The 57671-nt window shown below is 34.2% G+C and carries 45 protein-coding genes (2 of these 45 cut by a window edge); 24 read left to right on the plus strand and 21 right to left on the minus strand.

Annotated features, from left to right (window positions below; all coding sequences use genetic code 11):
• The 3 genes from CXF54_RS00990 to uvrC all read right to left on the minus strand — a co-directional run.
• On the minus strand, positions 1–46 hold the 5' end (the start) of the coding sequence (locus tag CXF54_RS00990) for a homogentisate 1,2-dioxygenase (protein WP_090836693.1). Its footprint begins 1115 nt before the window's first position; the window shows 46 of its 1161 coding nt (coding positions 1–46); it begins with the start codon at positions 44–46; the stop codon falls past the left edge of the window.
• 337 nt (positions 47–383) lie between these two features.
• Positions 384–2618 (minus strand): patatin-like phospholipase family protein, encoded by a 2235-nt coding sequence (locus CXF54_RS00995; RefSeq protein WP_101202081.1) that lies wholly within the window; start codon positions 2616–2618, stop codon positions 384–386.
• Positions 2615–4408, minus strand: a complete 1794-nt coding sequence (gene uvrC / locus CXF54_RS01000) for an excinuclease ABC subunit UvrC (protein ID WP_101202082.1) — start codon at positions 4406–4408, stop codon at positions 2615–2617. Before uvrC ends, CXF54_RS00995 begins: the two co-directional genes overlap by 4 nt.
• 148 nt (positions 4409–4556) lie before the next feature.
• Between uvrC and CXF54_RS01005 the strand changes: the two genes are divergently transcribed.
• The 4 genes from CXF54_RS01005 to CXF54_RS01020 are packed head-to-tail and all read left to right on the plus strand — an operon-like array spanning position 4557 to position 7401.
• The gene (locus CXF54_RS01005) at positions 4557–4979 is read left to right on the plus strand and encodes an ATP-dependent zinc protease (protein WP_090836699.1); all 423 of its coding nucleotides are present in this window, start codon (positions 4557–4559) and stop codon (positions 4977–4979) included.
• A gap of 1 nt (position 4980) precedes the next feature.
• Positions 4981–5859 (plus strand): 30S ribosomal protein S6--L-glutamate ligase, encoded by an 879-nt coding sequence (gene rimK / locus CXF54_RS01010; RefSeq protein WP_090836701.1) that lies wholly within the window; start codon positions 4981–4983, stop codon positions 5857–5859.
• Between the two features lie 3 nt (positions 5860–5862).
• A complete protein-coding gene (locus tag CXF54_RS01015) occupies positions 5863–6831 on the plus strand; it encodes a succinylglutamate desuccinylase/aspartoacylase family protein (protein WP_090836703.1) in 969 nt (322 codons plus the stop codon).
• Positions 6832–6837: 6 nt separating this feature from the next.
• Positions 6838–7401 carry a 5-formyltetrahydrofolate cyclo-ligase gene (locus tag CXF54_RS01020; protein ID WP_090836705.1) on the plus strand — a complete coding sequence of 188 codons (564 nt, stop codon included), beginning with the start codon at positions 6838–6840 and terminating at the stop codon, positions 7399–7401.
• Here CXF54_RS01020 and CXF54_RS01025 read toward each other — a convergent pair.
• The 9 genes from CXF54_RS01025 to panC form a co-directional block, all read right to left on the minus strand.
• Complete coding sequence (locus CXF54_RS01025; RefSeq protein WP_101202083.1) at positions 7398–8024, minus strand: lipoprotein signal peptidase; 627 nt, start codon at positions 8022–8024, stop codon at positions 7398–7400. The two genes, CXF54_RS01020 and CXF54_RS01025, sit on opposite strands and share 4 nt — an antisense overlap.
• A 60-nt stretch (positions 8025–8084) precedes the next feature.
• Positions 8085–8708 (minus strand): hypothetical protein, encoded by a 624-nt coding sequence (locus CXF54_RS01030; RefSeq protein ID WP_090836709.1) that lies wholly within the window; start codon positions 8706–8708, stop codon positions 8085–8087.
• 111 nt (positions 8709–8819) lie between these two features.
• Positions 8820–9203: a TraR/DksA family transcriptional regulator gene (locus CXF54_RS01035; protein WP_090836711.1), complete on the minus strand. Its 384-nt coding sequence runs from the start codon at positions 9201–9203 to the stop codon at positions 8820–8822.
• Between the two features lie 4 nt (positions 9204–9207).
• Positions 9208–12615 carry an isoleucine--tRNA ligase gene (gene ileS / locus CXF54_RS01040; RefSeq protein ID WP_101202085.1) on the minus strand — a complete coding sequence of 1136 codons (3408 nt, stop codon included), beginning with the start codon at positions 12613–12615 and terminating at the stop codon, positions 9208–9210.
• 134 nt (positions 12616–12749) lie between these two features.
• Positions 12750–14111 carry a DNA repair protein RadA gene (gene radA, locus CXF54_RS01045; RefSeq protein ID WP_101202086.1) on the minus strand — a complete coding sequence of 454 codons (1362 nt, stop codon included), beginning with the start codon at positions 14109–14111 and terminating at the stop codon, positions 12750–12752.
• A gap of 3 nt (positions 14112–14114) precedes the next feature.
• On the minus strand, positions 14115–15260 hold the full coding sequence (locus tag CXF54_RS01050) for an alpha/beta hydrolase (protein WP_101202087.1): 1146 nt from the start codon (positions 15258–15260) through the stop codon (positions 14115–14117).
• Between the two features lie 36 nt (positions 15261–15296).
• The gene (locus tag CXF54_RS01055) at positions 15297–16253 is read right to left on the minus strand and encodes a YbhN family protein (protein WP_101202088.1); all 957 of its coding nucleotides are present in this window, start codon (positions 16251–16253) and stop codon (positions 15297–15299) included.
• Complete coding sequence (gene panD, locus CXF54_RS01060; protein WP_101202089.1) at positions 16254–16604, minus strand: aspartate 1-decarboxylase; 351 nt, start codon at positions 16602–16604, stop codon at positions 16254–16256.
• 14 nt (positions 16605–16618) lie between these two features.
• A complete protein-coding gene (gene panC, locus CXF54_RS01065) occupies positions 16619–17467 on the minus strand; it encodes a pantoate--beta-alanine ligase (RefSeq protein WP_101202090.1) in 849 nt (282 codons plus the stop codon).
• A 109-nt stretch (positions 17468–17576) separates the two neighbouring features.
• Here panC and CXF54_RS01070 point away from each other — a divergent pair, with 109 nt between their 5' ends.
• From CXF54_RS01070 to CXF54_RS01100, 7 genes are all read left to right on the plus strand, one after another.
• On the plus strand, positions 17577–18386 hold the full coding sequence (locus CXF54_RS01070) for a glycogen/starch synthase (protein WP_090837372.1): 810 nt from the start codon (positions 17577–17579) through the stop codon (positions 18384–18386).
• A gap of 26 nt (positions 18387–18412) precedes the next feature.
• Complete coding sequence (locus tag CXF54_RS01075; RefSeq protein ID WP_101202091.1) at positions 18413–20047, plus strand: DUF4270 domain-containing protein; 1635 nt, start codon at positions 18413–18415, stop codon at positions 20045–20047.
• A gap of 6 nt (positions 20048–20053) precedes the next feature.
• Positions 20054–21901: a glutamine--fructose-6-phosphate transaminase (isomerizing) gene (glmS, locus tag CXF54_RS01080; RefSeq protein ID WP_101202092.1), complete on the plus strand. Its 1848-nt coding sequence runs from the start codon at positions 20054–20056 to the stop codon at positions 21899–21901.
• A gap of 193 nt (positions 21902–22094) precedes the next feature.
• Complete coding sequence (locus tag CXF54_RS01085; protein ID WP_101202093.1) at positions 22095–24893, plus strand: TonB-dependent receptor; 2799 nt, start codon at positions 22095–22097, stop codon at positions 24891–24893.
• Between the two features lie 2 nt (positions 24894–24895).
• Positions 24896–26497, plus strand: a complete 1602-nt coding sequence (locus tag CXF54_RS01090) for an SGNH/GDSL hydrolase family protein (protein ID WP_101202094.1) — start codon at positions 24896–24898, stop codon at positions 26495–26497.
• A gap of 174 nt (positions 26498–26671) precedes the next feature.
• Entirely contained in the window at positions 26672–28180 is a 1509-nt protein-coding gene (gene atpD / locus CXF54_RS01095; RefSeq protein ID WP_090836729.1) for a F0F1 ATP synthase subunit beta, read from the plus strand.
• A 73-nt stretch (positions 28181–28253) separates the two neighbouring features.
• A complete protein-coding gene (locus CXF54_RS01100; protein WP_090836730.1) occupies positions 28254–28532 on the plus strand; it encodes a F0F1 ATP synthase subunit epsilon in 279 nt (92 codons plus the stop codon).
• Positions 28533–28602: 70 nt separating this feature from the next.
• On the opposite strand, the gene CXF54_RS01105 is transcribed toward CXF54_RS01100, so the two are convergent.
• Positions 28603–29043, minus strand: a complete 441-nt coding sequence (locus CXF54_RS01105; RefSeq protein WP_090836731.1) for a LexA family protein — start codon at positions 29041–29043, stop codon at positions 28603–28605.
• Positions 29044–29396: 353 nt separating this feature from the next.
• Here CXF54_RS01105 and CXF54_RS01110 point away from each other — a divergent pair, with 353 nt between their 5' ends.
• From CXF54_RS01110 to CXF54_RS01125, 4 genes are all read left to right on the plus strand, one after another.
• Positions 29397–29972 carry a hypothetical protein gene (locus CXF54_RS01110; RefSeq protein ID WP_101202095.1) on the plus strand — a complete coding sequence of 192 codons (576 nt, stop codon included), beginning with the start codon at positions 29397–29399 and terminating at the stop codon, positions 29970–29972.
• A gap of 8 nt (positions 29973–29980) precedes the next feature.
• Positions 29981–31399: a flotillin family protein gene (locus CXF54_RS01115; protein ID WP_101202096.1), complete on the plus strand. Its 1419-nt coding sequence runs from the start codon at positions 29981–29983 to the stop codon at positions 31397–31399.
• A 101-nt stretch (positions 31400–31500) separates the two neighbouring features.
• Positions 31501–31914, plus strand: a complete 414-nt coding sequence (locus tag CXF54_RS01120) for a putative signal transducing protein (protein ID WP_101202097.1) — start codon at positions 31501–31503, stop codon at positions 31912–31914.
• 11 nt (positions 31915–31925) lie between these two features.
• Entirely contained in the window at positions 31926–32471 is a 546-nt protein-coding gene (locus tag CXF54_RS01125) for a hypothetical protein (protein ID WP_101202098.1), read from the plus strand.
• Here CXF54_RS01125 and CXF54_RS01130 read toward each other — a convergent pair.
• The gene (locus tag CXF54_RS01130; RefSeq protein WP_101202099.1) at positions 32468–33967 is read right to left on the minus strand and encodes a PLP-dependent aminotransferase family protein; all 1500 of its coding nucleotides are present in this window, start codon (positions 33965–33967) and stop codon (positions 32468–32470) included. The two genes, CXF54_RS01125 and CXF54_RS01130, sit on opposite strands and share 4 nt — an antisense overlap.
• Before the next feature lie 77 nt (positions 33968–34044).
• Here CXF54_RS01130 and CXF54_RS01135 point away from each other — a divergent pair, with 77 nt between their 5' ends.
• From CXF54_RS01135 to CXF54_RS01145, 3 genes are all read left to right on the plus strand, one after another.
• Positions 34045–35865 (plus strand): TonB-dependent receptor plug domain-containing protein, encoded by a 1821-nt coding sequence (locus CXF54_RS01135; RefSeq protein ID WP_101202100.1) that lies wholly within the window; start codon positions 34045–34047, stop codon positions 35863–35865.
• 67 nt (positions 35866–35932) lie between these two features.
• Positions 35933–36802, plus strand: a complete 870-nt coding sequence (locus tag CXF54_RS01140; RefSeq protein ID WP_090836747.1) for a cupin-like domain-containing protein — start codon at positions 35933–35935, stop codon at positions 36800–36802.
• Between the two features lie 5 nt (positions 36803–36807).
• The gene (locus CXF54_RS01145; protein ID WP_101202101.1) at positions 36808–37302 is read left to right on the plus strand and encodes a DUF6646 family protein; all 495 of its coding nucleotides are present in this window, start codon (positions 36808–36810) and stop codon (positions 37300–37302) included.
• A 60-nt stretch (positions 37303–37362) separates the two neighbouring features.
• Here CXF54_RS01145 and CXF54_RS01150 read toward each other — a convergent pair whose 3' ends face one another.
• Positions 37363–37839 carry a regulatory protein RecX gene (locus CXF54_RS01150; protein ID WP_090836751.1) on the minus strand — a complete coding sequence of 159 codons (477 nt, stop codon included), beginning with the start codon at positions 37837–37839 and terminating at the stop codon, positions 37363–37365.
• 48 nt (positions 37840–37887) lie between these two features.
• Here CXF54_RS01150 and CXF54_RS01155 point away from each other — a divergent pair, with 48 nt between their 5' ends.
• Both CXF54_RS01155 and CXF54_RS01160 read left to right on the plus strand, forming a co-directional pair.
• A complete protein-coding gene (locus tag CXF54_RS01155; protein ID WP_157823367.1) occupies positions 37888–41115 on the plus strand; it encodes a lamin tail domain-containing protein in 3228 nt (1075 codons plus the stop codon).
• 217 nt (positions 41116–41332) lie between these two features.
• On the plus strand, positions 41333–46240 hold the full coding sequence (locus tag CXF54_RS01160; protein ID WP_101202103.1) for a choice-of-anchor D domain-containing protein: 4908 nt from the start codon (positions 41333–41335) through the stop codon (positions 46238–46240).
• 42 nt (positions 46241–46282) lie between these two features.
• Here the strand turns inward: CXF54_RS01160 and CXF54_RS01165 are convergent, their stop codons facing one another.
• The 4 genes from CXF54_RS01165 to gdhA all read right to left on the minus strand — a co-directional run bounded on the left by CXF54_RS01165 (position 46283) and on the right by gdhA (position 53257).
• Complete coding sequence (locus CXF54_RS01165) at positions 46283–48691, minus strand: TonB-dependent receptor domain-containing protein (RefSeq protein ID WP_198551032.1); 2409 nt, start codon at positions 48689–48691, stop codon at positions 46283–46285.
• Between the two features lie 4 nt (positions 48692–48695).
• Entirely contained in the window at positions 48696–49418 is a 723-nt protein-coding gene (gene recO / locus CXF54_RS01170; RefSeq protein ID WP_090836757.1) for a DNA repair protein RecO, read from the minus strand.
• On the minus strand, positions 49418–51787 hold the full coding sequence (locus tag CXF54_RS01175) for a two-component regulator propeller domain-containing protein (RefSeq protein WP_101202105.1): 2370 nt from the start codon (positions 51785–51787) through the stop codon (positions 49418–49420). Before CXF54_RS01175 ends, recO begins: the two co-directional genes overlap by 1 nt.
• Before the next feature lie 126 nt (positions 51788–51913).
• Positions 51914–53257 carry an NADP-specific glutamate dehydrogenase gene (gdhA, locus tag CXF54_RS01180; RefSeq protein WP_101202106.1) on the minus strand — a complete coding sequence of 448 codons (1344 nt, stop codon included), beginning with the start codon at positions 53255–53257 and terminating at the stop codon, positions 51914–51916.
• Between the two features lie 224 nt (positions 53258–53481).
• Between gdhA and CXF54_RS01185 the strand changes: the two genes are divergently transcribed.
• The gene (locus tag CXF54_RS01185) at positions 53482–54282 is read left to right on the plus strand and encodes a THC0290_0291 family protein (protein WP_090836761.1); all 801 of its coding nucleotides are present in this window, start codon (positions 53482–53484) and stop codon (positions 54280–54282) included.
• Positions 54283–54365: 83 nt separating this feature from the next.
• On the opposite strand, the gene CXF54_RS01190 is transcribed toward CXF54_RS01185, so the two are convergent.
• Positions 54366–55505, minus strand: coding sequence for a cystathionine gamma-synthase (locus CXF54_RS01190; protein ID WP_101202107.1), 1140 nt, complete (start codon positions 55503–55505; stop codon positions 54366–54368).
• A 73-nt stretch (positions 55506–55578) separates the two neighbouring features.
• On the opposite strand from CXF54_RS01190, the gene CXF54_RS01195 reads away from it, so the two are divergent.
• Positions 55579–56322, plus strand: a complete 744-nt coding sequence (locus CXF54_RS01195) for a PdaC/SigV domain-containing protein (protein ID WP_101202108.1) — start codon at positions 55579–55581, stop codon at positions 56320–56322.
• Here CXF54_RS01195 and CXF54_RS01200 read toward each other — a convergent pair.
• Entirely contained in the window at positions 56319–56774 is a 456-nt protein-coding gene (locus tag CXF54_RS01200; protein WP_101202109.1) for a DinB family protein, read from the minus strand. The genes CXF54_RS01195 and CXF54_RS01200 overlap by 4 nt on opposite strands.
• An 88-nt stretch (positions 56775–56862) precedes the next feature.
• Here CXF54_RS01200 and CXF54_RS01205 point away from each other — a divergent pair, with 88 nt between their 5' ends.
• Both CXF54_RS01205 and CXF54_RS01210 read left to right on the plus strand, forming a co-directional pair.
• The gene (locus CXF54_RS01205; protein WP_101202110.1) at positions 56863–57345 is read left to right on the plus strand and encodes an OsmC family protein; all 483 of its coding nucleotides are present in this window, start codon (positions 56863–56865) and stop codon (positions 57343–57345) included.
• 64 nt (positions 57346–57409) lie between these two features.
• Positions 57410–57671: the 5' portion of an arsenate reductase family protein gene (locus tag CXF54_RS01210; protein WP_101202111.1), read on the plus strand. 95 nt of this gene lie beyond the right edge of the window; only the first 262 of its 357 coding nucleotides appear in the window; its start codon is at positions 57410–57412; the stop codon falls past the right edge of the window.

Consider the following 57671-nt stretch of genomic DNA (forward strand, 5'->3'; position numbering starts at 1 on the left):
TGTGTCTTTTTGGTGGTATTTTTCCTAGTTTATGATAAAATGGCATTTTTTTAGTTTTTAAATTGAAAAAAAATAACGTCTAAGAACTGTGTGACGTCTTATTAAATGCTTAACAAGGAAGGAAGATCACTCTGGATTACGCTTAATCAAGAATTTTAAATGTGATAATAAATCGCTCCAAGCTGTCTTCATAGTCTAACAAATATCGTAAATATTTTTGAGTATAGAAAGTGTTTTTTATCTCTAGGCAGAAGCTGATGCGTAATACCCCGCGTTAAGGGTAGTAATGGCATCCTTTTTTTGCTGCCACATATGGCAAAAAAAGATATAATGGATAACCTGGTTGTATTTAAGCCCTAAAGGATTAAATACAAAACGCCCCATTAAAACCAATACCCCAAGTTGAAAAACCAGTAGCTATCTCTAGTTTCTGGAGAGTAACTATATCTTGCTTCTATAGGACCCAAAAACGAATCAAAAGAGTAGCCTAAGGCGTAACCTGAATATTCTGGCAACGATAACCAGTCCGTGGTATCAAACAGCCTATCTGATACATTGGCATAGTTTGCGGTAACCATTAGGTGGTTTTTTGGAACAAATTGATAGTCTAGGTTTATGCTTGCTTTGATATAAGAATCTGCTGCTATGGATAAAAAATCATACCCGTAAAACGGTTTAAAATTATTGATAAAATTATTACCGTAACCTCCAAGTACAAAATCAAGAAACTGATTGGCTTTTGGATTTATTTTAAACCCTCCGTCTGTTACTAAATTAAAAGATAAGTTATCTGTTGCCTTGAAGGCATAACCTAGCTCTGCTTTAAATATAGAAAATGGAGAAAAATCTGTTGAAAAATCTGATGAATACATATAGTAGTTGGCTTCTCCTAAAAAGGAAAGACCTTCTGTTGGGTAATACTTACTGTCATAGGTATCAAATTTTAACTGCCCAAAGAGACTAACGTAATTACTGTTTTCAAAAACTGTTTCGTCTTGGTTATCTGTGGACAAAATAGTTTCAGTTGTTACTTTTAGTTTTTTATGCTCCACACCAAGTGACAAGGCTAAATCGTTTCTGAATAATGTTTGCAAGTAAAACTGATTAGTAAAATCTGTTAGCTCTGTATCCAATTTATTGATTCCTACATCTAAGACTTCTGACTGTGATAAAAAAGCATTAGCCACTACGCCTTGATCAAACTCGTTATACCTAGATTTTAAACCAATACTCCAATACATCCCTTTATCTATAAAATAATCAAAATTATATCTAACATGGTCCCCGATAATTAAATCTAGAGACACCACATCGTTTTTTAATAGAAATTGGTTTTTAGTAATATTAGCTAAAATGGCACTTTTATACAGGTCGTCATAGTGTAACCCTAGTTTTAAAAACGTTGTTTTTTTAGTTTCGCTTACTGTAGTTATTAATCTGTAAAAGTCATCTTCATCTTTTTTAAGCTCGTAAAAAAAGCTGTCAAAGTTATTAGTTGCTACGACATTATTAGCACCTTCTGCCAGCTCTGTGTATGCTATTTTAGTATAGGGTCTCATTTTTAATTTACCCAAAATGTAAGATCTTGTGTATTTATTTATACCGTTAGTTTCGATATAATTAATTTTTAAACTATCTGAATAGACCGTATTTAGTCTTTCTATTGGCTTTTTAGTCTGCTTTTCTTTTAAGTTTTTTAAAACGTCTATGTGCGCTCGAGCAGCTATTTCTCCGTTTTTTATAATTTGGTTACCGTCGTCAAAAGAAACAACATTGAATTTTGAAATATCTGGTTTTAAATAAATATCAGTCTGTGTAGACTTGATTTTCATGTCATTTATAGTCCTGAAATTATTTATTTGAAATAATATTTGTGGCGCTGATGACAGATCTGTACGATTAGCTAAACCATCCTGAACGTCCACACCAATAATTATATCCATCCCTTTTGCCTTAAGCTCGCTAATTGGATAGTTATTTACTACGCCTCCATCAATCAAAAGCTGACCATCTATCTCAACAGGTTGAAACAGCGATGGAAAAGCACCACTAGCTCTAACCGATTGTGGCAAATTACCTTTGTCTAAAACAACTTGCTGACCGGTTTCTACATTTGTTGCTATACAAAAAAATGGGATTGGTAGTTTTGAAAAATCGTCCTGATAACTAACGTGTAACATTAATTTAGTTAATAAATTAAATGTGTTTTGTCCTCTAGATAATGCTGACGGTAGTTTAACTTTTAAGTGATCAAAAGGCAATGTTACTGCATAGCGCTCTGAAATCTCCCTTTCGTAAGTTGATTGCGCTGACCTTGGAATATTATCGGCTATTAAATTATCAAAATCTACACCTTTAAAAATAGAATCTAACTGTTTACCTGAGTAACCAGAAGCATATAAGGACCCAATAATTGCCCCCATACTGGTCCCTGCTACATAATCTACTCTAATACCTAAACTATCTATAACTTTTAAAACACCAATATGTGCAAACCCTTTTGCACCACCACCACTTAACACCAAACCAACTTTAGGCTCCTGCTCTTGGGTTTCTTGCGCTTTAAGACTGCTGCTTAATGCAAATATTAATAGTATAACAATGCTTATTTGCTTCATTCCTTATGGTAATAATTATATATTTTTGCTGCTCTTGAAGCTCCTACAACATCTTCTAACTCATCCAATTTAGCGTTAGAAATACGTTTTGCAGATTTAAACTTTTTTAGTAATTCTACAATCGTTTTTTCTCCAATGCCTGGAATAGTTTCCATTTCTGTATTTAACGCTTGTTTACTTCTTTTATTTCGATGATGCTCAATTCCAAAACGGTGCGCCTCATTACGTAATTGCTGAATTATTTTTAGGGTTTCCGATTTTTTATCTAAATATAATGGAATTGGATCATCAGGATAAAATAATTCTTCCAAACGTTTTGCAATACCTATAATTGCTATTTTATTACGTAACCCTAAAAGATCTAAACTTTTTAATGCAGAAGACAATTGCCCTTTACCTCCATCAATAATTATTAATTGTGGCAATGGTTGCTCTTCTTCAAGCAAGCGTTTATAACGTCTAAACACCACTTCTTCCATGGATGCAAAATCATCAGGACCAACAACCGTTTTGATATTAAAATGACGATAATCCTTTTTGCTTGGTTTTCCGTTTTTAAACACAACACAGGCTGCAACAGGATTAGTACCTTGGATGTTTGAGTTATCAAAACACTCGATATGTCTTGGCTCTTGCCCCAAACGTAAATCTTGTTTCATCTGCGCCATAATACGATTGGCGTGACGATCAGGATCTGTGATTTTAACTTGTTTAAAACGCTCCATCCTATAATACTTTGCGTTTCTAATGGATAAATCTAAAATATGCTTTTTATCTCCTAGTTGTGGTACCGTTACTTTTAATTGCTCTCCAATATTTACCTTAAAAGGTACATATATTTCTTTTGAATTGGAGTTAAAACGTGCTCTAATTTCAATTATAGCTAATTCTAGAAGCTCTTTATCGCTTTCGTCTAACTTCTTTTTAATTTCTAAAGTATGTGACCTAATTATAGATCCATAGGATAATTGTAAAAAATTAATATAACTATGTCCAGCATCACTAACAATAGAAAATACATCCACATTACTAATCTTTGGATTAACAATTGTTGACTTAGCTTGGTAGTTTTCTAAAACTTCAATTTTTTCTTTAATACGTTGCGCAGCTTCAAACTCCATATCTTCCGCAAACTGATTCATTTGCGATTTAAAATTGCCTAAAGAGTCTTTAAAATTCCCTTTTAAAATCTCTCTGATTGCTGCTATGTTTTCGTGATAATTAGCTTCCGTCTCTCGACCTTCGCAAGCGCCTTTGCAGTTTCCTAGATGATACTCTAAACACACTTTATACCTACCTTCACTAACCTTATCCTGTGCCAAGTTATAATTACAAGTACGTAATTTATACAATCCATTAATTAGACCTAGTAACGTTTTTACGGTTTTCATGCTAGTGTAAGGCCCAAAATAATCGCTACCATCTTTTATAACACGACGGGTAGGAAACACCCTTGGAAAACGCTCCTTCTTAATACAAATCCATGGATACGTTTTATCGTCTTTTAATAAAACATTATAGCGTGGCTTATGTTTTTTTATTAGATTGTTTTCTAATAACAATGCGTCTGTTTCTGTCTCTACAACAATATGTTTGATATTAGCAATACGCTTTACTAAAACTCTAGTTTTACCATTTTCATGAGTTTTTGTAAAATACGAACTGACTCTTTTTTTTAGATTCTTGGCTTTACCAACGTATATTATGGTGCCTTCAGCATCAAAATACTGATAGACTCCGGGAGAATCCGGTAAGGTTTTAAGCTGAATATCTAAAGCTGTATTACTCATTCTGACGTTAAAAATGGAAGATATTTGATTGTTAACCAAAGGTAATTATTTAAAAACAACTTAACGTTTATAGGTCAAATTTTAACCTAAAAATAAAAATTATATGTTTACTTATTTATTACCTTGCACCTCTTTTTAAACACTAAAAATGACAAAAAAAACCATTGGTAGAACCGATAAAATCAACTTCCCAAAGTTAGATTTATTTGAAGTGGACTGTAAAATAGATACAGGAGCCTACACCTCTGCAATACATTGCTCCAAAGTAGTTGTTAAAGACGACGGGTTACACTGTACTTTTTACAGCAAAGGACACCCCAACTTTAATAGCAAGACTAAAGTCTTTGAAGAGTACACCTTTACAGACGTAAAAAGCAGCAATGGTTTTGTAGAAAACCGCTACAAGATAAAAACAGAAGTCGTTTTTTTTGGTAAAACATATAAGATTAACTTAACTTTAAGCACAAGAGACGATATGAGATTTCCCGTTTTAATTGGTAGACAATTTTTAAAACGTAAATTTTTAGTAGACGTCGATATCCTAGACCAATCCTTTAATTATAACAAGTAACATGAACATTGTAATCTTATCTAGAAACGCTAATTTATACTCAACAGATCGTTTGGTTGAAGAAGGTGAAAAAAGAGGTCATAAAATAGAGATCATAGATCCTCTAAAATGTGACATCATTATTGAAACTGAAAAACCAACCATCTTTTATAAAGATCGTTATTTAGATTATGTAGACGCTATTATACCGCGTATTGGTGCTTCTGTAACATTTTACGGTTGTGCAGTGGTAAGACAATTTGAAATGATGAATGTTTTTACAACAGCTTCTTCTGAAGCCATTTTAAGGTCTAGAGATAAGCTAAAAAGTTTACAACGTTTAAGCAAAGCTGGTATTGGAATGCCAAAAACAGTATTTACTAACTACTCTAGAGATGTTGAGGAAGTTATTGAGCATGTTGGTGGTGTACCGGTAATTATTAAATTACTAGAAGGTACTCAAGGGTTAGGTGTCGTTTTAGCCGAAAGTAAAAATGCTGCAGAATCGGTTTTAGAAGCCTTTAATGGTTTAGAAGCTAGAGTTATTGTACAAGAATTTATAAAAGAAGCTAAAGGTGCGGATTTACGTGCTTTAGTTGTAGATGGTCAAGTAGTTGGCGCTATGAAACGTCAAGGAAAAGAAGGCGAATTTAGATCTAACTTACACCGTGGAGGAAGTGCTAACATTATAACTTTAAGTGATGCAGAAACGCAAGTTGCAATGAAAGCATCTCAAGCCTTAAAACTACCAGTTTGTGGTGTAGATATGTTACAATCTGAAAGAGGTCCATTACTTTTAGAAGTAAACTCTAGCCCAGGATTAGAAGGTATTGAAAATGCAACAGGTAAAAATATCGCAAAAAATATCATCAATTATATTGAGAAAAACACAAATAAATAAACGATGTACACAAACGACGTTTTAGAAATTTTAGGAGAAACTATCAAACCTGGCCAAAGTGCAGAAGTTAGTTTTAATGTTGCAAAATTGCACACTAGAACTCCTGTAGATGTACCTATTATAATAGAACGTTCTAAAAAACCAGGTCCGACAATTTTGTTTACTGCGGGAATCCACGGTGACGAAATTAATGGCGTGGAGATTGTACGTCAACTAATATCCAAAGGCATTAATAAACCCAAAATAGGAACGACTATTTGTATTCCTGTCCTTAATATTTTTGGGTTTATAAACATGGAACGCGCCTTTCCTGATGGTCGCGATTTAAACCGTGTATTTCCAGGTATGAAAAACGGCTCTTTAGCTAGTCGTGTAGCCTATGAGCTAATACAAGAAGTGGTGCCACATGCCGATTTTATTGTAGATTTTCACACCGGAGGAGCCTTTAGATTTAATGCCCCACAGATACGTATAGAACGAGGAAGCGAAGATGATGATGTCATGGCCGAAATCTTTGGCGCGCCATTTATCTTATATTCTCAAAACTTAAACAAATCGTTTAGAAACGCTTGTAATAAATTAGGGAAACCTATCCTATTATATGAAGGAGGAAAATCTTTTGACCTAGACAATACCGTCACAAACACTGGTGTTAATGGTGCAAAACGCATCATGAATCATTTTGGAATGTTACGTAGACAGTTTAAAGTATCAGAACCTAAAAAAGAATGCGTTAAAATAACAGAAAGCTCTTGGCTTAGAGCTAAACATTCTGGTATGTTTAAAGCAACTGTTAAACTTGGTGTTGAAGTCAAAGTTGGTGATGATATAGGAAACATAACCGATCCTTACGGAAAATTCAACCATTTTGTCAAATCTAAACATGCTGGTTATATAATAAACATTAACCAATCCCCGATTGTATATCAAGGAGATGCGCTGTTTCATATTTCGACGGAAGTCTTAAAATAGTTTAAGATGAAAAAAGCTGACTTAAGACTAAAATATAAAGCTTTACGCGCTTTGCTTTCCCATACTGAAATTGATGATCACAGTCTTGCAATTGCTAATCAGTTATTAAAGTTAACTATTTGGGACTATAACTTTTATCATTTATTTTTAACTATTGAAACACAGCAGGAAATTAACACAGATTACATTTTAAACATTCTGTCTGGTAAGGATAAAAACATTGTTATTTCTAAAAGTAATTTTAGCAACAACACCTTAAGTAATTTTTTATTAACCGATGCTACCACACTTAAATTAAGCACTTACAATATTCCAGAACCTATTGATGGTATTCCAATTGCTAACACTAGCATTGACGTGGTATTTGTACCGCTTTTAGCGTTTGACTTAAAAGGAAACCGTGTGGGTTATGGTAAAGGATTCTACGATAACTTTCTAGCAGACTGCAAACCAGAAACTATAAAAATAGGGTTGTCTTTTTTTGAAGCTGAAGCTGAAATTGAAGATGTTTATAAAGATGACATCAGCCTAGACTATTGCGTAACACCAAAGACTATTTACGAGTTTTAATTCTCTTCATTTTTAGGAAACGCTTTTCCATTAAAAAATATCAAAATACAGAAGCCAATACTAATAGCAACATCTGCTACATTAAAAACAGGCTCGAAAAACGTAAAATAGTCTCCTCCAATTCCAGGAATCCATTCTGGCAAATAACCTTTCCATAATGGCAAATACAACATGTCTACAACTTTACCATGCAAAACACTATCATACCCTTGTTGTGGCAAAAAACTAGCCACTTGAGAGACACTATCATCAAACAACACACCATAAAATACAGAGTCCAAAATATTACCTAAAGCACCTGAAAAAATAAAGACAAGTGCTAAAATTAGCGTTTTAGACTGTTGTTTTTTAATAGTATTTGTCAACCAATAGCCAATACCAATAATTGCAAAAATCCTAAAAACTGTTAAACATACTTTTGCTGTCCTATCTGAAATAGCCGGAATAATATCGCTTAGTTTAGTACCCCAAGCCATACCGCTATTTTCAATAAAATAAATTTTAAACCAACTAAAAAGAGCAACATCCTCTCCTAAAACAAAATGTGTTTTCACATATATTTTACTTATTTGATCAATAAGTAAAATAACAATTATTAGTAATGATGCTTTTTTAATATTCATATAAATTGGAATGCTTTTACTATGCTAAGCGCAAGTAGAATTTACAAAACAAAAATAGACTTATTTTTCTATTCTAGTCACGATAATATTTCCGTTAATGGAGTGGCAACTTATTGCATACTTTCCATATTTAAATTGGAGTATCTCTACCGTACCTGTTTTACTAAACGCCTCGACTTTTGCTAGATTAGTTTGCACAGCAATATTCCCATCGATAGTATTAATAACCGCATCACCTAGAAACTCCTTTAATTGACAACTACCCTGATTAGACTCGATAAAAACCGCGGTATAAATCCCTACAATAGTTACGGAAGCAATATCACTTTTAACATCCAAAGACATGTGTTCCGGGACCAAGAGCTCATACTCCACAGATAATACTTTATGCGCGCTTAATTTATCGTTATCACTTACAAATAGAGGCTGAAAGGCTGATGATATAAATAATGTTTCAGCTGAAACACTATCCAAAACAACTAAATTCTGAGCGTATTCGCCATCTATTTTAACCTTCAAGGTAATTGTATCTGACGGACCATTTTTTACATTAATTTTAAAAACACCACTACCTGCTATAGTCACCGTTTTTATAGCGTCAGCACGCCACATTTTTTCTTTGCTTATTTGCGCGTAAAAAGAACTGGTAATCAATAAAAACAAAAAGGTTATTCTAATTTTCAATGGTGCTATTTAGTGTAAATGTAAAACGCTTCAATAGTAATTGAAGCGTTTTAACTTATTATATTTTAGATCTAATAAACATTAGACACTATTTTTTAATTGCTCAAAAAATTATGACTGCATATTCTTTGCTTCGATACTTAACGTTGCGTGAGGCACTAACTCTAATCTTTTAGGATTAATTAGTTTACCCGTTACGCGACACACACCATAGGTTTTGTTTTCGATTCTAATCAAAGCATTTTTAAGATCACGGATAAATTTTTCCTGTCTTATTGCTAAAGCAGAATTAGACTCTTTACTCATAGTCTCACTTCCTTCGTCAAACGCTTTAAATGTAGGCGACGTATCATCAGTACCATTATTATGATCATTCATGTAGGCACTTTTGATCAATTCTAAGTCATGCTTAGCACTTTTTATTTTTTCGTGTATTAGCACTTTAAAATTTGCTAAATCTTTGTCTGAGTATCTTACGTTTATATCTGATGCCATAATTTTAGTTTTTTTGAATAAATAGTTTGGTATTTACATCATCAAAAGCAATTTCTATACCACTATTTAATTGATTAATAATTTTTAGATCGTCTGTTAAGGTTTCAGCCTTAATATACTCTAAATTAGCTTGTACTGCTTTCACAATATTTTCATCTTCTTGAAGCTGAACAGAAATTCTATCTGTAACTTCAAAACCTGAATCTTTACGCAAATTTTGAATACGGTTTACCAACTCTCTAGCAATTCCTTCTTCTTTTAATTCTGGCGATATGGTTACATCTAAAGCAACGGTTATACTACCTTCGTTTGCAACTAGCCAACCTTCAATGTCTTGAGACGTAATTTCTACATCACCACGTTGTAATGTAATACTTTTTCCATTACACTCGACATCAATCTCTCCTTTTTGTTCAACAACTTTAATGTCCTCTGCAGTCATCTTAACAATCACACCTGCAATTGCTTTCATGTCTTTTCCAAAACGTGGTCCTAACGCTTTAAAATTGGGTTTAATTTGTTTTACTAATATATCTGACGCATCTTCTAAAAGCTCGATATCCTTAATGTTTACCTCATGCTTTATTAAATCTGCAACTGCTAGAATTTCTTCTTTTTGTTGTTCAGAATCTATCGGAATCATTATTTTTTGCAACGGTTGACGCACTTTTATTTTTTCTTTAGCTCTTAATGATAATACTAAAGACGAAATAGTTTGCGCATTTTCCATTTTGCGCTCCAACGACTTATCAACAAATCTAGCGTCAAATTTTGGAAACTCAGACAAATGTACACTCTCAAACGTTTCTGATTGTGTTGTTTTTGTTAAGTCTATGTAAAGCTTGTCCATAAAAAACGGAGCAATTGGCGCACCTAATTTTGCTATGGTTAACAAGCATGTATATAATGTTTGGTATGCCGAAATTTTATCTGTTTGATAATCTCCTTTCCAGAAACGTCTTCTACTTAAACGTACAAACCAGTTACTTACATAATCTTGTGTAAAGTCAGAAATAGCTCTTGCTGCTTTTGTCGGCTCATACTCGGCATAATACTGATCTACTTTCTGAATTAAGGTATGTAATTCTGATAATATCCAACGGTCTAACTCAGGTCTATCGTCTAATGGGATTTCCGCTTCAGCGTAACTAAATTTATCTAAATTAGTATATAAACTAAAGAAAGAATACGTGTTATAAAGTGTTCCGAAAAATTTACGTTTTACTTCTTCAATACCATCTAAATCAAATTTTAAGTTGTCCCATGGATTTGCATTAGCAATCATGTACCAACGTGTTGCATCTGCTCCGTAAGTATCTAAAGTTTCAAATGGATCTGTTGCATTACCTAAACGCTTAGACATTTTCTGTCCGTTTTTATCTAACACTAATCCGTTTGACACTACGTTTTTATAGGCAACCGAGTCAAATACCATTGTTGCAATAGCATGCAACGTATAAAACCAACCTCTAGTTTGATCCACTCCTTCCGCTATAAAATCTGCAGGAAAGGCTTCGTTATTATCTATTTTTTCTTTATTCTCAAATGGGTAGTGCCATTGCGCATAAGGCATTGATCCAGAATCAAACCACACATCTATTAAGTCACTTTCGCGTTGCATTGGCTGCCCACTTGGAGACACTAACACGATACCATCTACAATATTTTTATGTAAATCTAGCTTAGCATAGTTTTCTTCGGAATTGTTTCCGACTTCAAAATCTTCGAATATATCCTTAGCTAAAACGCCAGCTGAAACTGCTTTTTGCATTTCGGCTTTAAGCTCTTCAACAGATCCAATACAGATTTCTTCCTTACCATCTTCCGTTCTCCAGATTGGTAATGGAATACCCCAATAACGCGATCTAGATAAATTCCAATCGTTTGCGTTAGCTAACCAATTACCAAAACGCCCAGTACCTGTTGATTTAGGTTTCCAGTTAATGGTATTATTATTAGCTACCATTTTTTCTTTAACATCAGTAACTTTAATAAACCAAGAATCTAATGGGTAGTATAAGATTGGCTTATCTGTACGCCAGCAATGTGGGTAACTGTGCTTATATTTTTCTACCTTAAAGGCTTTATTTTCTTCTTTTAATTTAATTGCTAACTCAACGTCTATTGATCGTTCTGGAGCTTCGCCATCATTATAATATTCATTCTTAACATACTTACCACCAAACTCACCCATTTCTGGTCTAAAACGCCCTTGTAGATCTACAAGAGGCACTAAGTTTCCATTATCGTCTTTTACCAATAATGGTGGTATTTCTGGCGTAGCTTGTTTTGCCACTAAGGCATCATCTGCTCCAAATGTTGGTGCTGTATGCACGATACCTGTACCATCTTCAGTTGTTACAAAGTCTCCAGCAATAACTCTAAAAGCATCCTCCGGATTATCATTTGGTAACGCATATTGCAGTAATTGTTCGTATTTAATACCAACAAGGTCTTTTCCTTTAAATTCTTTTACAATAAAATATGGGATTACTTTATCACCACCATTATATTCTGAAAGATCTGCTTTAGCTTCTACTTGATTAAATAACTTTCCGGCAAATTGCTTACCAACTAAAGCCTTAGCCATTATTACATTAATTGGCTGAAAAGTATATTGATTATATGTTTGAACTAAAACATAATCTATTTTTGGCCCAACAGTTAACGCAGTATTACTTGGTAATGTCCAAGGTGTTGTAGTCCATGCTGTAAAATGGATATCGCCTTCGTTTTGCAAAAAGTCAGGCAATGTACTTTCAATAGCTTTAAATTGTGCAACGATAGTTGTATCTGTTACATCTTGATATGCACCAGGTTGGTTAACCTCGTGCGAGCTTAGTCCTGTTCCTGCTTTTGGAGAATACGGTTGAATTGTATACCCCTTGTACATTAGCTTTTTAGAGTAAATCTCTTTTAAAAGCCACCAAACAGTTTCCATGTATTTAGGCTCGTAAGTAATATATGGATCTTCCATATCTACCCAATACCCCATTTTTTGAGTCAGGTCATTCCAAACATCCGTGTAACGCATAACTGCTTTACGACAGGCTGCGTTATAATCTTCCACCGATATAGTTTTACCGATATCTTCTTTGGTAATACCAAGTTCTTTCTCTACACCTAATTCTATTGGTAAACCATGCGTATCCCAACCAGCTTTACGCTTAACTTGGTACCCTTTCATGGTTTTATATCTTGGAAAAATATCTTTTATAGCACGTGCTAAAACGTGGTGTACACCAGGTAAACCATTAGCTGAAGGTGGTCCTTCAAAAAACACGTACGGCTCTGCATTATCTCTAGTTGATACACTTTTTTCAAAGATATTATTGTCTTGCCAATACTTAAGAATTTCTTCTGCTACGTTTGGTAAGTTAAGTCCTTTATATTCAGGGAATCCTGCGCTCATTTTTTCTGATTTCTATGTCGAGTTGCGAAATTAAGGAATTCTGTTTAAAACTCTGATTTTTGAGCATAAAAAAAGCTTAAATCAAAAACATGAAAACTTAAAAAACTAAGAAATTAAGAATAAAGCGGAATAGACTATGTAATTACTAAATCTACTAAGTCTTCAATTTTTGAAATTAACTGTACTTTAATCACGGTATCTTTTAAAGAAATCTTATTGTATTTAGACACAAATATGGTAGAGAAACCAAGTTTTTCGGCTTCAAGGATACGCTGTTCTACACGTTGGACTGGACGGATCTCTCCTGACAAACCAACCTCTGCAGCAAAGCAATAATTAGATGGCAAGGCATCATCTTCATTTGAAGACAATATAGCAGCAACTACAGCTAAATCTATTGCCGGATCATCTACATTTATACCTCCAGTAATATTTAAAAACACATCTTTAGCTCCTAATCTAAAACCTGCGCGCTTTTCTAAAACAGCTAACAACATGTTTAAACGCTTAGCATTAAATCCTGTTGCACTACGTTGTGGCGTTCCATAAACCGCTGTACTTACCAATGCTTGCACTTCTATCATTAATGAGCGCATGCCTTCTAATGTTGCAGCAATAGCATTACCTGATAACTCTTCGTCTTTTTTAGAAATTAATATTTCGCTTGGATTAGAAACTTCTCTCAATCCTGAACCTTGCATTTCATAAATACCAAGCTCGTGCGTAGAACCAAAACGGTTTTTTTGAGCACGTAAAATTCTAAACACATGGTTACGATCGCCTTCAAACTGGAGTACCGTATCCACCATATGCTCTAATATCTTTGGACCAGCAATATTACCATCTTTGGTAATATGTCCAATTAAAATTACAGGCGTATTTGTCTCTTTTGCAAATTTAATTAGCTCTGTAGTACATTCTTTTACTTGGCTAATACTTCCGCTTGACGATTCTATATAATCTGAATGAAGTGTTTGAATAGAATCTATGATAACAATATCAGGCTCTAAAGCTTCAATTTGCTTAAAAATATTTTGTGTTTTAGTTTCAGTAAGAATGTAGCAACTTTCGTTATTAGGATTAATACGTTCTGCACGCATTTTTATTTGCTTCTGACTCTCTTCCCCTGAAACGTATAGCGTTTTATAAGGTAGTTTTAATGAAATTTGCAGTAGCAACGTACTTTTACCAATACCTGGCTCTCCTCCCAATAAAGTCAATGACCCTGGCACAATACCACCACCTAAAACACGATTAAATTCGGCATCTAGAGTATCTAATCTTGCCTCTTTGGAAGAGTCAATTTCTTTTATCCTTAACGGTTTTGATGTTCTTTTAGATGTATTACTTGGTGTTTTCCAATCGCTTTTTTCTGGTTTTTGAACCAACTCTTCCACAATTGTATTCCACTCTTTACAAGCGTTACATTGACCTTGCCATTTTGCATATTGCGTACCACAATTCTGGCAAAAAAAACTTGTTTTTACTTTTGCCATAGTTTAGTATCCAAAATCTGCCTTAATTTGTTCTGCTAATTCTAAAACGTGATCTTTAGTAATACCTGCAATTTCAGATAAAACATAAGCTGACTGATAGGTTTTCATTGCTTTTTTAGGCTCTCCTGTTTCTTCAAAAAAGCGTCCTAAATAATAATTACCAAGTAATGTTTCTGGGTATTCTTTACGCGCTAATTTTCCTAAATCCTCAAAGTATTCCCATTTTTCATTCTTTTTTATAGCTGCTTCAATAGCTTTAAAATCGTTGATTAAAATAGGTTTTTCAATGCCAAATAAATCATCAATCATTTGATATTTATCTGTCAGGTATTCCACTGGATTACCTTCTAATTTAAGAATAGTCTCTTTATATTCTTTCTTACTAATTGGTTGAAACACAAAAAAGATACTCTCCAAAGCTTTTGGTATCGCATGCGCTGGCAACGTATAATGAGATGGTCCTTCAAACGTATCAAACGTTTTTAAAACGTTACTGTTTTCTATACTTTCTAAACTTTTAGATAAAGCTTCTGTTGTTTCTTGAATTCCCTTAGTATCATTAGTTGTAGTCGCTAAATAATAAAAAGTTTTTTGTTCTAATTTAGGAAACACTTCCGTTAAATAACTAGCCATATCCGGTGCTAATTCTGGACTTAAGACAATATAAGACTGAAATAAAGGCACTCCTTTTAATAAGTAATAATTTATAAAATTGGCTGATTTTCCATGTCCAATAGCTACTTTAAAATTTTCTGTACGGAAGGTTTTATCTACAAAAGGAACCAGTTCCATACTAATAAACTCAAAAAACTCGGCACCTGACTCAACAGGTAATGAATTCTGCTCACTATAATAACAATCGTTTTCACGTAATCCGTATTGATTAATTCCAATTACAATAGCTTCCGGAATATCTTCCCAATAAGCGTAATAATCAACATTACCTGCAACAGGTTCAAACAAATAATCTGCATCAAAGACATAAATTACAGGATACTTTTTACTTGACGTATCGTAATTTCTAGGTAACTGGATTTTTATTTGCCTTGTTTCGCCTAGCTTTTCAGAATTAAGCTCTTTATAAATTGTTTGAGCAGTCACGTTTGACATTATAAATAGGCCAACAAATAGAAAAAGAATACGTTTCATGATAAGTATAATTTAAGTTTGGGTGTAAGTTACAAATTATTTGTTTCGGTTAAAAAATGGAAGATATAATAACGAAATTCCTCCACAAATAAAAATTAGTATTGTGCTAGAGCTCCACATAATCCATCCAAATGCACGACTTGGATCTTCAGGCAAGCTAAATAAAGAAAAAGCAATAACAATAGCTTCTGGGTAAGACCCAATACCACCATTAGTTGCAGCAACACTAAAGGTTGCCAAAATAAAACCTATTAATATCGCGCCAAACGGAATACTATTTAAATCTGAAAAAGCTAATGTTGTGACATAAAACATTAATAAATACATCACCCAAATAAATAGTGTATGAAAAATAAAGGCCCACTTTTTTTTCATTTTAAAAATACTAAGCGCTCCTTCTATCAATCCGCTAACAAACCCTTTTATCTTTAAGGCTATTTTAGAAGTGCTACGCCTTAAAATCACTATAAATATAACACCTAGAATAGCTAAAACAGAACCAGCAAAAATCACCTTAGTAAGGTCAAACTTGGCTACTAAAAAGTTATATATAAAATCAAATTGGATAAACAAAGTAACAGCTATAATCCCTAGCATGACAATCATGTCCGCAATACGTTCTGCTACTATAGTACCAAAACCTTTTTCAAACGGAACGCCTTCATAATTTGTTAAAATCGAAGCTCTGGCTACTTCTCCTGCTCTTGGGATAGTATAGTTAATCAAATAGGTTGCAAATACAGCCATAATACTATTACCTAGCTTGATCTTATAACCAAGAGGCTCTAGCATAAAAACCCATCGATAGGCACGAGACAAATGACTTAAAAGACCAAAAAATACACCTAAAAGAATGTACCCATAATTTGCATTTTTAGCAAAATCTAAAATATCTTGAAAAGATAATTTTGACAGAGAATACCATATTAAAAATGCTCCCAATAAAATTGGGAGCACGATTTTTAAAAGTTTTAAAACTGGCCTTTTGGACATTTATTTTAATAAGTTATTTGCTTCATTGGGAAATACCAATGATGGCTTAAAAAATTTAGCTTCTTCAATATCCATAAAAGCGTACGTTATTAATATCAAGATATCGTCTTTAGCAACTAATCTTGAAGCCGCACCGTTTAAGGTGATTTCTCCACTGTTTCTTGGTCCAGGAATTGCATAAGTTTCTAAACGTGCGCCATTATTGTTATTTACAATTTGCACTTTTTCTCCTTGAACAATATTTGCTGCATCCATTAAATCTTCATCAATAGTAATACTACCAATATAATTTAGGTCTGCACCTGTTACTTTAACTCTGTGAATTTTAGATTTTACTACTTGTATTTGCATAGGAACAAAGGTAATTAATTTAGAGCGATATTATCTATTAATCTTATGTCTCCTGCATAAACTGCAATAAACGCTCTGTAAGTGTTAGTTTTATGTTTTCGTTTTACTGTTTTTAATGTGTCAACATCGGCAATTATAAAATACTCCAATTCTAATATATCATGATTTACAAACTGCTGCTCAACCCATTGTGTAACTATAGTAGCACTTTTTGTGCCAAATTTTATTTGTGCCTCTTGCAACGTTTTATAGATAAACGGTGCAGCTATTTTGTAATCGGGTTTTAGCCTTACATTTCTAGAACTCATAGCTAAACCATTGGCTTCTCTATGTATTTTACATCCCACAATGTTTACTCCCAAATGATACTTACTAACCAATTTTTTAATAATAGTTAATTGCTGAAAATCCTTTTCTCCAAAATAAGCATTATCAGGCGCTACAATTTCAAACAAACGCTTTACAATTGTTCCAACACCATCAAAATGCCCTTTTCTAAAGCGACCTTCCATTTCAAACTCCAAACCATCAAAACTAAAATGTTGCGCTACAGTATTACCCTCGTATATATCGTCAACACCAGGTGCGTATACAATTATATTTGGTGACACTGTTTTTAACAGTACTACATCATCTTCTAAAGTACGCGGATATTTTTTAAGATCATCAGCATTATCAAACTGGGTTGGATTAACAAAAATGCTAACCACCATAACACCATTATTTAGGAGCCCTTCCTTTATCAAAGACATATGTCCTTGATGCAAAGCGCCCATGGTTGGTACAAAACCTATTTTAGTTCCTTCCTCTTTCAAAGCGGTAACGTGTGTACCTATTTTGTTTTTATTAGTAAATACAAGCATTTTTAATATTTAATTAACGAATGCAAACTTAATATTTTAGTCGCACTTTGCATAAATTTTCGTACTTTTGCGTGTTTTTATTGATAATTCTGAAAAGCTAAACAATATTATGAAAGATAAGAGGATATTATATGTATCATCTGAAGTGGTACCTTATTTACCAGAAACAGAGATTTCTTCAATGTCATTTGAAACACCTAGAATGGTGAATCAACAAGGCGGACAGATTAGAATTTTTATGCCTAAATATGGTAACATCAACGAGAGAAGACATCAACTACATGAAGTTATTCGCTTATCTGGAATTAATTTAATTGTAAACGATTTAGACATGCCTTTAATAATAAAGGTTGCCTCTATCCCAAAAGAGCGTATTCAAGTTTACTTTATTGATAATGACGAGTACTTTAAAAGAAAAGCAACTTTAACAGATGAAGATGGAAATCTTTTTCAGGATAATGACGAACGTGCGATTTTCTTTGCAAAAGGTGTTATTGAAACAGTTAAAAAATTAAACTGGTCTCCAGATATTATTCATGTACATGGATGGTTAGCTTCTTTATTACCATTGTATTTAAAACAATTTTATAAAGACGAACCACTTTTCAGCGAAAGTAAAATAGTAACATCTATATATAAAAGCGGTTTTGAAAAAACACTTAATCCTGATTTAATCAAAAAAATACAATTTGATAAAATCGATGATGATAAAATCAAAACATTAGTTGAGCCAACATATAATAACCTAATGAAAGTTGCAATTGATAGCTCTGACGCATTAATTGTTGGATCAGAAGATTTACCTGAAGAGTTAACAACTTACCTTAAAGAGTCTGACAAACCTGTTTTAGAATATCACGCAAAAGACGAATTTAGCGAAGCATACACTAATTTTTATACAAACAGCGTTTTAGACTAACGTAATACCATATTTAAGACATATTTATGAAAACATACCTATTGAACGTTATCAAATCTGTATTTTTATTGATAATTGTAGCTTTTACTACTGTTGCCTGTGAAAAAGATTTTGTAAATGTAGAAAGCGACATTAGTGGTGCTCAAAATTTTACCACAAACAGCAGATTATTTCCGTTTGTATCTTACAGCAAAAAGCTAGACCCAGTGCAAACTAATGCAATAACAAGTAATGTTTTAGGTTTCTATAACGACCCTGTTTATGGCGTAACATCTGCTAATTTAGTTACCCAAATAGCTCCAGATGATGTAAGTCCTGACTTTGGTGACAATCTTGAAATTATATCGGTCAAACTATACATACCGTATTATGCAACTGCAGATGACACGGATGACGATGGTAACACAACTTACATATTGGACTCTATTTTTGGTAATGCAACTAGCCCATATAAATTATCGATACTAAAAAACGAATATTACTTACGTAATTTAGATCCAGAATCTGATTTTGGCGAATCTCAGGCATATTACTCCAATGCTTATTCAAGTCTTAACCTAAGCGCTTTTGAAGGAGATTTAATTTACGAAAGCCCGGATAGTGGTTTCGTACCAAGCTCACAATACGTCGCGATTGAAGAAATCCCAATTGGAGAAGACGAACTAGAAGAACTAGAAACAAGTCGTGCTCCTGGAATCTATTTAGATTTAAACAATGAAATGTTTGACAATTCAAAATGGAAAGATTTACTAGTGCAATCTGATGGCACAACAAATCCTAACTTAAATAATATTGCAGATTTTAAAAATGCTTTCAGAGGATTAATTTTTAAAGCAGAACAAATAGGTCTCAACGAAGGTAACATGGCTTATTTAAATCTAAGCGAAGGTGCTACTATTGACATTAGATATGAAACTGACGTAGAAGACACAACTACAAGTGAAAGAGAAAGAGACACATATACATTTAACTTTAATAGTATAAAGTTCAATACTTTTGAAAACGTAACTAACACGATACCTCTTACTGACGGAGATGCTGAAAATGGTGATGATCAACTTTTCATTTCTGGATTTAAAGGGTCAATGGTTGTTTTAGATCTATTTAACGGTGATATCGTTGATGAAACTAATACCACTCAAGACGCTTTTCTTTACTTTAAAGATCGCGAAGACAAATGGCTAATAAATGAAGCTGCTTTAACTTTTTATGTTGACATACCTGTTGGTCAAGGAGGACAAACAGAACCAGATAGAATAATACTTTATGACTTAGAAACTAAAACACCAATAGCAGATTACTTTTTGGACGGAACAGCCACTAGTACTGACCCTGTAAACTCCTTAATACTATACTCTCCAAAATTAGAGAGAGATAGTGATTTGAATGGAATAAAATATAAAATACGACTTACAGAACATTTAAATAATATACTTTTAAACGACTCTGAAAACTCTAAATTAGGATTATACATTACAACTAATATTAATTATTCAGCGACATCAAAAATACTGGATACCCTAGAAGATGATACAGTTACATTTGTACCTAAAAGTTCTATAATAGCTCCGGAAGGAACTATATTACACGGTAGCAAATCTAGTGTCCCAGAAAATGTTAGAGCTACTTTTGAAATCTTTTATACAGAAATTGAAAATTAAAAACTTATGTGCGGAATAGTAGGATATATAGGAAAAAGAGAAGCTTATCCAATAGTAATGGAAGGCTTAAAACGATTAGAATACAGAGGATACGATAGCGCAGGTATCGCTTTATATGATGGTTCAGAAATAAAACTTTGTAAAACAAAAGGAAAAGTTGCAAACTTAGAAGCGCGCGTTAAAGAAGAAATTACAACTAACGGAAGTGTTGGTATAGGCCACACGCGTTGGGCAACACATGGTGTGCCAAACGATGTGAACTCTCACCCGCATTATTCTAATTCAGGAGATTTAGTTATTATTCACAATGGTATTATAGAAAATTATGATTCTATAAAAACAGAACTTATAAAGAGAGGATACCAATTCAAATCGGATACGGATACAGAAGTATTAATAAATCTTATTGAAGAAGTAAAGAAAAAGAACAACGTAAAATTAGGTAAAGCAGTACAACTAGCCTTAAAAGAAGTTGTAGGCGCTTACGCCATTGCTGTTTTTGACAAAAACAAACCAAACGAAATTGTTGTTGCGAAATTAGGAAGTCCTTTAGCTATAGGAATTGGTGAAGACGAATTTTTTATTGCAAGTGATGCTTCTCCTTTTATCGAGTACACAAAAAATGCCATATACTTAGAAGATGAAGAAATGGCTATTGTACGTAGAGATAAAAAAATAAAAATCAGAAAAATAAAAGATGATTCTGAAGTAACTCCTGCAATGCAAGAGCTTAAGTTTAATATTGAGCAAATTGAAAAAGGTGGTTATGAACATTTCATGTTAAAAGAAATCCATGAACAACCAAATGCAATCAGAGACACCTATAGAGGTCGATTACTTGCAAATGAAGGGATTATTAGAATGGCAGGGATTGATGATAACCTTGAAAAATTTCTAAATGCTAATAGGATTATAATCGTAGCCTGTGGTACATCATGGCACGCAGGTCTAGTTGCAGAATATATTTTTGAAGACCTAGCTAGAATTCCTGTAGAAGTAGAATATGCTTCAGAATTTAGATATCGTAATCCGGTAATTACAGATAAAGATGTGGTTATCGCCATATCTCAATCAGGAGAAACTGCAGATACACTAGCAGCAATAAAACTAGCAAAATCTAAAGGCGCTTTTGTTTTTGGAGTTTGTAACGTTGTTGGATCTACTATCGCCAGAGAAACTAACGCAGGTGCTTATACGCATGCAGGTCCTGAAATTGGTGTTGCTTCAACAAAAGCATTTACTACACAAATTACTGTTTTAACTTTAATTGCTTTAAAGCTAGCAAAAGCAAACGGAAGTATGTCAAATACAGTCTTCCATAGTCATTTACAAGAATTAGAACTAATACCTGATAAGGTAAAAGAAGCTCTAAAAGCTGATGAACATATCAAAGCAGTAGCACAAATTTATAAGGATGCTAAAAACTGTTTATATTTAGGAAGAGGTTACAACTTCCCAGTTGCTTTAGAAGGCGCCTTAAAACTAAAAGAGATTTCATACATACACGCTGAAGGTTATCCTGCTGCCGAAATGAAACATGGCCCTATAGCTCTAATTGACGAGCAAATGCCTGTATTTGTAATAGCTACCAAAAAAGGGCATTACGAAAAAGTGGTTAGTAACATTCAAGAAATTAAATCAAGATCTGGTAAAATCATTGGAATTGTGACCAAAGGAGATATTGATGTAAAAAAAGTAGCAGATCACGTTATTGAAGTACCAGAAACAATAGAGTCATTAACACCTTTATTGACAACTATACCACTTCAATTATTATCCTACCATATAGCAGTAATGCTTGACAAAAATGTTGATCAACCAAGAAACTTAGCTAAATCAGTAACTGTAGAGTAACATTACTCACTTTTATATAGACGCTTCAAAGCTCATAATTATTCATAAAAACATATAAGATTTTATGAATAATTAGCTTTGAAGCGTCTTTTTTTCACAAATACTTATTATGCACGCATAATTTATTGTCTCTTTTTATTAAAATTTCGTTAAAAAACGTATATTGGCTACATAAATTAACTAAATCTAAAAAATGAGAACAATCCTTTCAATTGTATTGTTGTGTTTTTGCGGAATCGCTTTTTCGCAATCAACGATAACAGGAACAGTGTTAGACGACGTAAGTCAACAACCTATTCCAAGCGCAAATGTTGTAATAGTTGGTACATCTGTAGGAACTGCTACAGACTTTGACGGTAACTTCACCCTTAGTACCGATAAAAACCCACCATTTACTATACAAGTTAGTAGCGTTGGTTTTTCTGCAAAAGACATAGAAGTTACTTCAAAAAAACAAGTTATAAACGTAATCCTTAACGAAGGAACATCCTTAGATGAAGTTGTTATATCTGCTTCAAGGACTCCTGAGCGTATTTTCGAATCTTCTGTTACGGTAGAACGTTTTGGTTTAAAAGAAATTAAAAACACTGCGTCTGCCGATTTCTACGATGGACTAGAAAACTTAAAAGGTGTAGATGTTAACACAAATAGTTTAACGTTCAAATCTGTTAACACTCGTGGTTTTGCCACTTTTGCAAACACACGTTTTATGCAGTTAGTTGATGGTATGGACAACTCAACACCAGCTCTAAACTTTCCAATTGGAAACTTAGTAGGTATGACTGAAACTGATGTTTTAAGTGTAGAGTTACTTCCTGGTGCTTCTTCTGCGTTATACGGAGCAAATGCATTTAATGGTATTTTATTTATGAGAAGTAAAAATCCATTTGATCATCAAGGAATAAGTGCATCTATCAAAAGAGGAATTACTTCTCAAGAAGCTGCAGGAGACAACCCTTATACTGACTTAAGTTTAAGAATGGCTCATAAATTCAGTGATAAAATTGCTGTTAAAGTTAACTTCGGATACTTGAAAGGTACAGATTGGCAAGCAACTAGCGAAGTTGATAAAATTGACCCAACTAGAACAAGATCAAACACAAACTATGACGGTATAAATGTATATGGAGACGAAGTGTCTACTAATATTAGAGCTGCGTCAGGATTAGGTATTATTCCAGATGTAGTTGTAAGTAGAACAGGTTATAACGAACGTGACTTAACTAATTACAATGCAGAAAGCATTAAATCTGATTGGGGATTATATTACCGTCCAATTGAAGATAGTAATTTAGAAATTTCTTACGTAGGAAAGGTAGGAACAGGAACAACTATTTACCAAGGAACAAACAGATATAACATTAATGGTTTTTTCCAACAACAACATAAACTAGAAGTTAAAAATGACAACTTCTTTGTTCGTGCTTATGAGGTTTCTGATAAAGCAGGAAAATCTTACGACATGGTATTTACTGGAATTAACATAAATAGAGCTTGGAAGAGTGATACTGATTGGTTTCAAGATTATATCGGAGCCTATGCTGGACTTGAATTAACAGGTAATCCAGGAGGTTTAACAGATCAGCAAAAACATGACTTTGCAAGATCTGTCGCTGATGAAGTAATTGATCCAGATGGTGTTGATGACGGAATAGAGCGATTTGTTCCTGGTTCTCCAGAATATGTTGCTGCTTTCAATAAAAGTATAAATGATCCAGATTTAAGAACTGGTTCTAAATTTCAAGATGCTTCTAAGTATTTTCATAGTGATGCTAACTACAACCTCGGACACTTAATTGATTTTGCTGAAATACAAGTAGGTGGATCTTACAGAAAGTATAAATTAAATTCTGGTGGAACAATCTACACAGATAGACTTAGTCCTATAGAGTACTCTGAATTTGGAATCTATTCTCAAATACAAAAGGAAATTGAACTAGATGAAGAAATGGAATTAAAACTTACTGTTTCTGGTAGATACGATAAATCAGAATTATTTGATGGTTTTTTCTCTCCTAGATTATCTGCAGCACTAACATTAAATAGAAATCATAATGTTAGAGCCTCAGTACAAACTGGTTTTAGAAACCCAACGACTCAAGATTTATTTATTGGATTAGATGCTGGTAGAGCAATTTTAGTAGGATCTGCTGCTAGTAACTTAAACAGGTATTCTGGAGACTATGATGTTAGTTTAGTTGGTCAAACTACTTATGGTCAATCAGCTTCAATAACACAAACAGGAGCAGCAGCATATAACAATTCTTATTCTGCAAGCTCAGTAGTTGCATTTGCAGCAGCTGGAAACCCTGCATTATTAGATATTGCTAACCCAGAGATTATCAAACCAGAAAAAGTAACTTCAATGGAAGTTGGGTATAGAGGTAAATACGAAAGTATCATTGTAGATTTAAGTGCATACTATAACAAATATGAAGATTTTATTTCTCAAGAAGTTGTTGTTGCACCACTTTACGGAACTGTTGGAGACAATAGCTTATCTGTAGCTGCATTAGCAAACGGAGATTTTAAAACATATAGTGCTTATACCAACTCTGATGTTGATGTAAACTCATATGGTGCTTCAATTGGTTTATCTACTAAAGTATTTAATGGTTTTGATTTAGGAGGAAGTTATACGTTTACAAAACAAGATTTTGATCAAGCAGCAAATCCAGATTTTCAAACCAATTTTAACACACCGGAACATAAGTTTAAAGCTTCTTTTGGGAATACTAATTTATTCGAAAACTTTGGATTTAATGTCGCTTATAGATTTAGTGATGACTACTTCTGGGAAGCAACATTTGGGAATGGAATCGTTCCAGAATTTCACACTATAGATGCACAAATAAACTATAGAGTTCCTAGTTTAAAATCAATAATAAAAGTAGGTGCTACAAACTTAACTGGTAATGAATATTTTACTGCTTTTGGAACAGGATTTATTGGATCAATGTATTATGCATCACTAACAATTAACAACTTATAATAATGAAGACATTAAAAAATATAAAATATATAGGGCTTCTTGCCATAGCTATAGGTTTTACAGCATGTAGTGATGAATCAGATTTTGAGGAGTTTTTAGACCAACCGCCAACGGATGCGGCAGTATTACCTAGCTTAACTGCTGGTTCTGCGGATTTCTCAAACTTTGTATCTTTAGGGGCTTCTTTTACATCTGGATTTACAGATGGTGCTTTATTTATTGCAGCACAAGAAAACTCTTTTCCAAACACATTGTCAAAACAATTTGCAAACGCTAATGGAGGTGTTTTTACACAACCATTAATGAATGACAATATTGGAGGATTACTATTTGGAACTACTGTTGTAGCAAACCCTAGATTATTCTTCAACGGTGCTGGACCTTCTGTATTACCTGCAACTCCAACTACTGATATTACAGTAAGTTTAGCTGCAGACGGAAGCATCTTTAAAAACGTAGGTGTACCAGGAGCAAAAAGTACACATATAGATTTTAATGGTTACGCTAGTTTAAATCCATATTTTGGAAGAATGGCTAACTCAGCATCAGTATCAATGCTAGAATATACAATTGCACAAAACCCAACATTTTTCACTTTATCAGAAATAGGTGGAAATGATGTATTAGGATATGCAACTAAAGGTGGTGACGGAACAGACCCTATTACACCAACAGCTACTTTTGATTTTGTTTTTAACGACATGGTGAATCAATTAACAGCTGTTTGTCCAAACGGAGTAGTAACTAACGTACCATATATTACAGATTTACCACACTTTACAACGGTACCTCATAACCCACTAGATCCTACAAACCCAGCTTTTGGACCACAAATACCATTACTTAATTCAATATTTGGTGCATTAAACCCAATATTTGAAGCAGTAGATCCAGCTAGAGCAATTGTATTTTCTGAGACTGCAGCAAGTGCAGTTGTTATTAGAGACGAAAGCTTAGCTGACATATCAAGTATAATCATTGCACAATTAAATGCTAGTCCAACATTCCCAGCATTTATTGCTCAATTTGGATTACCGGCAGCAGCAGCGCCATTAGTAGCTAACTTATTAGGTACAACTTATGGTCAAACTAGACAAGCAACAGCGTCGGATTTATTGGTCCTTCCTAGTTCTAGTATTATTGGAACAGTAAACACAGCTAATGTAGCAATATTAATGGGACAAGGCTTACCTCAAGCTTTAGCAGGACAGTTTTCTGTAGAAGGTGTTAGTTTACCTCTTGAAGACAAATGGGTACTAATCCCTACAGAACAAGATGAAATTAAAACAGCAACTGATGCATACAATGCAACTATTGCAAGTGTAGCTAGTGCAAAAGGATTAGCTTTAGTAGATTTAAACGATATATTAGGTCAAGCTTCAACAGTTGGAGTTGATTTTGATAGCTATAACCTAACTACAGATTTAGTAACTGGTGGACTAGTAAGTTTAGATGGAATACATTTAACAGCTAGAGGTTATGGGTTAATGGCAAACAAGTTTTTAGAAGCTATTGATGCTACTTACGGATCTAACTTCGTAGCTTCAGGAAATGTAGCTATCGCAGAAGACTTTGGTGTAACATATTCACCTACATTACAATAGACAATAAACAGTATATTTAAAGCACCTGTATATTACATAATAATACGCAGGTGTTTTTTTATATATAAAAAAGTTTCTGTCCACTTTCATTTTAAATTAAAACACCTATCTTTGCACGCGAAAACAGAAGGTGTTTTCTTTCAATTAAATACCATAATATTAAACACATAAGTAATGTCAAAAGTTACAGGTAAAGTTGCTCAAATAGTAGGTCCAGTTATCGATGTAGAATTCGCTGCTGGTTCTGAACTACCAAAAATTTACGATTCATTAGAAATTAATAAAGCTGATGGTTCAAAACTAGTATTAGAAGTACAATCTCACATTGGTGAAGACACAGTGCGTACAATTGCTATGGACTCTTCAGATGGATTAAGTAGAGGAACAGAAGTTATTGCTACTGGTGCTCCAATACAAATGCCAATTGGTGGCGATATCTACGGACGTTTATTTAACGTTATTGGAGATGCTATTGACGGTTTAGGTGATTTACCTAAAGCTGGAGATGCTGGTTTACCAATACACAGACAAGCGCCTAAATTTGAAGACTTATCAACATCTACTGAGGTGCTATTTACAGGTATTAAGGTAATTGATTTAATTGAGCCTTATGCAAAAGGAGGTAAAATTGGATTATTTGGTGGTGCCGGAGTAGGTAAAACTGTATTAATTCAAGAATTAATTAACAACATTGCAAAAGGACACGGTGGACTTTCAGTATTCGCAGGAGTAGGAGAAAGAACACGTGAAGGTAACGATTTACTTCGTGAGATGTTAGAGTCAGGAATTATCAAGTATGGTGATGACTTTATGCACTCTATGGAAGAAGGCGGTTGGGATCTTCAAAAGGTTGACAAAAACGTAATGAAGGATTCAAAAGCAACTTTTGTTTTTGGACAAATGAATGAGCCACCTGGAGCTCGTGCTCGTGTAGCACTTTCAGGATTAACAATAGCAGAATACTTCCGTGATGGCGCTGGAGAAGGACAAGGAAAAGATGTACTTTTCTTCGTAGATAACATCTTCCGTTTTACACAAGCTGGTTCTGAGGTATCTGCATTATTAGGTCGTATGCCTTCTGCAGTAGGTTACCAACCAACATTAGCAACAGAGATGGGTGCAATGCAAGAGCGTATTACATCAACTAAAAGAGGTTCTATTACATCTGTACAAGCAGTATATGTACCTGCAGATGATTTAACAGATCCTGCACCAGCAACTACGTTTGCTCACTTAGATGCAACAACTGTATTATCACGTAAAATTGCTGAGCTAGGTATTTACCCAGCAGTAGATCCATTAGATTCTACATCAAGAATTTTAACAGCTGATATTTTAGGAGATGAGCACTATGACTGTGCACAACGTGTTAAGGAATTATTACAACGTTATAAAGAATTACAAGATATTATCGCCATTTTAGGAATGGAGGAATTATCTGAAGAAGATAAAATGGCTGTAGGTAGAGCAAGACGTGTACAACGTTTCTTATCTCAACCTTTCCACGTAGCAGAGCAGTTTACTGGTCTTAAAGGTGTTTTAGTAGACATTAAGGAAACAATTAAAGGATTTAACATGATTATGGATGGTGGTTTAGATCACTTACCAGAAGCTGCCTTTAACCTTAAAGGATCTATTGAAGAAGCTATCGAAGCTGGAGAGAAAATGCTTGCTGAAGCTTAATATGAGTTAGTAGTTTACAGTGTAATCTTTTTAAGAGAAACACTGTAAACTGCAAACTTCAAACTATAAGACTATGTATTTAGAAATTGTATCACCAGAAGCAACCTTATTTAGTGGAGAAGTAACTAGCGTTACAGTTCCTGGACTAGATGGTGACTTTGAAATGTTAAACAATCACGCACCGGTAGTGTCTCTTTTAAAAGAAGGAACTGTAAAAATTACAGGAAACATTACTTTAGATAAAGAAGTTGAATCTAACTTTACAAAGGGAGATAAAAACACTACTTTATTGAAAATTAATTCTGGTACGCTAGAAATGAATGGCAACAAAGTAATAGTATTAGCTGACTAATACCATTATTAAATTTATATAAAAAAAGCGAAACTAATGTTTCGCTTTTTTTTTGTGTTATACTTTAAGGTTATACCTTTTTAATCACGTTGGTTACAATACCCCAAATTAAAAAATTATTGTCTTCTGTTATTTTGATAATTGGATAGTTTGGATTTTCTGGCTGTAACCAAACTTCGTCTTGAGAAACACGAAGACGCTTAACAGTAAATTCGCCATCCAAAAAGCACACTGCTATTTTATTGTTTGCTGGTTCTAGGCTTCTGTCAATGACTAGTAAATCGTTATCGTCTAATCCAGCACCAATCATAGACTGCCCGCTGACTTTTGCATAAAACGTCGTTTCTTTATTTTTAACCAACTCCTCATCTAAAGATAATCGTTGTTGATTAAAATCTTCGGCAGGTGCAGGAAAACCAGCAGATATACCGGTATCAAAAAACTGTCCAGCTGCGTCATCTACTGCGTCCGGCGTAAAGAAGGTTAAGCTTCCTGATTTATGTGCTATCATAACTATTATTCTATTAGATTACTGCGTATGCGTTAAGGATTGAGCGGTCTGTCTGAGCTCCTCGCAGAGAGCGAGTAGCGAAAGCCTGACCCTTGGGTAACGCCCTTAATTCCTTTTTTTAAAGATAGGCATTACAGTATATAACTTACAACATTATTTTACTACAATTCCCTTTTATTAACGTCTAACTATCAATACAGTTGGCGCATAGGATAATAAAAAGCGTTGGATTAAAAATTTTTGTAACAAATACTAAGTTTTGACTACCTATAGTTAAGAAACTGAAATAGGCGAGTTTAAATTTTGCCTAACAAATTCAAACACACTATATTCAATCTTTAAAACTAAACATTATGTTAGAGTGGTTTAATGCCTTAGCGTGGTTCCCAAAAGTATTTTGGATGATCGCAATAATAGCGTCCTTTATTTTTATTATTACTATTATCATGTCTTTTGCTGGCGGAGATACCGACGATTTTGGAGATGTTGATGCGGATATTGATGGTGATACAGGCATTGGTTTTCAGTTTATTACATTTAAAAACCTTGTTGGTTTCTTTACTGTTTTTGGATGGTCCGGAATTGCATGTATCGATGCGGGATTATCTCAAACATTAACCATTATAATTGCAATTGCCTGTGGTATGGTAATGATGGCAATAATGGCTGCGATGTTTTATTCTATGAGAAAACTAAGTGATAGCGGTACTTTAGATTACAACAATGCGATAAACCAAATTGGAGAAGTCTATTTAACGGTTGGTGCCAACCGCTCTAAAATAGGAAAAGCACATGTTAGAATACAAGGCGCTTTACGCGAATTAGAAGCTTTAACGGATCACCCAACAGACTTAAAAACAGGGACCGTTATACAAGTCAAGGAAGTGACTTCTAATGGCATATTAATTATTGATAAACTAAACAACTAAATAAACCTATGACTTTACAAATCACACAAGACTCCTTAAATTTAGGATTCCCGGTAGCTATTATTGCTGCTGTATTATTTATTTTCTTATTTTTTATTGTATTAATAAGACGTTACAAACGTTGTCCTTCTGACCGTATACTTGTGGTTTACGGAAAAGTTGGAGGCGGGCAATCTGCCAAATGTATACATGGTGGTGCTGCCTTTATTTTACCGGTAATACAAGATTATCAGTTTTTAGATTTAACACCAATATCTATTGAGGTAAACCTAGTTAATGCTTTATCTAAACAAAATATCCGTGTAAATGTACCTTCAAGATTTACTATTGGTGTGTCTACAGAGCCAGGTATTATGCAAAATGCTGCAGAGCGTTTATTAGGATTACCTCAGGATAGCATACAAGAATTAGCACAAGAAATAATTTTTGGACAATTACGTTTAGTTGTTGCATCCATGGATATTGAAGAAATTAACAGTGATAGAGATAAGTTTTTAACTAACATATCGCAAAGTGTTGAATCTGAATTAAAGAAAGTAGGTCTTAAACTTATTAACGTAAACATTACGGATATTGTTGATGAGTCTGGTTATATCGAAGCTTTAGGAAAAGAAGCTGCTGCACATGCTATTAACGCCGCACGTAAATCTGTAGCAGAGAAAAACAGAGATGGATCTATTGGTGAAGCAAATGCTGTACAAGATGAAAGATCACAGGTTGCTGCTGCTAATGCCCAAGCTGTAGAAGGAGAAAACACTGCTAAAATTGCTGTTGCTAATTCGGACTCTTTACGTCGTCAGCGTGAAGCTGAAGCCGGACGTGTCGCTGTGGCTTCAGAGAAGGTACAAACTGCAAAAGCTTTAGAAGAGTCGTATGCTGCAGAACAAATTGCTGAAGCTGCGAGAGCGGAGCGCGAACGCTCTTCTCAAATGGCAGATATTATTGTCCCTGCTGAAATTGATAAACGTAAGGTTGAAATTGATGCTGAAGCACGTGCAGAAAATATTAGAAGAATTGCAAAAGGTGAAGCGGATGCAATTTTATTTAAAGCACAAGCAGAAGCACAAGGTCAGTTTGAAATTTTAACCAAGCAAGCTGCGGGTATGGAACAAATTGTTAAAGCTGCTGGTAACAACTCTAAGGATGCGGTACTATTATTAATTGCAGATAAGCTACCAGAATTAGTAAAAACGCAAGCAGAAGCTATTAAAAACATAAAAATAGACAAGGTAACGGTTTGGGAGAATGGTGGAAGTGGCGCTGATGGAAAATCATCAACTGCTAACTTTTTATCAGGAATGTATAAATCGGTACCACCACTTCAAGACATGTTTAATATGGCCGGAATGGACTTACCAGAATATTTAAAAGGTAAAGACAAAACACCTATTGAAGAGGCTAAAATAGATGATAGTAAAACTGAATAATCTTAATAGTAAATCATAAATAAAAAAACTCACAGATTTAAAATCTGTGAGGTTTTTTTAGTCTTCTGTGTATATTTAACAAAACACAAAAACCACACTCGATGAGACAAACCTTTAAAACTATTGCTAAATTTCAGTACTCGGCAGAAGCGCAAATAATTAAAGGCAGATTAGAATCTGAAGGCATCCAAGTATTTTTAAGTGATAATATAACTATAGACACAGATCCTTTAGTAAGCAATGCAATTGGTGGTGTTAAACTTAAGGTATTGTCTACAGATGCAATGGAAGCACAACACATCCTTGAAAGTATTAGTAAATATGCTATTGATGATGAAGGTAATGCCATGCAATGTCCTAATTGCACAAGCACAGAAGTGCAACTATTTTCTACAATAACAAGTTTAAAATCTTTTGTTGCTTTTATTTTTGGGTTTATATCGGGTACACTTCCCTTCTACTCTAAAGATAAATACAGATGCGCAAATTGCAACACTGAATTTGATGTAAAATAAAAAACATTGACTTGAAAAACAACACTTTAATAATTTCAGAAAACAATAGACCTTTTTGGCAATTACCACTTGCTGCTTTATTATTTACATTGTCGGTTTACATTATCGGAAAAAATTTATACCTCTTTAATTGGAGCAATGACTATTTTAAACACCTTTCTGAGGAGATTAAATCAATCGTATTGCTTGTGCTTGTTGCAATCGGCTTGTGTTCTAGCAAAAGAGTTTATATAGATATTGAAAAGTCAAGATTTAAAAAAACTCTAGAAGTGGGACCTTTAAAGTTTGGTAAATGGCAAACTATTAAAAACTATAAATATGTTTCAGTTTTTCACAAACCCTTAACTAATGGAAGCTATACTTTTGTGGTAAACTTATGGTACGATAAAAATAAACATTTTGAATTATACTCAAAAGATTCCTTTTCAGGCGCCATCCAGATGGGATATGATCTTTCTGAACAATTAAATATAGACTTACTTGACGCAACTATACCTAACGACTTTAAATGGATAGACAAAGAAACTCTTAAGCACCAAACCAATACAGAACCTTAAAGAGGACTTTTAACATCCTCAAAAGCAGTCTTTAAAATTTTAATTACGTTTTCTATTTCATCTTCGTTTAAATGTCCAAACCCTAATCGTAGGGCACAAATAACTTTATTTTGATACATAATAGTTTTAGGTAAAAACAGGTCATACGTTTTTGCTTTTTCGGCTAACTTTATAAGCGAAATTCTAGAATCAAAATTTAACCAAACCGCTAATCCTCCCGCTGGTACTTGCCACGTAGCATCGTCTTTAAAATAGGTGGTTAAACAAGCACATAAACAATCACGCCTTTGCTTATAAATGGTAATATTTTTTTTAATTAAACGGTGAATTTCACCTTCAGAAATAAGTTCGGTCAACATTTGTTTCTGAATCAGATCCCCTTGTTTATCTAATATTTGCAAATAGTTTTTGGCTTCATTAATAATATTCTGAGGCGCAACGACAAACCCAATCTGAAAACTAGGAAAAAAAGATTGCCCTAATCGTCCTAAATAAATTACAACACCTTGCCCATCTGCACTAGCCATAGGCAACATGGCAGAACCATCAAACTGAAAATCGTAATCAAAATCGTCCTCAATTATCGCAAAATTGTAAGCTTTTGCTAGTTGCAATAATTTTAATCGGCGTTCTGCGGTCAGTGTTACCGCTGTAGGATATTGCCTATGCGCACAAACATACACACATCTAATACTATTTTTAGTGAAGTTTTTTTCAATAAAATCAACATCCATACCATTAGCGTCCACCGGAATAGTAATTATATTAGCACCTGCTTGTTGGAAAATCATATTAGATTTATAATGACTTAACGCTCCAACAATTACAACATCTTTTTCTTGTATTAACAATTGCGATACAATATACAAGCTCATTTCCGTACTTCTTGTACTTATAATGTTGTCTGGTTTAATATGAAACCCTCTTGTGGCATTTAAATAATTACACAACTGTTTGCTAAAAGTGGTATAAGATTGTTCTTGGGTTTGATTCCATTTTGAAATTAAAGCACCACGTTTCATTGATGCGCTGTACCATTTTGAAAATTGGTGTGTTGGATGCAATCTTAAATCGGGCTGTCCATCGTTAATAACATACTTACTTACAGAAAACTCTTCTGTAGAAGCTAAATTAAAAGAAGACTGAAACGGAAACCCTGCAACGTCCGGATATGCTTTTAGTTTATCCAAACCTTGTAAAACACCTTTTATGGCGGCTGTTTTCTTTTCTGGCATTAACACAAATGTGCCTTTATTTGCCACAATATCCACCCAACCTTGAGATGCTAACTCATCATAAACAGCAACTGCAGTGTTCCTATTTATGTCAAATAATGTACTAAATTTTCGGGTTCCTGGTAAAGCAGTTCCTTCCGCTAAATAACCACGTTGAATGGCATTAATGATCTGTTGTGAGATCTGAATATAAATTGACGTGGTAGTCGATTTCTCAAAACTAATTAAAGATTCTAATATATTAACAACCGGACTACTCATTGTTTTAAAACTGGACTATTTTAATGATCCGGAAAGTTACGAATTTTGCACCGCAAAAAATGCGAATAACTATTATTATGAAATTGACTTACTTATTTACTTTACTTGCTTTGTTTACAATAACAATACAAGCACAAGATCTAGAACAAGAACAAAAATTAGACTCTGTAATTATTACATCGTCTAGAATTGACTTACCGTTTAAAGAAAACTCTAGAACTATTACTGTTATTTCGTCTTCAGACATAAAAAACAGTGCAGCAACTAACGTCGCTGATGTATTGCAACAAGTTGCCGGTGTAGATATTAGACGTCGTGGAACAGCAGGTAGTCAAGCAGATTTATATATTCGAGGTGGTGGTTTTGACCAAACGTTATTACTAATTGACGGAATTAAAATGGACGATGCACAAACAGGGCATCACACCATGAACGCAGCTTTACCTCTTGAGGTTATTGAGCGTATCGAGATTATCAAAGGGCCCGCTGCCAGAGTATTTGGTCAAAATGCTTTTACTGGAGCTATTAATATTGTTACCAAGAAAAACTTGAATAACACGGTTTCTGTTAATTTAGAAACAGGTTCTTTTGGGCAATTAAATGGAGGTGTTACAGTTGGAACTGAATTAGAAAACTCGTCACACATCGTTCACGTTGGAAAAATGACATCAGAAGGTTATAGAAATAACTCGGACTACGACAATACTAATTACTTTATTAAAAGTGTATTTAATAAAAAAGCACAAGCAATAGAGATGATTACAACGTTTTCTGATCGTAAATTTGGAGCAGAAAACTTCTACACAACTAACCCTACTTTTAATGAGTATGAAGAAACAAAAAATAGCTTAGTAGGTTTTACTACTACTTTTAATACGGAGAAATTTAAAATCAAACCTCGTGTTTATTGGAAACGTAACGAAGACGAATTTTTACTAAGACGTGATGATCCTGCTTTTTATAGAAATTTACATATTACAGATAAAATTGGAGCCGAAGTTAACGCGTCCTACACGTCTGAAGCTGGTGTTACCGGTTTTGGTGTAGACATCTCTAAAATACACCTAAGAAGTAATAATTTAGGTAATCGTAATCGTTTTATGACAAACTTATTTTTAGAGCATCGTTTTAAACTTTTAGATAACAAATTAGATATCACACCTGGTATTGCTGTAACTTATTTTTCTGATTTTAAATTTCATGCATTCCCGGGACTAGATGTTGGTTACCAAATTAACAACGACTTAAAAGTGTACGGAAACATTGGTTATACTTACAGAATACCAACATATACGGATTTATATTACAGTGATTTTAGAACGTCTGGTAATGAAAACTTAGATCCAGAAGAAGCTTTTGCACAAGAAATTGGTGTTAAATACAATACCAATGGATTTAATATGTCATTAGCTTTATTTAATAGAGATTCTAAAAACCTAATTGATTATATCAGACCTAGCGAAATTGAAGAAATATATACAGCAACAAACATTGCAGAAGTAAACACTAAAGGTTTTGAGTTTAATACGTCTTACAACTTTAAAATCAGTAATTTTAATCAAACATTAGCTGTAGGTTATACGTTTTTAGAAGATGATATATTAGATCAAAACGAAGCATTATCGCGTTACTCTCTAAATACATTAAAGCATCATTTTACAACACGTTTAAGTACACAATTACTTAAAAACCTTAGGCAAAACATTGTTTATAAGCATGCGGAGCGCACAACAGGACAAAGCTACAATGTATGGGATGCCTCTTTAGTGTATACTTTAAAAAAACTAGAGTTTACGGCTACTGCAAACAATATTTTTAACACAGATTACATCGAAACTGGATTTACGCCAATGCCTCCAAGTAATGTGTTATTTGGATTACGTTACAACTTTAACTAAAGTGTAACAACAAAAACTACAATCCATTTGGTATCGTTTTAGTAACTTTGGCTCTTAAATTTGAAATTTGAAACTAAACCTTCAAGACATACCAAGAGTTAAAGCTATAACTAAGCAAGAGTTTATAAAACATTATTTTAAACCTCAAAAGCCAGTAGTTATAGAACAGTTTATTACAGACTGGCCTGCGTATACCAAATGGAATTTAGAGTATATTAAAGACGTGGCGGGAGACAAAATAGTCCCTTTGTATGACGACAGACCTGTTGATCACAAAGATGGATTTAATGAGCCTCACGCTAAAATGAAAATGAGTGACTATGTAGATTTATTGAAACGTGAACCTACAAAATTCAGAATATTTCTATGGAATATTCTAAAAGAAGTCCCTCAACTACAACAAGATTACACCTTTCCTGATTTTGGACTACGTTTAATGAAAGGGCTTCCTATGCTGTTTTTTGGCGGTCGCGACAGCTATACTTTCATGCATTACGATATAGATTTGGCTAATATTTTTCATTTTCATTTTGAAGGCGAAAAACAAATTATTTTGTTTGATCAAAACCAAAATCAACACTTATACAAAGTACCACATGCTTTAATAACTAGAGAAGATATAGACTTTTCTAATCCAGATTTTAAAAAATGGCCAGCACTTAAAAACGCTAAAGGTTGGCAATGCCAATTAAAACATGGCGAAATATTATATATGCCAGAAGGCTATTGGCATTACATGAAATATATTACACCAGGTTTTTCAATGAGCTTACGTGCAGTAGCTAGACGTCCAAAAAATTTAGGAAAAGCGATATACAATGTCTTTATAATGCGTAATTTTGACAACTTAATGCGACGCATAAAAGGTCAAAAGTGGATTGATTGGAAAAATAAAAAAGCCATATCAAACACAAATAACAAATTAAAAAAGGACTAAATACAATGAAAAAAGGACTACTATTAATTGCTTTATTACTAACTGCTGGATTAGTAAACGCACAAGTTTTTGAAGGTAAAGGAGATCAAAAATTTCAAATTGGCGCAAATTTCCAAGACAATGTTAACGGTATAGTATTGGCTTATGACTACGGTTTAGGAGAAAACATATCTGTTGGTATTGTTACCGGTTATGCTTTAAACCTAAGTAATGGTTTATCTGCAAATTTTGAAGATAGATTTGAATTAGAGGGACGTTTTAATGCTAACCTAGGAAGTGTATTAAACATTAGTGATAATTTTGATGTTTACCCAGGTATTAGCTTAAGTTTAAAAAACTTTGGAGGTCACTTAGGGATGCGTTACTTTTTCTCTACTGGTTTTGGTGTTTTTACTGAATTTGGTACAACATTCGCTAAATACAATTCAGAAATTTTAACACCTGCTGAAAAAATAAACAATCAATTTACTGTAAATTTAGGAGCTGTTTTTAACTTATAGTCAACCTATTATATTATAAAAAAACCTTTCATTTTTAGTAATGAAAGGTTTTTTTATGTCTTATTTTATCAGCTCATTAGCTTTATCATAAACCAAAAAAGTTTCCCAACCACGATACAGTAAATAGTCTATTAACTTTTTTCTTCTTTTGTATTTATCCGTTTCTTTTAGAGAATTATTTCTTTTTTCGGCTAAATCATTAAAAACATCGATGTACTCCTCTTCATCTATTTCTTTTAACGCCTCATTTAGATTAAATTTGGATATCTCTTTTCGCTTTAGTTCAAGCGTGATTCGATATTTGCCCCATTTTTTAATTCTGAACTTACCCCGAGCATAAGCTTTGGCAAAACGCTCTTCATTTAGAAAATTTTGCTCCAAAAGATGAACCACTATCATATCTGATGCTTCAGGTATCATATTCATATCTTTTAGTTTCTGCTTAACCTCTTTGTGACAACGTTCTTGATAAGCACAATAGTGTTCCAACTTTTTAGTTGCTTCTTCTACTGTGTACGACTCTTGACTTCTAACCATGAGTCAAAAATACACCATAAAAACCAAAAAAAAATAAACTCGCTATTTATGAAACATCCAAAATTACTTTTTGCTTTACTGATTTTTAATTATTTCGGCTTTGCTCAAAGTATAATTTATAACGAAACCTTTACCAACAGCCCCAATAAAGGCGCTATATATAATAACACAACAGGATTAACAGATATTGATTTATCCGGAATAAACTGGACCATAGACGTTTCTGGAGCTGCATTTGATAGTAATGGCGATAGATTTATAGTCGCAGGTAACCCTAGATTTTTTGAAGGACGAGACATTGATGGTTTTGCAATATGGTATTCTCCCGTACTAAATATTACAGATTTTACAGACATCACTTTTGAATTAGAGGCCTATGACCATCGCCCTGCATTTGATGACTTTGAAGCATCAGATTCTTTTACTACAGAATACAGTTTGGATGGTGGTGCTTGGCAAATAGCTGATACTAATGGTGTATTAGTGGATGACATTGACACTCTTACATTAGTGCGCCAAGTTGCTCCTTTATTAGGAAATACATTAGCCATAAGAGTTACTATGAGAAATAATGCTAATGCAGAACGTTACCGATTGGACAATATAAAAGTTAGCGGTGTAGCTTCTGCAAGCCCAAGAATAACAATTAATCCAGATACTAATTTAGTGTCAGGTTTAACCAATGTGGAAGGCAATGTAGATATTGTACCAGAAACCTTTACTGTGCTAGGAACGTCATTAACAAATGATGTTGTAATAACTGCTCCTTCAAGTTTTGAAATTTCATTAACCCCTAATGGTGCATACTCCAACAGTTTAACATTAGCACTTACCGGAACTTCTGTAGATTTAACCACTATATATACAAAACTAACATATGGATTAGCTGCTGGAACGTATAACGAAAACATAATTATAACTAGTACAGGAGCACCGTCCCAAAATGTAAACGCACAAGGTGAAGTGTTTGGTTATACTGCACCTTCAGATTGTAGCTCATTATTAATATCAGAATATCACGAAGCAAATAATGCCACTCCAGACGAAAGATATATCGAATTATATAACGCATCAAGTTCGCCTATTAGCCTTGCTAATTTTCAACTAGCAAGATTTACTAATGGCCGAATTAATTATAACCCAACAATTAGAACTTTACCCAATGCAGCTGTTATAGCACCATACTCCACATACATAATTGCTAGAAACGGCTCAGAATTATGCGCAAACGGAACTGCCGATTATTGTAACAGCTCTGGCTTTTTTAATTTTGATGGTAATGATGTGATTGCTTTACAAACTGCAGAAGGAGTAAACATAGATGTTATTGGAGTATTAAATTCAAATACTAATTTTGCTCAAAATGTAAATCTTGTTAGAAACAACAACATACAAGGACCAAGTACAACATACACAGCAACAGATTGGACTAGCTCTCCTTCAAACAACATCAATTTTCTAGGATATCATATTAGCGATTGCGCCTGTTCTGGACCTATCGTAACTTGGGACGGCTCAACATGGTCTAATGGCGTTGGTCCTAACATAAATACCCCTGTTGTAATTAACGGTCCTTTTACAACTGGCGTTGGTAGCGCTACTAGTTTTTCTGCTTGTCGCTTAACAATAAATGCTACAACAATTATTACCTCAAATTTTTATATTGAAATAGAACACAATATTAATAATACAAACAAACTTGTAGTTCAGACAGAAGGAACCTTAGTTCAGAATAATGAAACTACTAAATTTATAAATAACTCTTCTGAAACATTTCCAATAGAAGTTGTAAAACGCACCGCTCCTTTTGTTGCTTGGTACGAATATACATATTGGGGTAGCCCTTTAGCAGACGCTATACTTGAAGACTTAGTCCCAAATACAGCAAGTGGTAGAAAATTCACCTTTAATGGCGCTAATTTTAATGATGCGCTTGCCGAAGATTTTGGAAACAACAATACATATACTACTGGGCAAGATGACGTTGACGACGAAGGAGATGATTGGCAATTTTACGCTACAGGACTAATGACTCCAGGTGTAGGATACGCAACCACCATGTCAGAAATAGACCTTGCAGCTCCAGGAGCGATGACAAACGGTATTAACCTAACCTTCTTTGGATCCGAAGCAAATTCTGGGGTAGTCAAAGTACCTGTAGCCAGAAACGATGACTCTAACTTAGACAACAACTGGCAATTTATTGGTAACCCTTATCCAAGCGCAATAGATGCTACTGCTTTTTTTAACGAAAACACAACAACGCTAAGTACTGTTGATCCCGGAGTTATAGATGGTGCCATTTATTACTGGTCTCAAGCAACTCCACCATCCGCAACCACAATTGGTAACGAGCAGATTAACTTTAGCATCAACGATTATGCAATAATCAACTTTAGTGCTAACGTTGCCGGAGAGCGCTATGCTCCAAATAATTTTATTCCTTCAGGACAAGGTTTTTTTGTCAACTTTTCTGATAGCTATAGCAGTGCTGCGGGAGAAGTTGTTTTTAACAATAGCATGCGCGTTATTGGAAATAATGACCAATTTTTTCGTACTGAAAACACAAACTTAGATAATAAGCTTTGGCTTAACTTAACCTCGGATAATGGTGTATTTAGCCAAGTTGCAATTGCCTATCTTGATGGTGCCACTAATAATGACGATGGCCCATCATATGATGCAAGACGTTATTATAGTGGTGGCTCTGCCATGATAACCACGTTTGCCGAAAATAACAACATTCCGTTAGCAATACAAGGAAAGCACCCAGAGGGTTTAGATCTTGACGAAACAATTCGTCTAGGCTTAACAACAGGAATTACATCACCAACAATTTATACGATTTCAATAGATCATTTTCAAGGTGACTTTTTCTCAACCAATGCCATTTATTTAAAAGATAACTTTAACGACACCTACCAAGACTTAACAGTTTCGGACTATTCTTTTACTTCAGAAATGGGTGGTTTTGATAATAGATTTGAAATAGTCTTTACACAGCCTGTTTTATCAATAGATCAACAACTTTTAGCATCCAATAGTTTATCCATAATTGAAGATAATAATAGCAACGTTACTTTTAAATTATCGAATAAGAAATTAACAATTAGCACTATTCAAATCTATGATGCTTTGGGCAGATTAGTTTACAATCTTAAAGGTCAAAGCACTTCAGAAACTTATAATTTATCAAACCTGAGCCAGGCAGCTTACATAGCGCAAATTGAATTAAATACTGGTCAAAAAATAAGAAAGAAGGCTATTAAAAAATAGATTAAAACACTCCCTTTAAAGGTCAAACCAATCATGGTTTGACCTTTTTTTTTGCCCTTAAACCGTTTTGATATAACTTAACGTAACGATAACATGTTTTAATCGATTAAATAGTGCCTGTAATCGATATTTTTATATATTTGTAGTAAACTGCTTATAATCAACCGATACTATATTATCAAAACTTATTGTTGCCCTCAATTCCAATACGTTTATTATGAAAAAAACCCTCCTTACCCTACTTTTACTATTTTCTATTACTTTTACTTTTGGTCAAATTTATCAACATGATTTTGGAAACACGTCAATAAGCGCACACCCTTATATTGTTACCCCAAATATTATTGACTCAAACCTTTCTAATTCCAGCTGGAGTAATACAACAAATTCATGGACCAGTTTTGCAGGAAGTGCTGGTCAGGCAATTTCACTAAACAACTCTAGCGGCACACCAACTTTAACTCTTACATTTGAAGTAAACAATGGCTACCAATTAGATATAACTAGTTTCAGTTTCTGGAGAAGGAGAAGTAATTCTGGCGCTCAAAATTGGGATATGACTATTAATAGTATACCTGTTGGATCAGGTACTGCCGGAGGTGGAGCAAATACAGGAAATTTGAATGTCTCTAACGTTGTATCAGGATTAACAGGCACCATAACTGTAGAAATAAATCTGAGCGGAGCCACTGGAAGCGGAACATTTAGAGTTGATGATTTCATATTAAATGGCTCTGTTACATCAACAACACCGACTCCCACAATCACGTTAAACCCTACAACCTTAACAGGACTAGATTATACACTAGGAACAGGCCCATCTGCAGAGCAAACGTTTACTGCAGAAGGTTTTTTATTAACCTCAAACCTAGTACTAACTGCACCAACTAATTTTGAAATATCAACAACCTCTGGCTCAGGTTTTGGAGCCTCAATAAGCTTAACACCAACCACAGGCATAGTAGCATCAACTACAATTTACACTCGCTTAATTTCTGGCTTGGCAGTTAATACTTATACTGGTACTATAACAGCGACAAGCACGTTGGCGGCGGACAAAACAGTTGCATTGGCAGGAGAAGTTTTAGCACCTTTAGCAGATGTCGTTATTACAGAAGTATCATACAATTCTACTGGAGCAGATGACGAGTGGATTGAGATTTGTAACATCTCTGGTAGCCTACAAGACATTAGTAATTATACGATTAGCGACGGTGGTGCTTTATTTACTTTTCCCGCAGCCACAACAATAGCAAATAACACATGTATAACGGTCTCTTTAGGTAGTAATGGAGATGGCACTTTTAATAATGATTGTCCATTTACTCCAGATTACGGTATTAGCGCCTCTACAAATAACACTAATAATTTAGTAAACTCTAGTGACTCCATATTACTTTACGCTGCAGATGGCTCATCTATTATAGATAGTGTGACTTATGACGATGCTGATGGAGCAGACAATAACGGAGCAACCCTTCATGTTATAGACGCAACTATAGACAATAGTGACACTGGCACGAATTGGCAAGAAGTAGCCAATGGTGGATCTCCAGGCGCAAATGCTTTAGTTTCGCCATGTTCTGTACCAGAATTACAACTTGTTGATAACTCTAACACAGACCAAGCTTGCGGATACACCATTGCTTTTGGATCCCAAGCCACAAGCTTTAATACAGACATTACTTTTGATATTGATAATGACGGCGCGCTAGATTTAAACATTACTTCTTTGATGTTAAGCGGTGCAGACGCTACTAGTTTTAGCATCATATCTCCCGCAATTCCTTTTACAATAGTAGCAGGCAACACACAAACCGTAACCGTTAGGTTTACACCTACATCTGTTGGCCTAAATAATGCCATACTTACAATTTATAACAACGATGCAGATGAAGGTACATGTGCAATAACACTGCAAGGTACAGGGACAACGCCAGAACAAGAAATTAATGTAGAAGGAAACATAGCTGCCTTTCCCGACATTCCAAATGGAGACACTACACCAATCAGTTTAGATAATACATTATTTGCCGCTCAAAACATTGGAGCCTCTCAAACCAAATCTTTTAGAATTCAAAATATAGGAACTGCCGACTTAGATATTACAAGCATAACTGTTGGCGGACTAAACCCAGGAGATTTTACAGTAAGTTTAAACCCTACACCTTTCACTGTAACAGCAATGCAAGACCCTCCAGGTATTTTTGAAATCACATTTTCTCCGATAGCTTCAGGAACCAGAACAGCCATAATATCTATTGCTAACAATGATTTGGATGAAACCCCTTATACGTTTACCGTTCAAGGTAACGGACTTTGTAATCCTAGTACCATAACTATACTACCAGCATCCGGTCCAGAAAACACTATAGTTACAGTTACGGGCACCAATTTAACCGCAGCTACAGCAACTGTAAGTGGCATTACAGCAACAGTAAATAACATATCTAACACCATTATAGAAGTTACTATTCCTGCTGGAGCAACCTCAGGAACAATAGACATTACAGATGATTTAGGCTGCCCTGCCTCTAGCCCTTTTACAATAATTGACCATTCAGGAAGCTGTGGTAGCGCAACAGGGTTAATGATTACAGAAGTGTACGATCAATCATCAGGGTCTTTAGGTTATATCGAAATATTTAATGGTACTGCAACAACTATCGACTTAACACAATATGAAATTAACCGTTTTGGAGATTTAACTTCTACAGGATCCACTCACACTTATACATTCCCAAATACAGGCACAGGAAGCACTATTACAAGCAATCAAATTTTAGTTGGAAGAGTTAATTCCGGAGGAACAGGACTAGAAGATTTTGACTTTGGCGGTTCTGCTTCAGGATTTAATGATAATGACCGACTAGAGTTAACACTAATAGCAACAGGCGTTGTTATAGACGATTTTCATGATGTAGTAATTGGAACAGCAGGTTATGTTTACCGAAGAAACACAGATGTATCAAATCCTAATCCTACTTTTGATAATGCAGAATGGACAACCGCTACTTCTGGAGACACTAGCCATTTAGGAACGTTTGCAACACTTAATAATGCACCAACAATAACAGCGCACCCACAACCTATAAACAATTGCAGTGATGCAATTGTATTTACAGCTACAGCCACACCAGGGAATTCTGGAACATTAACATACCAATGGTATTATAATGATACTATCTCGAGTGGATGGACAAGTGTGTTAAGCACATCTTTTGCTCCAGGAACAGTATCAGGAGAAACCTCAACAATGTTATCAATAACAGGAGCTAATATACAAGGCTACCAATTTTATTGCGAAGTTACGGAAGATGGTGCGTGTAGTACAGCATCTGACGCAGCCCGAGTTAACATAGGAACAACAACATGGACACTAGGGGCATGGGACAATGGCATACCAAGCCTTACAATACAAGCTATTTTAAATGACGACTACAATACCAGTGCCTACGGAAATATCGAAGCTTGCAGCTTAACAATAAACACTTCCTATTTCCTGACAGTATCAAGTAATACTTATGTTAAAATTCAGAATAACATCACTAACAACGGAACATTATTAATAAACGATTCGGGTTCTGTTGTTCAAATTAATGACTCAGGGACTTACGATGATTCTGGAAGCAGCGCTACCAATCCAACCACAGTAGAGCGCCTAACAGCATCAATAAGTGATTGGTATGAATATACCTATTGGAGTAGCCCTGTCTCCAACGAAACTATAGGAAATGCTTTATTTCAAGCAGATGCCAATAGACGCTTTAGTTTTATAGCTGCAAATTTTGTGGATAGCACATACGAAACAAATAATGACAACACAACTACCGTAGGAGCTGGAATTGATGATATTGACGATAATGGCGATGATTGGGTACTTCAGCCACCAGGAGCATTAATGACGCCTGGAGCTGGATATGCAGCAACACATTCTACAGCTGCTTTTGCAGGCACTAACAATTACAATTACTCTTTTAGAGGTCCACTAAACAATGGTGTAATTACTGTCCCTGTGGAAAGAAACGACACCGAACTTGGAGACTCTAATTGGAACTTAATAGGAAACCCTTATCCATCTGCAATAGATGCTAAATTGTTTTTTGACGAGAACACGTTCTCAACAAACCCAGCGACAGGAACCTTAGATGGTGCCATACACCTATGGTCACACTCCACACCTCCATCCTCAACAGCTAACGGAAACGAAATATTAAACTTTGATTTAAATGATTATATCGTAATAAATTACACAGGATCTTCTGTCTCTGGAGTGACTAGTCATGTTGCCTCTGGACAAAGCTTTTTTACAACTTTTTCCGATGCCCTACCAACCACAACAGGAACTGTAACATTCAACAATAGTATGCGTGTGGATGATAATAATAATCAATTTTTCCGAGCAAGTAATCAATCTGCAGAAAATAAGTTATGGCTAAAACTAACAAGTGATTCTGGATTAAAAGATAATATTCTAATTGGATATGTTAATAGTGCCACTAGTGGTAATGATGGAGACGCGTTTGACGCTAAAGCGAATGGTTCTTACACAAAAAGCATGACCTTCTACTCACTTATACCTACTGTAAACAGAAAATTTAGTATTCAAGGTAAAGCCATTAATGATTTAGATATTGATGAAACCATTGCTATTGGTTTCTTAAACAACATAGATACACCAACAATTTACACCTTTAGTATAGCAGAACTTCAAGGTGATTTTTTAACAAACAATACAGTCTATTTAAAAGACAACTTAACCTCAACTACATTTAATTTATCTGATAACGATTACAGTTTTACTTCGCCTGTAGGCGAATTTAATAGTAGGTTTGAGATTGTTTTCAAAGACAACAGCCTATCTATTGATCAATACAATTTAACTGCTGATAATTTATTAATAATTGAGGACAGTAATAACAACGTTACTTTTAAATTACCTAACAAAGACGTAACACTTAAAACAATCAAAATCTATGATGCCTTAGGCAGACTAATCTATAATCTAAAAGCCCAAAACACGTCAGATACCTTTAACCTCTCTAATCTTAGTCAGGCTGCTTATATTGCACAAGTAGAATTAAGTAATGGTAAAATAATTAGAAAAAAAGCGGTAAAAAAATAGCTAGAAATTCGTGTTAACAAATTCGATTAATGTCTGTCAATTTTACATACTATACTTTAAAGAAACAATAAGGTTTCTACCTGGAGCAGCTATACCAGAAGAATATGTTCTATACCGTTGGTCAGAGATATTCTCTAAAGCAGCTGTTACGGTAACATCATTCCCTATTTGATATTGTGTTCTAAAATTTAAAGTGTGCCAAGAAGGCGAATAAGGGTTTCCGTTTTGATCTAAAGCGTAGATATAATCTTTCTCAGCTTCAGAAGGTGCTAATTTATTATTTGCTAATGCATTGTTATAATTAACAAATGCATCTAGTTTTAATCTGTTTTTTTGCCAAACTAAATGTGTATTTCCAAAACTTGGAGCCACATGTCTTACCGGTACTTCAACACCATCTGTTTCTTCAATACCACCAATAAGATTATATTGTGACGTTAATTTAAATGCTTTTGAAAAATTTACTTGTGCGCCTATTTCAAAACCATAAATCCAGGATTTTGAAGCATTTTGTATGGATTGTACCGTACCTAACTCACCATCATAAATAATTTGTGATTCGCCATTTAAAGTCCCATCACGTCTTACTAACGCATTATCCAAGTAAGTATAATAAGTCGCCATATCTAGGATTACTACTTTATTAAAATTAAGCTTCAACCCAAGTTCTCCACTATAGGCATATTCTGGATCCAAATTATCATTTGGCACAACAACAGAGCCTGGTTCTGAATCAAAGACCTTACCAATATCATCAATATTTGGTGCCCTAAAAGCAGAAGACAAATTAAATTTCCATTGTAAAATTGGATTAGGTAACCACGTAACACCAGCAGTACCTGTTAAAGCATTTGCTGTATTATTAGATTCTGTAAAAGGTAGATTTAAAAACTGATTATTTTCTGTAAAATCGGCTTTTTGAGTAACCATATTATAACGTAATCCTGATTGAAACACAAACTTAGTGTTGGGTTTATACTTATAGCTTGCATACACTGCTGCACTCTGCCATGTTGCACCATCGGGATATCTGGATACCGTTTTTTGAGTTGTATTAGTCTCCACATTTTCAACATAACCTATAGACCCGACTGTATTGTAAACATATTCAAAACCATAAAATAACTTTGAAGTCTGGTGTAATTGTTTTTCAAAATCTATATTAAAAGATAATGCATCCACAGACTCTTCTCTGACGTTTCTTTCCACTTCCTGAAAATCACGATCCATTCTACTTTCTTGAAAATTCTGATATGCTAAAGTGGCTTTTATATTATCATAAAACAAAGCATTACTACTTCGTTTTGTAACACTCACATTAGACATAAACCATTTTTGAGGACCATAATTCCATTCTGCAGACCTTAAATCATCGTCTCTATAACGTATTAACCTGTCGTATCTTGGATAATCTGATGTTGCTGTATAAAACACACCTAAATCAACATCTAAATCTTCAGCAGCCTTATAGCTTACTTTTTGCATCAAGTTAATTTGATTGTATCCTGTAAACTTCTGAACTCTTGAATCATTATTTTGCACGATAACATCCTGATTATTTTGAGTAACCACAAATTCTGGCCTTAAATAATCATCTGGACCATGACTACCCATGGTTAAATCATTAAAATCAGTATAACTTACATTTGTCAGAAATGCCCATTTTTTATAGCCAACATTAACATCAATATGCGCTGTTTTTTCCTGGCTAGCTGTTGCATACCTCAATAAGACATTACTCTTAACATTTAAAGTATCAGAAAATGAAAACTCTGGTTTTTTTGTATAAAAACTCATAACACCTCCAATGGCATCACTACCGTAAATAATAGACCCTGCACCTAACGTCACTTCTGTGTTTTGAATAGACAATGGATCGATAGAGATAACATTTTGAAGATTTCCGCCTCTAAAAATAGCATTATTCATACGTACTCCATCCACTGTAATTAATAGCCTATTAGTAGAAAACCCTCTTATCATAGGACTTCCACCTCCCAACTGACTTTTTTGGATATAAACCTGACCTGTACCTTCTAATAAGTCTGCACTTGTTTGCGGATTATTAAAAGAAACGTCTTTTGCCGTAATGGTTGCAATGGTTTTAGGAATGTCTTTTTTTCTTTGCCCAAAATTTGAGGCAGAAATAACAATCTCATCCAAACCTTGCTGACCAGCCATTAAATACACACGTCCGTTTTGGATATTACTTTTTTTTATTGTTTTTAATTTATGAGAAATATGCTGAAAATAAAGCAGCTCGGTAGCCATAAAGGCATCCAAATTAGCCTGACCATTAAGATCCGTAATTTCGCTTTTAGATTTATCTTTATTATAAATAGCGACTCCAAATACAGGCTCGTTAGTAGTTTTATTTAACACCTTAATAGTCTGTGCTGAAACAGAAAATGAGACCAAAAAGAGTAAACAAATACTAATAAGAAACTTCATATATTTAATTAAAAACGTCATTAAGAATTTGTAAAGATTTAGGCTTTTTAAAACTCCCCAAATGTAATTCAAAATATACTAAAATAAGAGCCAAAAAAGACTGTCTTTGCTTAGCATTAATTTTAATACCATCTAAATCATCAAACGTTGTGCCTAAAAGCTGTTTTAGTAGTGTTAAATTTTCACCCGTAACATTGTACTTAGAAACACTTTCATCTTGAAATTCGCCATCATATAAATTAAAACACAAAGCGGTTTCCATTTCTGTTTGATCTGGATAAAATCCCAAGTATTTTGTTAGCTGCAACAGAAACAATAAATGAAAATTAGAATAACTATCATTGGTATCCAACCATTGCAAAGTTGTCTGAATATAGCTATATAAAGTATCATTCTGCTCCTCCTCTTGTAAAGCATGTGCTAGTACTTCTGCCAGAAACATAACAATAGCGCTCTTTAAAATATTAGTATGAAGCGAAGCATATAAAAAATCTGTTTTAATATCTTTTATATATTGTAAAGACCGATTTGGTTTGTAGTCCGTGTTTAACTGTAATTGTGATAATGGCTGAAAATAGGCCACTTTTTTATTACTCTTTTTAGAAGTCAAAACGCCTTTTAGCAAATAACTAACAACACCTTGTTTTTGAGTATAACACTTTACAATAAGGTCATTATCTTTAAACCGTAGTTTGGACAGTACAATTGCATTTGTAGTTGTTAACATTATCTAACAACCATTAATTTTAGCACTTTAGTCTCAAAAGTATCTAAATCGTTAAGCATGATTAAATACACCCCAGATGCTACAATATTCCCACCCAAATTTTTACCATTCCATAAAGCCGTACCTCCATCTATTTCTAGATTATAGCCTTGAAATCTACCATTAGTTCTAGACTGTGCTTCTGCCACCAAATTACCTTCAATATCAGTAATTTTTATATTAACATTCTCTGATATGTCTCTAATCTTAACTTTATCCGTTAAAATATTAAAGTTTGGTCTTACAGGATTAGGATAAACATAGGCGTTTTCTAAAGTCGACTGCGGTTTAGACGCATCAGATTTAAAAGACACCAAGCCTTTATCTGTTGCAATATAAATCATTCCGTTTACATCATCTATAGACACATCCAACACGTCATTAGTTGGTAAAGGAGAATTATCTTTTGTAAAATGAAAGATGGTACTTTGTCCGTCTGAAGAGAAATAATACAGTCCTGTATCTAAAGTTCCAATCCATTTATTATTTGAGCCATCTACCTCAATATCTGTTATGTATTGTTGGAATAATAACTCTCTAGGAACACCATCATCTAAAACAATAATATCATCTACTTCTGGTGTACCCGTTATAAAATCCGTAGTATTATAAATAACCCTCAACCCTTTATCTGTTCCTACCCATAACTGCCCACTTCTATCAATGGTTAAAGCTGTAATAGCGTTTGATGGCATAGCATCTTCTTCTGAAACAGTATTAAAAGCTCCGCTACTTTCATCATAACCAACTATTCCATAATTATAAGAGCCCGTAAAAATAGTATTATTAGCATCTGTAGTTATAGCTGCAAATCCTTTGTTACTATCCGCAGGCTCAATAACCTCCAAAAAGCTAAAAGACGACCACTGCTCATCTCTAAACTTATTTAAAGGAGAATCATACCTACTGTTCATAACCCATAGTGATCCAGCAGCATCAAAAACTGAGGCGTGCACAAAATGATTGATTGTGAAAAATGGATTTATAGTACTATTCTCTCCAGTATAAAAAGTTACAGGAACATTGTTTTCTAATTTTAAAAGCCCACCTATTGAAGAACTTATATAAGCAATTTCAGGATTAAGGGGATCCACAGAAATATGAGACAAAGACCTAGGATTATTAGCAGTAGCTAAAATAGTATCATAACTTACGTTTTGCCAAGACTCATCAAAAAAGTGACTAATACCAGATCTAGACGTTATTACCGCGTATGGATTAAAACTAACATCATAACCACCATGTGTTCCATAAATATGACCTGGAGCTACTTCAATTTTAAAAAAATTATTTAGTAAAGGACCATCAGGATGTATTTCTTCTAATATAGACGTATCAGCTATTGACGTCTTCAATACTCCAAATCCTGTTTTACCTATCACTAAAGTCCCTTCCGTTCCAATATATATTTGATCAGTATCATCCATTAAAGCACATGTATAATTGGTGCTAAATTCTGCACTATTACCAACCTGAGCTATACCCGAAAAGCCCACAGGATTATAAATATAAACCTCTTTTTGCGTCGTTACTATCAACTTGCTATCAAAGACTCTAAAATCTGTAATAAAGTTAGGATATGTTGCCTTAATTTGCAATGCACCACTAACCAATTCATAAACCTTTCTGCTAGCATTCGCCGCAAACAATTGTGTACCTACTGCTTCAATTCCGACCCAATTACCGCCATTAACTTGCTCCCACTCTTGGTAGTCAATTAAATTTGGATTAATTACTGCTCCTCTCTTAATTCCAGTTGCAGTTGCTGCATAAATATCACCATCAAAAATTGTGGTTTGAGAAATTACTATTTGCGAACCTCCCGCACCAATATAATACGTGTCACCAAACTCTAAGCCCTCTAAATCATACACTGAAATACCATAATCTGTTGCTATGTACAACGTATCATCAACTAAGTTAAAATGATTAATTTTTTTATCACTTTGAGGAATTGTTGGTTTTTCTAAAATATCTACAACCGATAAAACCGTGTTATCACTCTCGTCATATATTTGAATTAACCCGTTTTCGAAACCCAGAAATAATAAGCCACGATCTTCAGCATATTTTATAACTGATATTTCCTCTCCTGATAAGCCATGTATTGTAGAAATAGTTTCGATCTCGTTACTATTTTTATTATACACAAAAACAGCATTTTCTGATGCACCAAAAACCCTGTCAGCGCCTTGAGATACATCTTTAATATTTAAATATGAGAAATAGCCCGTCCATTGATCAGAAAAATCTTGGGCATTAGTTAGTTGTAAAGTTAAAAAACTTAAACACAGAAAAAACAATTTAAGATTAGTCTTATTTGTCAGCATTATTTTAAAATCAACTGTTAAAACTCAAAAATACCACAATTTATTGTATCCCTAAGCGTATATAAAACACTAAAAAACCCCTAACCTTAATAAGGTTAGGGGTTTTAATATATAAACTGTTATTATCTACACAACTCCTTGTGCTAACATAGCATCAGCGACCTTTACAAAACCAGCAACATTTGCTCCTTTTACGTAATCTACTGTACCATCTTTTTGTGTACCATACTGTACACAAGAAGCGTGAATGTCTTCCATAATTTGGTATAACTTAGCATCAACCTCTTCTCTAGTCCAATTGTAACGTAAAGAGTTTTGACTCATTTCTAAACCTGAAGTTGCAACACCTCCTGCATTAGATGCTTTTCCTGGAGAGAACAATACTTTAGCTTTTTGAAGTACTTCAATAGCTTCTGGTGTTGTTGGCATGTTTGCTCCTTCTGCAACCACTAATACGTTGTTTTTAACCAACATTTCAGCTTCAGCTTTATCCAACTCGTTTTGAGTTGCACATGGCATTGCTATATCACAATTAACACTCCAAGGTCTTTCTCCCTTGTGGAACGTCGCAGATGTATACTTATCTGTATACTCGCTAATTCTACCTCTGTTAATGTTTTTAATTTCCATGATATATGCTAATTTCTCAGCATCTATACCGTCTTTATCGTGAATGTATCCAGAAGAATCTGACATTGTCACAACGGTACCACCTAACTCAGTTGCTTTTTCACAAGCATATTGAGCTACGTTACCTGATCCAGAAATAACAACTGTTTTTCCATCAAAAGAATCGTTTTTAGTAGCTAACATATTTTTTGCAAAATACACCGTACCATAACCAGTAGCTTCTGGTCTGATTAAAGATCCTCCATAAGATAATCCTTTACCTGTCAGTACTCCTGTAAATTCGTTAGTCAAACGCTTATATTGACCAAACATATAACCAATCTCACGTCCTCCAACACCAATATCTCCGGCTGGCACATCCGTGTTTGCTCCAATATGTCTAAACAATTCTGACATAAAAGATTGGCAAAAACGCATGACTTCGTTATCACTTTTTCCTTTTGGATCAAAATCACTTCCTCCTTTTCCTCCACCCATTGGTAAAGTTGTTAGAGAGTTTTTAAATACTTGTTCAAAACCTAAAAACTTTAAAATACTAAGGTTTACAGATGGGTGAAAACGCAACCCTCCTTTGTAAGGTCCAATAGCTGAGTTAAACTCTACTCTAAAAGCTCTGTTTACTTGCGTGTTTCCTTTATCGTCAATCCAAGGCACTCTAAAGATTATTGTACGCTCAGGTTCTACCATACGCTCCAATAACATTTTACCTTGATATTTTGGATTTTCTTCTATAAACGGAATTACCGTTTCTGCAACTTCGTGTACTGCTTGTAAAAACTCTGGCTCATTACCATTTTTTTGTTTTACTAAGTCTAAAAATGCTTCAATTTTATCTTTCATTATGTAAATAATTACGATACTGTTATACAATCCATAAAAATGTAGAACAAAGATACATTATCTTTAATACAGCACCTACTTTTTTTTTATTTTCGCAATCGTTATAGTTGATATTAACGTTTCTTTAATAATTCATATTTATGATGCGTTTTATCTGTAAAATTTGTATGTTCGTCGAGATTTTATATATTTGCCGAACAAATTGTTAATAACAAAGCCGTATTATGCTTAACCCTAAACACTTGATACTAGTTGTACTTATCCTATTAAGTACCAGCAGTGCATATGCGCAACTAGGCTTTTCTCACGAAATAGGTATCATTACAGGACCTGTCGCTTTTAAAGCTGACTTTGGAGAACGTTTAGATTCTGACACCAATGCTGGTAATACCGGTTTTGGAATTGGACTAGTACATTATATCAACTTTGCTTATCAAGCGGATTGTAATTGTTACACAACAGACAATTATTTTAATGATCATTTTAAATTACGTACAGAAATTTCTTTTAATAAAACCAAACTAAATCATTTAGGTAAATGGGTAGAAGACTCAAGAACTAGTGACGAGGCAGATAAATTAAGAGCACATACCGGAGAGGCTAACAATTTTGATATTGGAATGCAATTAGAATTTTTTCCGTTAAGTATTAGATCTTTTCAAGCTTTTGGATATAGACTAGCACCTTTTGTTAGTTTAGGCGCGCACTACGTATCTTATAACCCAAAAGTATACACAGATTATGATAATGGCACCAATGATGTTGGTAACGTTTTAGATAATAATAATTTTTACTCAGGTTGGGATCCCGGTTCTATTAATCCAGATTCAGGTTCTACGTGGTCTGTAGTTTCAAGTATTGGTGTTAGATATAAGCTAAATATGCTGTCTGATTTAATGATAGATCTTAGAGGACAATATTACTTTAGCGACTGGGTAGATGGTTTAGACCACCAATTAAATTCTAACAAATACAATGACTGGTTAGTTTGGCTAAATGTAGGTTACATTTACTACTTAGATTAGACTCAAATTAAAACATAAGTTTATAAAAAAAGCTCAAGTTAACACTTGAGCTTTTTTTATGCACCACTATTTGTGGCTATCAATTAACCTAAGGCTTGTTTTAGATCGTTAATTAAATCTTCTTCATCTTCAATACCAACACTTAATCTAATCATACTATCAACAACACCTATCTTTTCTCTCTCTTCCTTAGGGATACTAGCATGTGTCATACTTGCTGGATGACCACACAACGACTCCACGCCTCCTAAAGATTCTGCCAATGTAAAGACCTTAAGGTTTTCTACCACCTTAATTGCGTCTTCGTAATTGTTTCCTTTAGTTACAAAACTAACCATACCACCAAAATCTTTCATTTGCGATAATGCAATATCATGATTAGGATGATTCTTAAATCCTGGCCAATAGACTGTTTCAATTTTAGGATGTGTATTTAAAAATTTGGCTACAGCCTTACCATTTTCGCAATGACGCTGCATTCTAACATGCAAGGTTTTAATTCCGCGTAAAGCTAAAAAGGCATCTTGTGGTCCACAAATAGCACCACTTGCATTCTGGATAAAATACAATCTTTTTGCTAAATCTTTATCTTTTACAACTAATGCGCCCATAACCAAATCGCTATGTCCACCAAGGTATTTTGTTGCGGAATGCATTACAATATCCGCGCCCAGATCCAAAGGTTGTTGTAAATAAGGCGTTGCAAAGGTATTATCCACTGCAAGTAACACCTTATGCTTTTTAGCAATTTTTGCAGCAACTGCAATATCTATAATATTTAGCATTGGGTTAGTTGGTGTTTCTACCCAAATTAACTTTGTGTTTTTATTTACGTAATCTTCAATATTGGCAGCATTTTGCATGCCTACAAAATGAAACTTAATACCAAAACCTTCAAAAATTTTAGTAAACAAACGGTACGTCCCACCATACAAATCGTTGGTAGAAATAACCTCATCTCCTGGCTGCAATAACTTTAACACAGCATCAATAGCAGCTAATCCAGAACCAAAAGCCAATCCAAACGCTCCGTTTTCCAAACTAGCAAATGCATTTTCTAAAGCCTGACGTGTTGGGTTATGACTTCTAGAATACTCAAAACCTTTGTGTCCTCCTGGTGTTGTTTGTGCATAAGTAGAGGTTTGATATATTGGTGGCATCACTGCGCCGTATGCTGGATCAGGTTTTTGACCGCCATGTATTGTTTTTGTATTAAATTTCATGAGGAAATTTTTTGTTAGCAACAAAAATAGTTTTTAATTCGTTGTATTAAAACTAGAACAATACCTTTAGTCAATGTTTAACACTTTATCGATTTCAAAATCAGCCCTTTTTACTGTAATTACATGTTTTTTCCTGGCGGTCTCTTGCCAAAAGGACAAACCAATAACGTTTTCTGAAACCGAAGTTTCTTCAGAAAAGGAAACACTTGTAGAAGTTATTATACCAAAAGCGGATGGTAATTCTAAAACAGCAAAAACTATAAATGCAACACTAACTGGTTTTGCATGTACTATTTTAAACATTGATAGCGCTAAAAATAAAAAAGAAACTATTGCAGAAAGCATCACAGCTTTTAACGACGCCTATATCAATTTTAATAAAACGCTACTTACAGAGTTTGAAGACAAATTTCCGAGATGGGAAGCCCTAATTGACGGTGAAGTTTCTTACCAAAACGAAGCTATAGTAAGTATTGCCATGAATGGAAATATTAATACAGGAGCAGCAAGTAGCACCCTAAGATTCAAGTTTTTTAATTTTGATTTATCAAACGGTAAAGCGTTAACTACAGCAGACCTTATTAATAATATGGAAGCTTTTAAAACCATAGTTAAAAAGTACTACGACAAAGAGCTATTAACCACTTACACCAGTCTAGACGATAGTGCTAGTAGTTTTAAACTACCAGAAACTATCGGCTTTAATGAGGATGGTGTTATAATAATTTACGACAATTTTGAATTAGGCGATTTTAGCAAACAACTAATTGAGTTTACAATACCTTTTACTGTCATTGACCAATACTTAAACTACTAAATATTCTTTTTTAAGGCTAAAATATATCCCAAGTGGATGCCTTCATGAAAGTTGTTAAACGCAATAGCATCTTCTGCAGACGCTAACGTACTTTTTGTAGACACCGTATACTCGTTATACGTTTTAAATATCTTGTTGTTATAATCTTCTATAGTTTTTTCTATTGTAGTAAACAACAATGCTTTAATCTCGTCAACTTGAGCCTGGGTTACATCACCTTCCGTTTTAGTTCCTTTTCTATACCTTTCCACTAAATCGTCACTAACCATCATATCCAAACCAGACAATTTATACACCAATAATTGTTGGGTAACCACGGTGTGCGCTACATTCCAAAAAATATTATTACTGTAACCTTCTGGCACTGTATTTAATTGCTCTAAAGTAAATTGCTCTAAAAACTGTTTAAATATAGCTCTGTTTTTTAATGCAATGTCAAATGTAAACTCCATCTCTTTATTTTTTTTTACAAGAAACTAAATAAAAAAAACTTAAACTAATTACAATTGGATTTTTAACTTTAACCATTAATATTCCATAATGAAAACGCACCACTACCAAGCTACAATACAATGGACCGGAAACCTAGGTCAAGGCACAACGCATTACAAAGACTATAATCGCAACCATACCATAACCGCCACACATAAAACACAACCTATTTTGGCAAGTTCTGATCCCGCTTTTTTAGGAGACCAAACCCGTTATAATCCAGAGGAATTATTACTGTCTTCCATTGCCTCTTGTCATATGCTTTGGTACTTACATCTTTGCGCCACCAACAATATTATTGTGGTAAACTACACCGACCAACCAGAAGGCACAATGGAAGAAAACGCTAATGGTAGCGGGCAATTTGCCAACGTGACGTTACACCCAAAAGTAATAGTTAAAAATGCGGATATGATACAAAAAGCCAACCAATTACATCACGACGCTAACAGCATGTGTTTTATAGCAAGATCCTGTAATTTTCCAATAACACATAACGCTTCCGCGGAAGCTTCGCCTGGCACAGACTAGTTTTAACCAAAAAAAGGAGTTCTTTTTAGTAAAAAAAACGACCTTTGACAAAATTTTTAGCAAAATGAAAAAAGTATACTACCTAAAAACCTGCAGTACTTGTGTCCGTATTTTAAAAGAACTAGATCTGCCTTCAGATTTTGAGCTTCAAGACATCAAGACCAATCCAATTACGGAAACGCAATTAGAAGCCTTAAAAGCATTATCTGGTAGTTACGAAGCATTGTTTAGCAAACGTGCAAAATTATATAAAGAAAAAGGGTTAAAAGACCAAAACCTAACCGAAAAAGACTATAAACATTACCTTTTAGAGCACTATACGTTTT

Origin of the sequence: Olleya sp. 1-3 (genome assembly GCF_002836085.1) — a bacterium.
Taxonomy (GTDB): domain Bacteria; phylum Bacteroidota; class Bacteroidia; order Flavobacteriales; family Flavobacteriaceae; genus Olleya; species Olleya namhaensis.

Excerpts from the sequence above, each read along its gene's own strand:
- CXF54_RS01090 (WP_101202094.1), top strand. The coding sequence starts at position 24,896 with ATGAAGACATTAAAAAATATAAAATATATAGGGCTTCTTGCCATAGCT.
- CXF54_RS01190 (WP_101202107.1), bottom strand. The coding sequence starts at position 55,505 with ATGAAATTTAATACAAAAACAATACATGGCGGTCAAAAACCTGATCCA.
- CXF54_RS01110 (WP_101202095.1), top strand. The coding sequence starts at position 29,397 with ATGTTAGAGTGGTTTAATGCCTTAGCGTGGTTCCCAAAAGTATTTTGG.
- uvrC (WP_101202082.1), bottom strand. The coding sequence starts at position 4,408 with ATGAGTAATACAGCTTTAGATATTCAGCTTAAAACCTTACCGGATTCT.
- CXF54_RS01085 (WP_101202093.1), top strand. The coding sequence starts at position 22,095 with ATGAGAACAATCCTTTCAATTGTATTGTTGTGTTTTTGCGGAATCGCT.
- CXF54_RS01120 (WP_101202097.1), top strand. The coding sequence starts at position 31,501 with ATGAGACAAACCTTTAAAACTATTGCTAAATTTCAGTACTCGGCAGAA.
- CXF54_RS01050 (WP_101202087.1), bottom strand. The coding sequence starts at position 15,260 with ATGAAACGTATTCTTTTTCTATTTGTTGGCCTATTTATAATGTCAAAC.
- CXF54_RS01155 (WP_157823367.1), top strand. The coding sequence starts at position 37,888 with ATGAAACATCCAAAATTACTTTTTGCTTTACTGATTTTTAATTATTTC.
- CXF54_RS01035 (WP_090836711.1), bottom strand. The coding sequence starts at position 9,203 with ATGGCATCAGATATAAACGTAAGATACTCAGACAAAGATTTAGCAAAT.
- CXF54_RS01100 (WP_090836730.1), top strand. The coding sequence starts at position 28,254 with ATGTATTTAGAAATTGTATCACCAGAAGCAACCTTATTTAGTGGAGAA.
- CXF54_RS01075 (WP_101202091.1), top strand. The coding sequence starts at position 18,413 with ATGAAAACATACCTATTGAACGTTATCAAATCTGTATTTTTATTGATA.
- CXF54_RS01200 (WP_101202109.1), bottom strand. The coding sequence starts at position 56,774 with ATGGAGTTTACATTTGACATTGCATTAAAAAACAGAGCTATATTTAAA.
- CXF54_RS01015 (WP_090836703.1), top strand. The coding sequence starts at position 5,863 with ATGTACACAAACGACGTTTTAGAAATTTTAGGAGAAACTATCAAACCT.
- CXF54_RS01195 (WP_101202108.1), top strand. The coding sequence starts at position 55,579 with ATGTTTAACACTTTATCGATTTCAAAATCAGCCCTTTTTACTGTAATT.
- CXF54_RS01115 (WP_101202096.1), top strand. The coding sequence starts at position 29,981 with ATGACTTTACAAATCACACAAGACTCCTTAAATTTAGGATTCCCGGTA.
- ileS (WP_101202085.1), bottom strand. The coding sequence starts at position 12,615 with ATGAGCGCAGGATTCCCTGAATATAAAGGACTTAACTTACCAAACGTA.
- panC (WP_101202090.1), bottom strand. The coding sequence starts at position 17,467 with ATGCTTGTATTTACTAATAAAAACAAAATAGGTACACACGTTACCGCT.
- CXF54_RS01070 (WP_090837372.1), top strand. The coding sequence starts at position 17,577 with ATGAAAGATAAGAGGATATTATATGTATCATCTGAAGTGGTACCTTAT.
- CXF54_RS01165 (WP_198551032.1), bottom strand. The coding sequence starts at position 48,691 with ATGAAGTTTCTTATTAGTATTTGTTTACTCTTTTTGGTCTCATTTTCT.
- CXF54_RS01185 (WP_090836761.1), top strand. The coding sequence starts at position 53,482 with ATGCTTAACCCTAAACACTTGATACTAGTTGTACTTATCCTATTAAGT.
- panD (WP_101202089.1), bottom strand. The coding sequence starts at position 16,604 with ATGCAAATACAAGTAGTAAAATCTAAAATTCACAGAGTTAAAGTAACA.
- CXF54_RS01205 (WP_101202110.1), top strand. The coding sequence starts at position 56,863 with ATGAAAACGCACCACTACCAAGCTACAATACAATGGACCGGAAACCTA.
- CXF54_RS01145 (WP_101202101.1), top strand. The coding sequence starts at position 36,808 with ATGAAAAAAGGACTACTATTAATTGCTTTATTACTAACTGCTGGATTA.
- CXF54_RS01130 (WP_101202099.1), bottom strand. The coding sequence starts at position 33,967 with ATGAGTAGTCCGGTTGTTAATATATTAGAATCTTTAATTAGTTTTGAG.
- CXF54_RS01055 (WP_101202088.1), bottom strand. The coding sequence starts at position 16,253 with ATGTCCAAAAGGCCAGTTTTAAAACTTTTAAAAATCGTGCTCCCAATT.
- CXF54_RS00995 (WP_101202081.1), bottom strand. The coding sequence starts at position 2,618 with ATGAAGCAAATAAGCATTGTTATACTATTAATATTTGCATTAAGCAGC.
- CXF54_RS01005 (WP_090836699.1), top strand. The coding sequence starts at position 4,557 with ATGACAAAAAAAACCATTGGTAGAACCGATAAAATCAACTTCCCAAAG.
- recO (WP_090836757.1), bottom strand. The coding sequence starts at position 49,418 with ATGTTAACAACTACAAATGCAATTGTACTGTCCAAACTACGGTTTAAA.
- CXF54_RS01105 (WP_090836731.1), bottom strand. The coding sequence starts at position 29,043 with ATGATAGCACATAAATCAGGAAGCTTAACCTTCTTTACGCCGGACGCA.
- atpD (WP_090836729.1), top strand. The coding sequence starts at position 26,672 with ATGTCAAAAGTTACAGGTAAAGTTGCTCAAATAGTAGGTCCAGTTATC.
- radA (WP_101202086.1), bottom strand. The coding sequence starts at position 14,111 with ATGGCAAAAGTAAAAACAAGTTTTTTTTGCCAGAATTGTGGTACGCAA.
- CXF54_RS01025 (WP_101202083.1), bottom strand. The coding sequence starts at position 8,024 with ATGAATATTAAAAAAGCATCATTACTAATAATTGTTATTTTACTTATT.
- CXF54_RS01150 (WP_090836751.1), bottom strand. The coding sequence starts at position 37,839 with ATGGTTAGAAGTCAAGAGTCGTACACAGTAGAAGAAGCAACTAAAAAG.
- glmS (WP_101202092.1), top strand. The coding sequence starts at position 20,054 with ATGTGCGGAATAGTAGGATATATAGGAAAAAGAGAAGCTTATCCAATA.
- CXF54_RS01020 (WP_090836705.1), top strand. The coding sequence starts at position 6,838 with ATGAAAAAAGCTGACTTAAGACTAAAATATAAAGCTTTACGCGCTTTG.
- CXF54_RS01135 (WP_101202100.1), top strand. The coding sequence starts at position 34,045 with ATGAAATTGACTTACTTATTTACTTTACTTGCTTTGTTTACAATAACA.
- gdhA (WP_101202106.1), bottom strand. The coding sequence starts at position 53,257 with ATGAAAGATAAAATTGAAGCATTTTTAGACTTAGTAAAACAAAAAAAT.
- rimK (WP_090836701.1), top strand. The coding sequence starts at position 4,981 with ATGAACATTGTAATCTTATCTAGAAACGCTAATTTATACTCAACAGAT.
- CXF54_RS01160 (WP_101202103.1), top strand. The coding sequence starts at position 41,333 with ATGAAAAAAACCCTCCTTACCCTACTTTTACTATTTTCTATTACTTTT.
- CXF54_RS01175 (WP_101202105.1), bottom strand. The coding sequence starts at position 51,787 with ATGCTGACAAATAAGACTAATCTTAAATTGTTTTTTCTGTGTTTAAGT.